A 40435-nucleotide genomic window follows, 5' to 3' on the forward strand; every position below is an offset into this window, starting at 1 on the left:
CTTGAAGGAGTCAGTAGAGGCGCTTTGATTTCGCCTTTGAAAGTTCGCATTTGGACTCTTCAAGAATCCCCGTCCCGGAGCGGGCTGGGGAGTATCAAGATCGACTAAAAATCCCCACCCTTGCTAGTTGCAAACAGAATGAGGATTTTATTGGTTAACTAATTTTTGACACTCCCCGGCATGAATGCGCGGGGATTCTTGGTTCACCGATACACCTTTAAATTGCCTATCCTTTCGGCATTACTTAAACCAAAAACCCGTTCAATAGAACTAAGTTTCGAGCCTAACTTAGACAACCCCAGAGGGCTTACCTCCCCAAGCTTTAAGAGATTTCTCTCTTTGTTGACCTATGCCCTACGGTACACTTTTATTAACAAGTTTTTAATTTTTCTGGTAGTGAGCGCGCGTTGGCTATCTCGGCTATGTTTATCGTGGTTTTCGCCATCCACTAAGTATTGTTATTTCCTAGGCAATCGTTTTGGAATTGGTTATCCATTTGTTCTAGCGGGTATTCTACCTATACTAGGTTTTAGTATAGCTTGTTATGAGAGCAATTAGCGGAAACTTTCAAGACAAATTTAGAGAATTAAAGCCGTCCTTCTACGATGGGGCTTTAGACCCACATTTCCGGTAAAAATGGGACATTAAGTTAAATTAGACCGAACCGATCGCAAATCAAAGCAACTCCGGCTGCAAAAACAGTAATTGCTAACGCTACCAGAGGGTTTTGCCCTCTGCTGACTGCAAAAGAAGTGACCACTCCAGCTCCTAAAGCCGCAGTTACAGCAGCAGTCGCCAAATCTCGATCTGGACGTTTGTCGTACATATTTTTTATGGTTGATAGCTGTCAAGCTGAAAACTTAGATCTTGTTATCTAAGCTACCATTCTTGCCTCTACTGCGGTGACAAAAGCCTACGATTTGCAACTAAGCTTAAAATTTTGCTAAGTTTCTTAACATAACTCTCAGTTGACTGTTGACTGTTGACTGTTGACTGTTGACTGTTGAGGGCCACCTCTACCTGGAAGGAAGAGGATTCGAGTAATGAATAGTCTGCTTTTAATTTTTGCCGATCGGGCGGGCGGGCTTTAAACCAATTCTTTAGCGTAAATAAATTTAACTTGACTTTTCAAAAAGAATGTGATATTTAGAGTTGGTTTAAGCGGAGATTAACCTTAGACTTATTGCATACGATCTGCGATCGGGCAACCGCAGAGCAACACAGTCCAACGCAGATAATTTGTAGACACCAGCCTTGGTGCTATTCGCCTTCAACTTTTTCAGTATTGCCACCCTTCACCCAACCTTCGCGATTGCCATCCTCAACTCGAATTCGCTGCCACTCTTTGTCCGGCGAATCTTCCAAAACCACAACTTTTTCCTTGTAACCTACACCGCCAATCCGGTTCGAGTCTCGATTGCCACTATCCCGAAGAATTAAGCCGATCGGCTGAGTTACCAGAGCTCGGTAAGCTCCCGGTTCCAGGGGTTTCTCAGACGCAGCATCGCCAGACGCAGCATCGCTAGACGTAGACACTGGGCTGGCCTTGGCTGTTGACTTCGCCCCAGCACCGGCAATCTGAGCTGCTGTTTTGTCGTTGGGAAAAACAGGTCTGTCGGGCACAGTAGTTAGCTTAGCGGCAAAGTAAAGTGCAGCCGCCACGCTAGCGCCTGCCATCAGCACGATCGCTAGCAGAAAACCCACTAAAAACTTGAAAACGCTATATATACTGTTCATAGGGCGGAAGAGTTGACAGTTGACAGTTGACAGTTGACAGTTGACAGTTGACAGTTGACAGTTGAGAGTTGAGAGTTGACAGTTGACAGTTGACAGTTGACAGTTGACAGCTTGCGAAAGAGAAGGGTTGACAGTTGACAGTTGACCGAAGGAACAAGGAAGAGCGAATGGGGAAATTTGGGTTCGATGGGATAGACGCTGGGAGGGAAATTTCAGCTTCGGGCGAAGGCCGAATGCTTGGGAGCATCTCAGTTTTACAAGAAGCATTTTTTATTGTAGTGCGAGCGTCCCCGCTCGCGTGCTTATAAACCCACGCGAGTTCTCGACAGCACTATAAATGCAAAACTAAGATGCTCCCGAATGCTTTCTGCACAATGTTTTCGATCGACTATCCTTGAATCCGGCGGCTCAAACTGCCGTATCTCGAAGCAAGGCGAGCTTTACCCGCCGCCGCCCAATCTTGCAAAAATTGGATTTGCTCGCTCGCTGTTCGGGCTAACGGCACCATCTGACTAGCTGATTCTAAAATATCATCTGTGGTAAAGTCTCGATTTTGGCTAAACCCAATGTGCATTGCTTCAATCAAAGTTTGCTCGATTTCGGCTCCTGAAAAATCTGGAGTTTCGTAAGCCAAGCGCTCTAGATCGTAGTTTTTGATGCTGTGCGATCGCAACCGCAACAAATGTACCTCAAAAATCGCCCGCCGTTCCTCCTGACTTGGCAAACCTACAAAAAATATTTCGTCAAACCTGCCTTTTCTCAGCATTTCCGGCGGTAAAGACTGGATGTTGTTCGCCGTGGCGACGACAAACACCGGTGAAGTTTTTTCGCCCAACCAAGTAATAAAAGTTCCGAACACGCGGCTGGTTGTCCCCGAATCGCCTTTACCATCCAATCCCGAAAAAGCTTTGTCAATCTCGTCAATCCACAGCACGCAAGGCGCCAAAGCTTCCGCTAGCTGAATCATTTGTCTGGTGCGCGATTCTGATTCCCCGACTAATCCGGCAAACAAGCGCCCGACATCCAACCGCAGCAAGGGCAAATGCCAGTGGTGAGCGATCGCCTTTGCAGTTAAGGATTTGCCGGTGCCTTGAATTCCGACTAATAACAAGCCTCTGGGATGCGGCAAACCGTATTGGCGGGCGCGATCGGAAAAAGCACCACCGCGCCGCAGCAGCCATTCTTTGAGATTGTCCAAACCGCCGATATCGGAGATGTTTTCGCGGGCTGGGTAAAAATCGAGAATTTGAGTTTGGCGGATGGTTTGGCGTTTTTCTTCTAAAATCAGTTCGGCATCGTCGGGATGCAGTTCGCCTCTGGTGGCGATCGCCTTTGCCAAAACTCGGCGGATTCGTTCGATCGACAATCCTTGACAGGAGCGCACCATTTCATCCAGGAAACGCCCTTCTATGCTTTGTCCGGTAGCACTTAACAGTCTTTCTACCTCAATTTTGATTTCCGCAGCCGCAGGCAGAGGAAACTCCAAAACAGTGATGACTTCGCTGAGGTCTTCCGGGATCGAAGTTATCGGAGATACGATGACTATATTTTTGGGTACAGATTTGAGGAGTCTCGCCAAATTTCGCAACTTCCGAGAAATCGAGACATCTTCTAAAAAGCGCTGAAAGTCTCGCAAAATAAAGATTGCTGGTGCGGATGCCGGCAATTTTTCCAGAAACTCTAAAGCTTGTAGCGGGTTGCGCTTGCCAAAACCCGCATCGTTGGGATTGCCTTGATAGCCATCTACAAAATCCCAGATGTAGACGGCGCGAGAACCCTGTTTTTTGGCGCATTGGGCGATCGCGACTTCGACGCGCTCTTCTTCCCGTGTGGGAATGTAGATTAGGGGGTAGCGCGATCGTAGCAGCAGTTCAAACTCGTCGCTAAAAATAGTCATTAGTTATTAGTCATTAGTTATTAGTTATTAGTTATTAGTCATTAGTTATTAGTTATTAGTCATTAGTTGTTAGCGGGTGTTTTTTTTCGTCGTTATTCCACACTTATTCGTGGTTAGCTACGAAAGCATTTCTTTCCGAGAGTAAAAAGAGTTTTTGTTAGAGTGCGAATTCTTCAAGATCGCAGCAAAGCTTATATACATCTAGCAAATGTCCCGATCGCGGACAGTAAAAGCAAAACTGAAATGCTCCCTTAGCTATTGACTATTGACTGCTGACTAATGACTAATGACTAATGACTAATGACTAATGACTAATGACTCTGGACTGCTGACTCTTGACTAAGGCAATTGCCGTTTAAGTGCCGCCAGAGACGCCCAGCGACTGTCAGAGACTGTTTCTGAACTTTCTGTCTCTTCTGCATCATCCTCATTTAAATCTATTCCCGGACATTCAACATCGCATAGCTGTTTGTGCGGCAGTTCCAAGCACATTTGTTGGTACACCCAATCACTCGGAGAGAAATAGCCTGTGGGAGATAAATTTTCCACTAAATCTTCTAAATCCACTTCAAATTCTCCTGAACTTGCATCAGGATCGCTCACTTTTTCTTCGAGCCAAATTATTTCCGATGATTGGATTTTTAAACGGTGATTGTATTGTTTTAGGCATCTATGACAGCTAAGAGTCACAATTGTTTCAGCTTTCGCCTTCACATCAAGAAAATTACCTTTGTGAGTAACTTGCAGCCGCCCCCGCACGGGAGTCAGAGTTGCTAAATCGGGGATAATTTCTTCAAAATCAATGACCTCTTTCCGCTCGGTTTTTGCGAGTAGGTGAGGGATATAAATTGTCTCCATAATCATCTTTCGCCGTTTTATTATCCTCGTCTCAAGTCACAAGCCAGTCGATTTTAGATTTTAGATTTTAGATTTTAGATTTATTTCACAGATGAATCTGGGAGCTTAAACACGATTCTAAAATTTTCGGATATCTACTTTTGGCATCGGGGCTTGTACTTGTTTTTGGGCGGGTAAAAAGTTAAAAGTCAAAAGGAATAGCTCTTTTTTGGCTTTTTCCTTTTTCCTTTTTTCTTTTTTCCTTGTTACCGTCAGCGCAGTCGCACTACCAAACGCCGATCGGCATCTTGGCCTTGACTGTAAGTTTCTATATCCTCACATTCGCTCAAAAAACTGTGTACTTGACGGCGTTCTGCCGAAGACAGCGATTTGAGTTCAACTTCCCCTCCAGTCGATCGCGCTTGATCTGCTGCGTACTCTGCCATCGATCGCAGTTCTGCTTGTCGGCGGATGCGATAGCCGTTCAGTTCGACTGTATAAGCAATGGGTTCATCTGATTCGTGAGCGATGTTCGCAACTGTGTTGCAGAGGTACTGAATCGCATCTAGTACATTACCGTCTGGGCCGATTAAGATAGCAACTTGTTCGGGTGTCAGATTGCTTTCATCTATTGTCATCCAATAGCAATCATCTTGCTGTTGGCTTACCACTGTTGAGGGAATTGCGGACAGTTTTAGCAATTCTTCTAACCATTGCTGTCCGCGCTGCATTTCTGATTCTTTCATTTTAACAATCAAGCCTTTTTCTTAGAACGGCCCGGCTCAAAGGGAAGTGCATCTAATCCCTGTTCTTTTTTTGTTTTCGCTTCTGCTTCGTCCACAATTTTTTGGAGATTTTCGGGCAGCGGTTCTCTAGACAAAATAAACGATTGAACTGTTTGGAAGATGTTAGCAATCAGCATATACATCAACACGCCGGCGGGCAGCGGGAAGAACAAAAACATCCCCGAAAATATCACTGGCGTCAGTTTGTTGACTGTAGCCTGTTGGGGATTGTCGTTTGGCCCTTGTGCTTGTCCCGAAAGAGTTTGGTTGATATACAAACTGATACCGAAGCCGAGGATCATTACCAAAATATCCCAGTGGATTGTGCCGTCTGGGTCGATCGCGCCCACGCGGCCTAGAGCTTCGATAAACAGGAATCCTTTGTTGGTAGCCAATCCGGGGATTGTGCCTTGAACTGTGGCTTCACCGGTCGCTAAAGCCACGATGTTGCCCTGTTCGTCTACCTTGACGAATTCTTCGCCTTTGATGACTTTCCAACTGGGAACAAAGTCAATTTCGCTCTTATTTTCTGCCACTAGAGCTTGGAGAGGTTTACCGTCTGGGGTCTTAAATTCAACCTTGGTTGTATCGCCGACTCCGAGTTTGTCACCTGCTGGAATCACGCCCACAACTGGAGCGTGAAATGTACCCGTCACGTAAATATTTTGTGGTGGCGTAGCAAAGGCTTGCGGTTGAACAGTTTCGATTTGTTCTTTCGGCAAAACTTGGACGTTGACGCTGTAATTTACGTCAGAAAAAGGCGAACCCCTCAGCGTTGCAAACAGTGCAAACAGCACCGGCATTTGCAGCACCAACGGGAAGCATCCTGCTAGAGGATTGCCAAATTCTTTGTATACTTTGCTCATTTCCTCCTGCTGTTTGGCAGGATTTTCTTTATACAGTTTTTGAATTTGATCTACTCGCTCTTTCATCAACGGCTGCGCTACTTTCATGCGCCGCATATTGCGAAGAGAGCCTGCATTTAGAGGATAGAGAGCAAAGCGAATCACGAGCGTCAGAGCTACGATCGCTAAACCGTAGCTTGGCACGATCCCGTAGAAAAAATCTAGGATCGGCAGCATTAGGTTGTTGGAGAGAAACGAGATACCAAAATCCATTCGCTTTGAGTTAATTTAGGTGCTCTTAGTTTACTGTTGAGAACTATTTTTACCCGCTGAATGCGGGCCGTCTCAACTTTTAGGCTTTTGTCTCTATCTTAGGACATTGCCTGTCGATCGACCGCCCGCTACCAGATTTTTGTAATGACTAAAGCCAATACTCGCGCTGACTTCACCCAAAAAACGCACGCAAACGCCCGACAATCGTCATAAATATCCCCAAATTTTAGACTAAGAGTTCAACCTGGCAGATTCATCTGTGGAGTAAATCTCAAATCGAAAAATGGAAAATCGACAGATTTCGCCTTCAAATCAGGGTAAAAGCCTTTCGGTTATTTAGCTTTTGCTGCTGCGTTGGCTTTTTGAGCTGCTGCGGGCAGTTTTTCGTTAATGTAGTCATAGACTGCTCGAAATTTCGGAATCGATCGCAGTTCCAAGCGGCTGCCATTTTTCATGGTCAGCACCATGTCTCCGTAAGTCCCGAAACCCCGAGGTACTGTGACAATTTTGACTATATCTGAGTAGATAACGTCGATGCGATCGCCCCCCATCCAACCGCTAGTTACGGACACTCGGCGGTTGGTGATCCGGTAGCGCAGCCACAGAGCCCGAACAATTGCTCCTACTGCGAGGGGGATTCCCACGACAGTCAGCCCCAGGAGTAAGTTGATAATCAAGTCTCCCAGCGCGGGGCCGCCTTCATAATATACTTCCTCTCGAATTCCCATCTAGTACCTCGGCTTCTACCAACAACTGCTCTAATTCTTGCAGAATTTCTGCATAATTGCACTCTTGTGCGATCGGACGCACCACAATTACTAAATCCCATCCGAATTTTAATCGGGGCAATAGCTGTCGCAAAGCGGCGCGAATCTGGCGCTTGATCCGGTTGCGGACTACAGCGCGCTTGCTGACTTTCAAGCTGATAGAAATGCCTGTGCGACTCGGTTGCAAGGATTTATCGGCTGTGGGTTTGCCAATCTCGACGCTTTTGGGTTTGCGTAGAGCTCTTAAGCTGAAATGAGCGGAGTTGCGGCGGATTCCCTTGCGGTAAACGGCGCTGAAGTCTTTTCGGTGCTTGAGTCGGTTTGTCAGGGGCAACATGGTGGCTGCGTGCGATCGGGCTCATTCTTGGGCCGTGCTAGACTGCGAGGCGGTGACGACCTTTGCTGCGGCGTGCTTTGATTACCAATCGACCAGTTGCGGTACGCATTCTGGCGCGAAAACCGGATGTTCTTTTTCTTTTGCGGCTGGTTCCGTGCAGGGTTTGCTGTGTCATTTCGATTTCTCCCGTCTTGTTACTTTACTTTTGATTAATATTCACAATCTTCTAGTATACCATAGAGTGGTTTTCTTGGCAATAATATTTTTCCGAGTTGATATGTATTGAGAGTTGAGTTAAGTTGCGATCGCAGCCTTGAATGATTAGTAAAGGCTAGAATCACGATTTCTTTAGGTGCTGCGGGGTTATTGGTTATTAACCTCTGACATCTATCGAAAGCATTGCGAAAAATGGGATGTTTGAAAAACTATGCGTTAAAATGCCAAATATAGCCAAGCGGAAAAAACAGATGGATGCCACAGTATTAACCCCTACTCCGAATCCTTTAACCCAATTAACTTATCAAGTTCTAATTGAAAAGCACGATGAAGACCTCTACAGCGCAATAGTTTGGGAATTGCCAGAATGTAGAAGCTCAGGAGCTAGTAAAGAAGAAGCTTTAAAAATTTTACATCGATTGTTGACCGAGCGTCTCAAAAAAGTCGAAATAGTCTCTATGACAGTAGACATTCCCAAAGCTGAGAATCCTCTGATGAAGTGGGCAGGAGCGTTTAAAAACGATCCGCACTTTGATGAGATGCTAAAAGATATTGCAGAACTGCGCCACGACAGGAATGCAGAAATGGCAGAATATTACGATCGACTCGATTCGGAGGCAGAAGCCACCAATAAAGTTGATGTGGAGGAAAGAGCTAAGTGACTTTGTGGATATTTGATACAGACCATACCACACTTTTTCAGCAGGGTAATCCACAAATCGTGCAGCGTGTCAGTGCAGTTAATCCAAAAGATATTGCCATTACGCTCGTTACATTTGAAGAGCAAATGTATGGACGACTTAACCGTATCAGGCGAGCGACATCAGGGGATGAAGTAATATCAGCTTATGCAAGTCTGCGAAAAACCATCAACTATTTAACCGATTTTGAGTTGCTTGACTTCGATCGAGATGCTGAAAATTATTATAGGGAATTTTTGCGGCAAAAAATCCGCGTTGGCACGCAAGATTTACGGATTGGGGCGATCGCACTTTCAAACAGCGGTGTTCTACTTACCCGGAATCGCCGAGATTTTGAAAGAATCCCTGGATTGAGGTTTGAAGACTGGTCAGTGTAATGATTGGAATGTGCGATCGAGCATGATGTAGTTGCTGTTTCAAAGGTGCGATTAAGTCTTAGGGTAGCATTGTAATTCCATCTTCTCTCCCTTTCCCATATCGAATAATTCTTTTTCCTGGGAAGTCGATATGATCTTTTATTTGCAGTCTCAATCCCTCTGTCAATCTCATATGGCAGTAAGAAGAATTTGACATACATCCGTAATCTGCGGTATTCTTGTACTATATATATTGTAACTTAGAGGATCGTAAAAATGAAGCAACCTTCCAATATTGGAAAATATGTCTTGCATCTTTTTAAGGCTTATTGGCGCTGGGTTAATCAAGTAGCTGACAATCAGAAAATTCCTGAACATAAATTAAATGAAATGGTTCAAAAAAGGCAATTCAAGACTCCAGAGGAGGCGGAGCGTGCTACCAAACGTACAATGAAGGGAGTTTTGGTTGCTATCCCATTTATCTTTTTATCAATTCTAATATGGGGCATATTGCCTAAATCAGAGAATCAGTCGGTAGTTGTCCAACCCACTGAGAGTCCAAATTCGCCGCAGCCTGAGCAATCTACCAAAAGTTCAACACCTTCTCAACCGAATAGTTCAGATCAGTCTTCACAGATGACTGCGCTGGACTTCAGATCGCTCCTACCGCCAGAAAATGAGGAAATAAGAAACTTCATTCTTTCAGATCCGTGGCTTGGGGGTTTTTTGCAAAACGTTTGGATTGGTTATGTCACAAAAGCCGACTTGATCGACAGAGGGTTTTATATTAACGTCCTTTATAAACATACTGGGGAGGGAGAAGGATCGGCAGCAACAGCGAAAGGAGCGTGTTCACCAATTGGCTTCAATGGAGCTTTCATCTGTGGACGTGGGATGATGCAAGCCTACCAATGGGGAATACAAAGTGATGAGGCTATTCGCAGGCTTAACATTCTTGAGGAACAATGGGCAAAACGTTAATTAGTCGTGGGCTAACAACTCTGGTTTAGCGGACTGATACCATTTTTCTATGAAGCTGCATGGAATAGATCCTTTACTGGAAAGGATTTCAGGCTAACCATTCCGTGCAGCTTCATAGTGAATTGGTATGACCCAAACTGTTGGTGGGCGTAGGGTGCGCCTACTGTGAAAAATCCCTATCTACATATCGACAATTCTGCTCGCGACGCACCTGACCACAATGGTAAGATCGACCAACACAACATTTATTGTGTACCAATCTTTTGTTAAATGGAACAGTGTTCCTTACCCGAAATACAGAGGATTTCAGGTAAGTGAACCATGTTGATTTACGCGAACAAAAAAATGCCCGTTTCCTAACTTAGATATTGCAACTCATATCGTCAGATAATTGACTGAAACGAGCATTTTCCCGATAGTCTACCGGGCAGTCAATCACGCAGGGAACATCTTGAGCCAGCGCTTCCTTCAGGATAGGAATAAAATCGGTGGCGGATTCCACGCGATAGCCTTTTAAACCCATACTTTCGGCATATTTTACAAAATCGGGATTGCCAAATTTGACGAAATGTGAATGACCAAAGTGATCTTCCTGCTTCCATTCAATTAACCCGTAGCCGCCATCATTAAAGATGAGAGTGACAAAATTAGTACCGACGCGCAACGCAGTTTCTAACTCTTGAGAGTTCATCATAAAACCGCCGTCGCCCGTGGCTGCTACTACTTTGCGATCGGGATAAACGAGTTTTGCCGCCACCGCGCCGGGAATCGCAATCCCCATCGCAGCAAATCCGTTGGAGATTAAACAGGTATTCGGGCGATCGCAATGATAGTGCCGCGCGATCCACATTTTGTGAGCCCCCACATCAGATATGAGAATATCTTCCGGGCCCAGCACTTGCCGCAAATCGTAAATCAGTTTTTGTGGCTTGATCGGGAAACCATCATCCTTAGCATATTGTTCGTACCCAGCGCGAATATCTGCCCGCAATTGCTTAGCAAAAGGATCAGTCTTCTCCATGCGATCGGCACGCTGCAAAATTTCATTGAGCGAATCCGAAATATCCCCCACAACTTCTACAACAGGAATATAACTGCTATCAACTTCTGCTGGCAGAGCTCCTACGTGAATAATCGGAATTTTGCCGTCAGGATTCCACTTTTTCGGGGAATATTCAATTAAATCGTAGCCAACAGCAATCACTAAATCCGTTTCTTCAAAAGCACAGCTAATGTAATCCCGTTTTTGCAATCCCGTCGTCCAAAGTGCCAAAGGATGAGTGTAAGGAATTACGCCTTTGCCCATAAAAGTATTAGCGACGGGAATATTTAATCGAGTCGCAAATTCTGTCAAAGCATCGCTAGCATTAGCCCGAATCGTGCCATTTCCTACTAAAAGCAAAGGACTTTTCGCCTTGGAAATTGCCACAGCAGCTTTATTCAGACTTTGGTAAGCACCAAAAGTTTTTTCGCGGTTATCTTTAGTGAGCGGCTCTCCTTCGACAGGCATTGCTGCGATGTTTTCGGGCAAGTCAATGTGAACTGCTCCCGGTTTTTCACTCTGAGCTACTTTAAAGGCTTTGCGGACAATTTCTGATGTCGTACTGGGGCGGACAATTTGAGCATTCCACTTAGTAACCGGAGCAAACATAGCCACCAAGTCCAAATATTGGTGCGATTCTATGTGCATTCTATCCGTGCCGACTTGTCCGGTAATTGCTACTAGAGGAGCGCCGTCTAAATTCGCATCAGCAACACCTGTAATTAAGTTAGTTGCGCCGGGGCCCAAGGTGGACAAGCAAACGCCTGCTTTGCCGGTAAGGCGGCCGTAAACGTCTGCCATGAAAGCGGCGCCTTGTTCGTGGCGAGTAGTAATAAATTTAATTGAAGAGTGTCTTAGGGCTTCTAAAACTTCTAAATTTTCTTCTCCGGGAAGTCCGAAGACGTATTCTACGCCTTCGTTTTCTAAACATTTGACCAAGAGTTGAGCTGTGTTCATTTCCGTTTTTTCCTCGGTTACTCAGGATTTGTTGTTCTCAAACAATTTACAAGGTTGGGATTTATTGTACAACTTTTGAGGCTGACAAAGTTTTTAGCCGCCCTCAGTCAACTTCTTGCAAAAATCTAATGTTGAATTTTTAACCGCAGATCAACGCGAATTAACGCAGATGGATTGAGGTTTTTGCAAGAAGCCGATCGAGCTTTACTTATTTTACCCACACTGTTTTAATGTTGACAAATTCGTGAATTCCTTGGATGCTCAATTCGCGTCCGTAACCGGAGCGTTTGATGCCGCCAAAGGGCAATCTGGGGTCGGATTTTACTAAGCCGTTGATGAATACGGCGCCTGCTTCTAGTTCGGAAATAAATCGATCGCCTTCTGAGCTTACTGTAGTCCAAGCTGTCGCGGCTAAGCCAAAAGATGTATTGTTGGCTAGTTCGATCGCCTCATCGATGTCTGCAACTCGAAATACTAACGCTACGGGCCCGAAAAATTCTTGTTGGCGCGCCGCAGCATCCAGGGGAATATCTGTCAAAATAGTTGGCAAGTAGAAATTGCCGGCTTTCTCTGACAGTGCGCGGCCGCCTGTCAAAAGTTTTGCTCCTGACTGAATGCAAGCTTGCACTTGATTGTCCAATTCTTTAAGAATTGTCGGAGTAGCTAAAGGGCCGATATCGGTTTCTGGCAACATCGGATCGCCTACTTTCAATTCCTCGAATTTTTTGACAAATCCTTTGATGAATTCATCGGCGATTTCTTCTACTAAAATAAAGCGTTTAGCAGCTACGCAAGTTTGGCCGTTATTTAGCATCCGCGATGTTACAGCAGTTGATAAAGCTGCTGGTAAATCGGCGCTGGACATCACAATAAATGGGTCGCTTCCTCCCAATTCCAACACTACTTTTTTCAAATTTTTGCCCGCATTTGCTGCTAAACTTTCGCCGGCTGGTTCGCTACCGGTGAGAGTTGCTGCTTTGACGCGATCGTCCGCAACGATTTTAGCTACTTTGTCGGCGCCCACTAGCAAAGTTTGAAAAACTCCTTCGGGAAACCCTGCTTCGGCGAAAATCTCTTGAATTTTTAGAGCGCACTGAGGCACGTTGGAAGCGTGTTTGAGCAAGCCGACGTTGCCCGCCATCAGCGCCGGCGCGGCAAACCGAAAAACTTGCCAAAATGGGAAATTCCAGGGCATGACGGCTAAAATAGCGCCCAGTGGCTGGTAGCGGACAAAGCTGCTGCTAGCGTCGGTGGTTGCGGGTACGTCTGCCATAAATTGAGCGGCATTTTTGGCGTAAAAGCGGCAAACTAAGGCGCATTTTTCTACTTCGCCGATCGCCGATTTAAGCGTTTTGCCCATTTCCAGCGTCATCATTTCCGCGAAAATTTCGCGATCGCGCTCCAAGATATCCGCAGTTGTCTGCATCCAGATTGCTCGCTGCTCAAACGGCTGGTGGCGGTAGTTGTTAAAAGCTTGCTGTGCTAATGCCAGCTTAGCTTCTATGGCCTCATCTGCGATCGGCTCGAAAGTTTTCAGCGTTTCTCCCGTTGCCGGGTTGATAGTAGAAATACCCATTGTTCTATCTCCGTTTCAAAATATACAAAACTCCCTTATAGTTTTGAAGCTAGTTCGGGAGTTGTATTGATGTATTACAAAATTTGGATTTACCAGCCATACTTTTAGATATTGCTAATTTGCAAGTGCCGGGATTTGTTTAAATCTCTCTGTTTTTAATTATAGTGCAAAGTATTAATTGCAAATCTTAAGAAATTTTGTTTTTAAAGTTTATGTTGGCGATCGAAGTGGCAAATGCTTCCCAGGCAGAGCCTCTTGGGTGCATCTGGTTTTTGAAGCCTGAAGAAGCATGACCGCATATAAGTTATTAGTTATCATCTTATGTTGACTACGGTCATGCTTCGCCCCTACGGATATATTTGCCTTGCGCCAGATGCACCCGAGCCTCTTAACCCATATTCAGAGGCTCTACCTCGGCTGGGAGAATCGACAATGGAGGCAGAGCCTCCGCATCTCCGTTACCAGGCAGAGCCTGATAACGAGTAACTACACGCTCCTAAACAGACTTTTCCTCGATGTAATTCTGCACGTAAGACTGATAGTAATACCTGCTGCCTTTATCGTTATTGGCCACCATTCCCAACAGCGGAATCCCCGCCATTTTCAAATCTTCAAAAGCCAACAACAGCGCCTCCCGCTCAGTTTGATGCAGCCCCACCACTAGCATCAATCCGTTAGTATGAGCCGCCAACAAATTCGCATCTGCCAAACCCAACAGCGGCGGAGTATCGTAAATAACTAAGTCAAAATGACTTGCCAAAGCTGCCATTAAATGCTGCATTTTTCGGGAAGACAGCACCTTTGTGGGATCGGGAGGCACTGGCCCGGATGTTAACACAAATAGGTTTTCATCGCGGGGCGATCGCAAAATCACCTCTTCGACATCCACATCCTCGGCAATTACATTGTGCAAGCCTTGCCAATTCGGCAAACCCAGCATTTCGTGCACCTGCGGCCTCCGCAAATCCGCATCCACCAACAGCACTTGCTGGCCCATTGCCGCCGCCGCCCGTGCCAGATTTACCGCCACCGTTGACTTACCGTCAGCAACTTGACAAGACGTAATTACGCAAGAAGCGATCGGACTATTAACATTTAACAACCGAATATTAGCATTGAGCGATCGAAAAGCCTCTTGAAAAGCATCCGTCGGCACCGGCGAACTTCCCACATCAATCGTAGTTCCCTCAGCAGGTGGCAGTCTCAAAATTTTATCGCTAGCAGGAATTACCCCCAACAAAGGCAACCGAATCGAATGTTTGACATCCTCAGGAGAATTGAACACAGTTTTATTATTAAACCGTTCCGCCAACTGCGCCGCCAGCATCCCAAACAACAAACCAGCCAATCCCCCCAAAGCCAAATTCAAAGGCATAATCGGAGCAACAGCCATCAACTCGCCATTTTTGTAGCGCGGAATTTCCGGCTTAGCAATAACTTCCCAAGCCACCTCTTTTTTACCCACAGCTTCAAGCTGCAAAGCTTGCTGTTTTGCCAGCAAACCATTCAGCGTATTGTTAGTCAACTCCGCCTCCCGTTGCAAATCCGAATAGCGCCGAAAAATTACCGGGAATCCTTGAGAATATTGATTCAACTGCTTAGCAGCCTGTTCCAAAACTTGATTCCGCACGCCCAAAATCTGAATTAAATTAGCAGTACCGATAAACTGTTCGATTAACTTAATCCGCACCGGATCTTGAAAAGCCAGCACTTGCGAATTCACCTTAGCCAAATCAGTTCCCAGAACCTGTTGGGCTTCTTTCTTCAGCAAAGGAATCAGATTTTTGCGCTGTTCTCGCAACAACTGCATTTGCGGAGTTTGGTCTGTATATGTCGCCGAATTAATCGCAATTTGTCCTTCCAATTGCTGCAATTGAGTTAGCATTCCTTGATAGCGGGGAGCTTGACTCAGCGCCGAAGCCATCAGCGCTTGTTGCTGGTTTAATCCGAGCTGATTTTGCAGGTTAATATAGAGCAATCTTTGCTGGTTAAGCTGCGTTTGCGCGTCCAATCTTTGCGTTTGAAGTTGGCTGATTTGCTGCGCGAGTTGTTGGGTTTGAATTTGCGGATCAATGAAATTGTACTGCTGCCGCAACTTTTGAATTTCTGTTTGCAGAGCTTGTTGGCGCTTTTGCTGGTTGGGAATTTTGGATTTCACAAAATCCAAACTCTGGCTAATTTGAGTTTTGGTATCTTGCACGCTGTAGTTGCGGTAGCCTAGGGCAACTTTTTCCAAAACAAACTGAATTTTTTTCGGATCGAAATCCCGATATCTAACTTCAATAATCTTGGTATTTTTGAAGCGATTGATTGACAGCCTAGTTCCCTGAGAATATGGCAGATTATCTGCTTTTTCGTTCAAAAGATAGTTGTAATTTATTTCTGGATACTTCGCTCGCAACTGTTTGATAATTGGCGACATTACTTGCGGGCTTTGCAAAACTTGAATTTGCGATTCGTAGTCAAAACCTGGATTTTCTGGCGTCGCGGGACTCGCTGGTTGTAGTTTCAGCTCCCCGGAGTAGACTTTTGCTAAAGTGTTTTGCGTAACAGGGGTTTCTACTAATAATTGAAAGCGTCCTTCATACTCGCTTTTTTGAGTTAGAGTCCAGGCAAAAACTCCGGTTGTCACCGCCGCTGCTACGCCGATAACTAAGAACGAACGACTGCGGCAAACTTCCCAAAAACTTAACGGTTCTTCTGTATTTTCCCTGCCGAAAAACTGCTCTTCATCATAAAGTACGGAAGATAACTTTTGCTGTCCAAGGATTTTTTTATTGTGATTAAACAGTGCTATTGAAGATTTTTTACCTGGTTTCATTTGATTGCTACAACTTATTAGTTTAAACGTTTGTAATGCTGGCGCAGTTTCATTAACCCGGTTTCTGACTAGAGATATCGCTACCAACTAATTTTTTTTGTAGAAACCGGGTTGATGAGGTCTTATACCAATTTAATGTGAAGTTGCACATATTCCGATCCCCCTAAATCCCCCTTATTAAGGGGGACTTTGAGAAGAATCTTGTCCCCCCCTTATCAAGGGGGGTTAGGGGGGATCGGAATTCTATGCAGCCTCATAAAAAATTGGTCTTAGGGCTAGTCTATTGAAATCATCGAAAAATATTGAACAACCGGAAAATTCCCAACAGTGGACTGAAAGGAGCGAGAGTGCCACCTACATTATCCGAGAACGCAGCGCGACCCGATCGCCTTACCATAATTACATCATTATTTTGCAGTTTGGGATTACTTTCCTCATTGGCGGTTGCAGAAAAATTCACCTTAACACTTAGTCGCGAAACAGTGCCATTAGGATTGAGGCGAATTAAATCCACCGAATCCATTTCTGCCCGCGATTTATTAAAACCTCCCGCTGCTACCAGCGCTTGATTTAAAGTAGTGTTGGGCTGCAATGCAAAAGACCCCGGTTTGACGATTTCTCCCACCAGACTAACCTTAATCGAATCCGGTGAAAAATTAGAATTAGCAACTTGTGTGCCTTCGAGTGCATTGAGATTTTCGGCTTTGGGCACGATTACCGTATCTCCCTGTTGCAGTGTTAAATCTTGGGATACATCTCCTGCTTCCAAAAGTTGCCACAAATTCACATTAATAATTTGTTCGGTGCCCGCCCGCGTCAGGCGGCGAACTTGTATTTGTCTGATATCAGCTACCGGCGTAATGCCGCCCGCCATTTTAATAGCCCTAGTTACAGTTTGCTGCAAAACATTTTCCCCTCCACCGGGAGTTTCCTTAGCAGCAAACAAACCAGAATCTGCACCCGATTCATTCTCTTGTAACCTACTTTGAAGCTCTTTTGCCAGAGTATAAGTACCGGGTCGAGTTACTTCGCCCACTACAGCAATATTAATTGGTTGAGTGCTTTGCCCGGTAATGTTAGCTACTGCTAAAGTCGGTGCTTCTTGGCGGTTGAGGCTAGTTACAGTGGGAATAAATATTGTGTCGCCGTCGCGCAAAGTCATATCGGCGCGCAAATCGCCGTTTTGCAATAATTCCCACAAATCCACACTGATAATTTGTTCCGCTGCGTTGCGCTGGGGGCGGCGGATTTTGATTTGCCGCACGTCTGCTGACTGGGTAATTCCGCCCGCGAGTCGCAGCGCCCGCGATATTGTGGGCATTTGAGTGCCTATTTGCTCTGAGGTGCCTCCAGGGCCTGCTGCTGAAGATATTGTATAGGCTCCGGGGCGGTTGATTTCGCCTGCGATCGCAATTTGTAAAGGACGCGCAGCCAGCAGTTTCAGCGTAATCCAAGGACGTTTGAGATATTTGCCGTATCGCTCCTTGACAGCATTAGAAGCTTGTTCTAAGGTCATTCCGGCCACTCCCAGGCTGCCAATTAAGGGCAAACTCAGGGAACCGTCAGCCTGTACTTGGTGTTGACCGTTGGGGCCGCTGTATTCTGGGACGTTGAAAATGTCCATTTGAATGCGATCGCCCGCGCCCAAAGTGTAAACTTCCGATCGTACACTCGAAGGTGCACTGGCCGGAACTGACGGAAATCCCGGCGCTGCCGGTACCGGTACGCGAATCGGAGAACCCGAACCCGAAGCAGGAGGAGGAGGAAGAGGATAAGAAGGGGAAGGAGGAGGATAAGAAGGGGAAGGAGGAGGAGAAGGAGGAGAAGGAGGAGGAGGAGGCAAAAACTGGGCCACCGCGACAGATGAACCCACAGTCGCCGCCAGCACTGACACAGTTAAACTTTGGAAAATTAAATTTTTGACTGCATTACTTACGCCATAAACCTGTTTGCAGATTGTGCTGAAAACCTCTCCCTCAGACCCTTTCCTGCAAAGATAAGGGAGAAAATCTCCCCTTTTCCTTTTTGCCAAGACAACCGCAGGGTGAGGTTTTTTCTCAAGTTGCGCGCCGCGCGAAGAACTGTTCACCACCATCGCTTTTTGCCCCTATCCTCTTCCTACCCCGCCAACATTAAATGTAACCCAACTGTTCCAACTTGCTCAGAACTTTTTTGACACTATCTTCCAAACTTTCCTCGTCTGTGCAACAAACAATCTCGGGATTGAGGGGTGCTTCATAAGCATCGTCAATGCCCGTAAAACCCTTAATCTCTCCTGCTCTGACCTTAGCGTACAGCCCTTTGACATCTCGAACTTCGCACACTTCTAATGCCGCTTTGACATACACCTCAACAAAATTTGGCTCCATTGCTCTAATTTCGTCGCGAATAGCTCTGTAGGGGCTAATAGCTGCCGTGATTGCCACAACTCCATTGCGGCTGAGTAGGTTTGCGACAAATCCAATCCGCCGAATATTAGTATCTCGGTCTTCTTTGCTAAATCCCAAGCCTTTTGACAAGTTGGTGCGAACGACATCTCCATCCAATATTTCAACTTTGCAGCCTCGGGCCTTCAATTCTGGTTCGAGAGCTTTGCTGATAGTTGTCTTGCCGGAACCGCTGAGTCCGGTGAACCACAAAATAAAACCTTTTTCCATTTTCAACCATTAATAAGTAACTGGGAAATTATAGGATGTAAAACTTTCTATATCTATTCTCCCTTGTCTATCTTATCGTGGTTTGCGGTGTCATCTTGATAAAATTTGCCTGCGAAAAATGAGGACTTAAAACTTGCGAGTTCTGCGGTCATCTCACCACACAAATGCCCGGCAGTCACATAATTTACGATATATTCTTTGTAAAGACTTAACAAATTCAAATCAAAGTCGCGATCGATCGCAAACCTCGAAGATCTAACAGTATATTTACGGCATTGAACACTTAAAATTATTATAAATATCGAGCATATATCCGTAGATTAACGGTACTCAACATTTGATATTATCACAAGTGTTTAAAATATATCCGTATATTCACGGCACGAATTGCTGGTAATTATCACAAGTGTTTAACATATATCCGTATATTCACGGCACGGCTCGCCTACATAAGCCTTGAACAATCCCAAATCTCCAATCTCCAATCCTATTGCCTATGTTTCCCGTCTTAAAAGCAGATGTTTTAGTAGTTGGTGGCGGCACCGGCGGCACTTCAGCAGCAGTCCAAGCAGCCCGCCGAGGTGCCAAAACTATTTTAGTCAGCGAATTCCCCTGGCTGGGAGGAATGCTGACTTCGGCCGGCGTTTGTGCTCCCGACGGCAACGAATTAGCAGCATTTCAGACTGGTTTGTGGGGCGCGTTTCTCCGGGAACTCCAGCAGCGACAACCGGGAGGTTTGGATTGGGGCTGGGTCAGTTTTTTTACTTACGATCCCCGCATCGGTGCTGAAATTTTTGCTGATTGGGTTAAGTGTTTGCCGAACTTGCAGTGGATTTCTGGACAAACAGCTCAAGATGTGATTTTTGAAGACAACAGAATTTCTGGGGTGAGATTTGCAGATTTTACGGTTTCTGCCAAAATCACTTTGGATGCAACGGAATTGGGAGATTTGCTGGCTTTAGCGGATGTTGGACACTGCTGGGGTTGGGAATTCCAAGCTGAGTGGGGAGAACCTAGCGCGCCGATCGCCTCTAACGATCTCACAGAACGCTATTCGGTGCAAGCTCCAACTTGGGTGGCCATCATGCAGGATTTTGGCGAGGGCGCGGTGGCGCCAGAAATTCCCGCGCCACCTGTTGACAATCCCGATCGATTTTTCGATGCTTGGAAAGATTACACTCCCGAACAATTTCTCAATTACGGCCGACTTCCTGGGGGATTGTTGATGATTAATTGGCCGATTTGTGGTAATGATTATGGTGAAAAGGTCGATCGACTAATTGAATCTCAAGCATCCCGACAACAATTCCTCCAAGAAAGTCTCTGGCACAGCCAAAGTTTCGCCCGCTTCATTCAAACCCAACTCGGCCCCCGCTACGGTTTAGCACAAAATATTTTCCCCATTTCCAATATCGAAAATCAATCAAATTCTTCCCTACTGTCTTCCTTCGCCTTGCACCCCTACTACCGAGAAAGCCGCCGTTTGCGAGGGATAAGTACAGTCAAAGAACAAGATATTTTGCCGGTTGTCGGGGGTAGAGTCGCGAAATTGCCGATCGATTCTGAGGGAATTTGCGATACAATTGCGATCGGCAACTATGCCAACGACCATCATTACACCAGCGGCGACATTCCCTTGCAGCCCAAATCCATCCGCTGGGGCGGCCGCTGGACTGGCACTCCCTTCACAATTCCCTACAGTGCGCTAATTCCTGCGACTACAGACGGATTGCTAGTTTGCGAAAAAAATATTTCCGTGTCTCACATCGCCAACGGTGCAACTCGCTTGCAGCCTTTGGTGATGAATATCGGACAGGCGGCGGGGATGGCGGCGGCTTTGTGTGCGGAAGTTGGATGTCAGCCGCGCGATTTGCCTGTCAGAGTTTTGCAAGAAGCTTTGCTGCAAGATTCCGAGGCGAGGGCGGCGGTTGTTCCTTTATTTAATTTGACACGAGATCGATCGGACTGGCTACATTGGCAGCGCTATTATCTCGATCGACCTCAAGCATATCCCGCCAGCGGCGAATGTCCTGTGTCAGTCAAAAGCGATCGAGAAACCGGGTTTCTCAACGAAATTTCTGTATTAGAACCCATAACTTTGAAAGTTGAACCCGGTTTCTACGTAAATCCGCGTAGTAAAACAGCAAATACCGAGAGTCAATTTTCGGGCATTTTCCGCCGTCTGGGCGCACAAGACTGGACACTGACGCTGACAAGTCCCCCATCCTTAGCCGATCGAACTTGGCAACTCGTGACTTTGGACTGGGAAACCGACAGATTTCTACAGAGTTGCGAAACCGAAAAGCCTCTGACGGTATGGGGCAGGCTGAATTTTGCTGGTGCTTGGCTCCTAGCGGGTGCAGTAACATCGAAGAGGTGAGGTTTTTTGCAAAGTTCCGAAAATTGCCAGAAATTTATCCTGATGGATGGGGGGAAGTCTGTATCAGGTTATAGACACTGACACGGAAACTACCCATGCACACCTACACTGCAATTGCTTTACTGAGCCTGTTGGGCATTACCTTGAGTGCCAGCGCCGCTCGATATTTTGAACGCCTAGTGGAACTGCTCGTAATTGCCACTGCTGATTATATGTTCTTGGCGTCCACTCAATCACAAAAAGGCGATCGTTCTCCAGAAAGAGGCAGCGGACGCAGAGAGTTTGCTCAGCACGATCTTTACACACATTACATACTAGCTTAATGGCATAGGACGAAAGAAAGTTCTGCAAATGAGTGGGTTTCTGCCGCCCGTGTCGATCTGATTTTCTGGGATTCTAGTTGGTCACGTTCGTTTGGCAACTGCACTTCTTGTTGACAGTCATTAGGATATTTTTGCGTGTTAAAAATAATAGCAGATCGAGCTGCAACCGCCATCTATTGAGGGATTTACTCTTTCAATATTTGGCGGTTTTGTATGTTCCAGGCTGGAGAGACTTTTGGGAGCATCTCAATGAATGCAAAAAAGCAATTTCTTTACAGTGCGAGCGTCCCCGCTCGCGATCTATAATCGCGAGCGGGGACGCTCGCACTATAAAATCAAAACATCAAAACTGAGATGCTCCCAGACTTTTTACCTGTCAATTCAGGTAACTAAAATTTATTTTGGGTGAGACAATTTAAAAAATTGAGGACTTACGTATTAAGACCAAAGAAATCGGTTTTTTTACCTCATCTGTGGAGTACAACGCAAGATTTTCGTAAAAAACTGCTGGTTAAGCGGAGTCGAAACCCGGTTTCTGCTCGCCCCTGCGTCCAGGACTAAAATCAAATAATTCTCCCATCATGTTTTTTTGGGTAGTCTGGCAAATTCAAGGAAATCAATCCTGATTAGCAAGGGAAAAGTCCGTATCTGTAACTAGACACTGACACGGATACTACCCATGCACACCTACACTGCAATTGCTTTACTCAGCCTGTTGGGCCTTAGCTTGAGTGCTACCGCCGCTCTAAGCATAGAATCCCCAGTCCCACAGCTAAAAACTTCTACCGCTCAATATATGTTATCAGCGCAAACTCAACAAAGAGGAGATCGCGCTCCCCGCAGAGGCACCGGACGGTATGATTTGATGCAGGTCAACACTGACACTCAGGCACTATAATAATTTTGATCGCATTGCCAGAAAGCTAGTTCCGCAACTGACTTGTTTCTGGTTTCGAGGCTGGTTTCGAGGTCGCCCGTGTCGATCGATCGCATTTTCTGGGATTTATAGTTTGTCAGGTTCGTCAGGCCACTGCACTTTTTATTGATACTCCCTAGAAGATTTTTTTTGTAACAAATGTCACAATATAAACTGGAGCTGCCATCTACGTAGAGATATATTCTCGTAGGTGGCGGTTTTGTATTGAAAATGCTCTTTCTCTTTTTCCCATTCTCCCCCTCTCTGAGTCGCCTCAAATTCTTCCGATCGCAATAGTTCTTTACGTTTTCCCCCCACAGGTGGGGTTTAATTTTTAACCGCTGCACTATAATTGACGTGCGATAACTAACTTAATATATAGCTACACCCTGAGTGCAGAGGGTGCAGCTCTCGACTTAAATTCGCCAATAAGAACCACTTATTCGGTGTCGATCGCCTTTAAGCCAAGGCCCGAGTGACCTCAGGAAAATTAACCGGCCTGAATCTTAGGGTAGCTGCCAAGCTTTCCGGCGACTGTCGGCTATGCTTGATTCGGCGGTCTCGCAATATTTCTTTTATGGAGGATGAAAAGATGCCTCCAAGTTTTACTATTTCGGAGATTGTCAGTAACTCAGGGAATCAACGCCACTGAGCTTGTAAGAGTAATCGAGCAAGCTGTACTGACGGGCCTCAGACTTTCGAGGTCTACGTTATTTGAGTCAGGACACTCCTTGAATGCGACGCTAGTTTTCCGCTCTGTCGCTTGTAGTTAAACAGTCTTAAAGTCACTCTCGTCAGTGCTGCAAGCCTCACAAGCTCTTATAACATTGACCGACAAGCGAACATTACCCCGCTTTCTTAGGCTCCATCAGGAGCAAACATTATGCGTACAGGGTTGTAAGGTTTGAGGTGGTAATTGTCCCATCGAAAGTACATTACAAAAGTACACCTGATCGAACAACCCCAAGGCGGTAATGGAAAGATTCAAGGCGATTGAAATCGCCTGGTCGTTTTCCTCTCAGGTCTTTCATACTCTGAGTTTCCCACTTACCTAGTGTTTTTATGAAAAATGACTCTTTAGATCTGGTCAAAAGCCTGAGCCCCAGTGCAATGGATCAGATCATGCTATATCTGGCGTTTAGCGCCATGAGAACCAGCGGACACAGGCACGGAGCGTTTTTAGACGCGGCGGCAACGGCAGCTAAGTGTGCCATTTATATGACCTATATGGAGCAGGAAAACAACCTGCGGATGACCGGACACTTGCATCACATTGAGCCTAAACGGGTGAAAGTCATCGTCGAGGAAGTCCGGGAAGCTCTGACTAAGGGAAAATTGCTGAAAATGTTGGGTTCCCAAGAACCTAGATATTTGATTCAGTTTCCTTATGTCTGGCTGGAACAGTATCCTTGGGTTCCGGGACGCCCTCGGATTCCGGGAAACAGCTTGACGGCGGATGAGAAAAAATATCTCGAAGGCAAGATTCCTCCTAATCCGCCTGACGCTCAACTGATCAATTCTTTTCAGTTTATGGAGTTGATCGAGTTTCTACATAGACGATCGCAAGAAGAAATGTCAGCAGAAAGGCGAATGCCTTTAAGCGAAGCTCTAGCAGAACACATCAAGCGCCGCTTGATCTATTCCGGAACCGTGACTCGAATTGACTCTCCTTGGGGAATGCCTTTTTATGCCCTCACCCGCGCTACTTACTCTCCCGCAGAACAGGAAGAGCGCACGTTTACGATGGTGGAGGATACGGCTAGATATTTCCGACTGATGAAGGATTGGGCGGAAAAACAACCGAAAGTCATGCGAGTTATGGAAACTTTGGATGTTCCGCCGGAACGCCTAGAACAGGCTGTTGAGGAATTAGATGAAATTATTCGTAATTGGGCCGATCGCTATCACAAGCGGGGCGAACCAACGATGATTGTACAAATGGTTTTTGGGCCAAAAGACGACGATTAGTCAGTTGTCAGTTGTCAGTTGTCAGTTGTCAGTTGTCAGTTGTCAGTTGTCAGTTGTCAGTTGTCAGTTGTCATTGGTTGATTCCTTGAAACTAATGACTAACGATTAATAACTCATATTTCTGGGCGCAGAAACCGGGTTTTATACGAAAATATTGCGTTAATGCCTTGAATAATCGTGCAAAACCCGGTTTCTTGGGTGAGATTTCGTGCAAGCTGGACTAGGCTAAAAAAGTTCTCCAAGCGGAGGCTAGGACGATCGCTGCGATCGCTCCGATGAGTGTATTGAAAAAATTCACTACCTCGTTCGTGAGCCACTCAAACTTTGATTGCACCGTCGCACCAATCACGCTCTCGATGTTCGTAGCAATAAAAGCTGCAACAACACAAAAGACAATTCCTGTCAAGTCAATTACACCCACAGCCCAACTCACAAGAGCAATCAGGATCGATCCGACAATACCTGCGATCGTTCCTTCCAAACTTACCGCCCCTTCCGTACCCCTAGGTACAGGCTGCAAGGTAGTAATCAAAAACGTATGCTTCCCGTAAGCTTTGCCGATTTCGCTAGCGCAGGTATCGGAAAGTTTGGTGCAGAAACTCGCCGCATAGCCCAGCAACAACAAGGAAATCACATCTTGTGACACAGGCCAAATAGCATCTTGTGGCACAGGCATCTTGCCTGTGTCTCCTAAAATACCGCCTGTGTCTCCTAAAATACCGCCTGTGTCTCCTAAACCTGTGTCTCGGAAAATACATAATGCCAAAACTGCCACAGCACAAATAGCAGCGGTTAAAGCCGAACCCCAGACATTTTCCGGGCCTCGGGCGCCCGATCGCTTTTCGGCAATACCTTCAGCTTCTTTTTGGGCTTTGCCAATGCGGGTAACTCCAGATCCGACCAGAAAGTAGAACATGACCACAGCATAGCCTTGCCATCCCAAACTGCCCCAGATGATAACACCCAGCAGCCAACCGTGGAGTTGTCCAGCCGGAGTAAGCAATTTTTTGGGAGCAAGGGTGGCGATCGCGAGTAAAAATGTATTCAGGGCGATCGCCACCAACCAAGGATTAGACCAAGACAAATAATTAAAAAAGAATTCTGAGTTTTGCATAGCCTCTAGTAGCGTCTCTTATTGTTATGAACAGTCAAGTCTTATTTCATCTTGCCTTCCCCGTAACCGATATCGATCGAACCAAAGCATTCTATGTCAGCGGGCTCGGCTGCGAATTGGGTCGGGAGTCACCCAGTTCTCTCATTTTAAATCTCTGCGGCCATCAGATTGTCGCCCACGTCACCCACGAACCTCTAACACCCCAGCGCGGCATCTATCCCAGACACTTCGGCTTAGTTTTTACCTCGGAGTCTGACTGGGAAGCGCTGTTAGAAATGGCGCAGCAAAAACAGTTGAATTTTTATCAAGAATCAAGACGGCGGTTTCCAGGTTTGCCCACAGAACACCGCACCTTTTTTCTAGAAGATCCGTTTGGAAATTTGTTGGAATTTAAATATTACTGCGATCCAGAAGCAATTTTCGGTCGCAGCGAATACGCTCAAGTTGGAGATTATGTACTAGGAATCAGAGATTGTTACTAGAGATTGTTTGGGTAAATTTAGAGGGTACAATAGGAGCCTCTAGTTCTCGAACTAATGCGTTAATACTTTGAGAATCTGTCACCATTTGGCGGTGCAGCAAAACGTTGAGTTTAACTTCTTTACCTACTGGCATTTGGGAGCTGTGCGACGGTAAAATCATCACATCAAATGGCGTCCACATTGATGTAAAATTTATGCGTTTGAGCATAGTCGCATCTTGGTTCAAATCGCGCAACAAGCCACTATCGGGGCGCATATCCAGGTATCCTGGTAGGCGCAGGGAATAGGCGGTGAGGGTTCCTTTGTGGGGGGAAGATATGGTTATGAAACGCTGGACTCGGTTAATGCCTCCGAGTCGCTGGACGTAGTAGCGGCTGACGATGCCTCCCATGCTGTAGCCTACTATGTCGATCGCCTGTTCTGGATCGAACGTCTCAGAAATGTAGTCTGCCAGTTGCTTGGCTAGGGAGTCGAGGCCGAGGCTGCCGTCGTTGGGGGTGAGGTTGAGGCTGTGGACACACCATCCAAGTTGGGTGAGGCGGGCGGACATTTTGTCAAAAATAGTCTTTGTGTCCCAGATGCCGTGGATGAGAATGACGGGATTGCGATCGAGCGAACTGTTCATTTGAAAAGAAAATTGCTTGCCGATTACAGCATAAATTACTCCCCTAGGGAGTTTGACCCCGAGTAGGACAGATGGCGAATCGGCTTGAGGTATCGCTGGCCAATAGCAAATCAGTCATAAATTCTGAGATAATCGTAAATAAGTGCAAAGTTAAAACTGGCATTACTGAGTAAAAATTACTAGAAGCTCTGCATTTTTAATCAAAAAATGTAAATTTTGATTAAGAAATATAGACAAAGGTTGCCTTAGCTCGTAATCTAACTTTGTTGACAAACTTGTACAAATTTCTCTAAAAAAACAAAAGGAGTAAGTCTAATGTTTGGTTTTATCAAAAATTTCTTCGGCGGTATTTTCGGCTTTTTTGCTGGACTGTTGGGCTTGAAAAAGTCTGAATATTTCCTAGATTTGGGCGAATCTTCGGATAAAGAACCTGCGAAGGTTGCACCTGCGAAGGCTGAGCCTGTTGCAGCCGCACCGGCAAAAGTTGAGGCTGTCAAGTCTGAGAAGTCTGAACCGGCGAATAAAGCTAAGGTAGAGAAAAAGTCTAAGAAAGAAAAAGAACCAGTCGCTAGCGCTGCTGCTAAGACTTCGGAAGTGCCGAAGGTACCTGCTGCTGCAACTAACGGCAAAGTGTCGAGTCAAGCTGAACCTGTTCTGACTTTTGCTCCTAATAATTTAATGCCGACACCAACTGCAAATCGTCGCACCCCAGGCCCAAGCATGAATAATTTCCGGGAAATGGCTCGTCAGGTGAAAACCAAGTAGGAAATGGAGAATTCGCAATAGGGAATTGGGGATTGGATAATTCCAAATGCTGGGGTTGAAAAATTAAAAATGGGATTCCTCATTTTTAATTTTTAACTCTTTTTTTATTCCCTATTTCCTGGGTGTCTGAGAAAGGCTAATCCGCTGTATAGCTGGAACGCCGAGTCCCAAGGAGTTTCGGATTTGCGCTCTACTTCTACATGAGATTCGATTTTGCTTAACATATGCGTGTAATCGAGAACTGTCTCCGCAAAGGGAGTAAATTCCGACCAAACTGTAACGTCAAGCTGTTGGTCAAATATTTCTAGCAAATGATTCCAGTTAATTCTGGTGGTACTTTGAGGTATTTGTGGGGATTTTTTGACACTAGATTTTTGGTTTTTTGACTGCGGTGAAGCTACGCTAGTTGCTGAACTTTGAGTGAAGTCAACGCCTTGTTTAAATTCGTAACTTTGGTCGCAAATTCGCAGAATGCAGTTGCGGCTGGGAATGTGCAAGTCGCAGATTTGAGCGTAATCTTGGGTGATTTCTTTGTGGCGAAATTGCTCGTTTCTGCGGTTGGGCGAGTAGTCCATGATTTCCATGAACATTGGTAATAAGCCTTCTACTCTTTGGCTGACTTCTGACCAGTTAAATTCTATAGCACCGAGCCGATTTAGGTTATCTTTACAAACAACCGCTGGAGAAGAGAGAGACTGGAAGTGTTGGACTCGGAAAATTTGGATGTTTTTAATGTCGGCTAGGGTTGCCCAAAATACGGGAATTCCGGCGTTGAGAAGTTCTTGGCCGTAAATTCTGAGTTCGGCAATGGGGCCGGTTTTGTAGAGTCTCCAGCCGCGGCTTTGAATTTGCATCCGGGTTGTGTACGCGTCGATTTTGAAGATTCTGCTGATATTTTGTACGGCTGCGGGTTTGTCTTCGGGACTCACTGGTTCGAGGATGAGGAGTCCGGGTTCTAGGCTGCTGGGGTCGTTTTTGGCAGTTTCGATGGCTTGTTGGCGGAGGTTTTGTTGTGCCGTTTCAATGCGTTGAATGCCTTGGCGGGCCTGGGAAACGATTTTGGGGTTGGTGATGTCGCGGAGTATTTGTTTGTAGGTGGTTTGGGCTTTGTCGGGGTTGTTGGTGAGTTCGTAGTAACGACCGATGTAGTATTGTACCCAAGGATTTTCGGGGGATTCTTTTTGCAGTTGTTTGATGAGTTGGGCGGCTTGTTTGTAGTCTTGGCTTTCGAGGGCGGTGGCTATTTCGTGGATGTCTGTCATGGCGGTTGGGGGAATGGGTGTGTTTCTATCTTGGCTGATGTTTGGTTGGTTCCGCCAGTGATTAACAAGTTTTGCTTTGATGTTTGTGGGTGATTTTCGGCTGTTTGCAAGGATAAGATTTAGATTTTATAACCGCGGATGAACGCGGATGTGTCCTGAGAAGTGCTATATAATATTTGGGCTGGTGTTTGTTAAAGTTGATTGGAATTAATACTTAAGGTGTATGAACCTTTGCTGGTGCGATCGAGTCCTTGAACAACTATTTTGTAAGTGCCGTTACTGGGCAATTTTACGGTTATTTGGGATTCTCTCTTGTTGACGCGAACTGCTTTGATATCTACAATTTTATTGTCACTGGGTGCGATGAGGGTGATGAAGTGCTCGAAGGATCTGCTTTTGAGGTCGATGGTGATGGATTGATTTGCACTTCCTTGGAAGCTGTGTTCGCGGTAGAAGCTGCCGTTGGGAAGGCTGGGGTCGCCGTCTTTGAGGGTTCCGCGTTGCTGTAGGAGGGAAAGGGAGGTGAGTTTTGGTCGATCGACATTTTTGAAATCTAGGCCATAATTTGTCATGGGTGTGTCAAGACCATTTCCTTCTCTGACTGTGACGATAAAGGCAGTTTGGTTTTTGGTATCTCGGACTATTTTATCAATAAAATTGGCTTGTATTTTGGGTTGATTTAAATGTTTTGGTTGGTCAAAATTGGGTTTTGATATACACAGAACCACGCCTCCATCTTGATAGCGGGCGCTGTAGAACCAATATTTTTGACCGTTAGTTGTGAATTCGTTTCTGAAGAAGATAGTGTATCTTTCAAGTTGCGGTAGTTGTTGGTTGGGGCGACAATTTTTATCGATGTTGATTTCGGTGGTTGATGGCTGTCGCTGGGCGAAAACTGCTGGGATGCTGGCGGTGGCTAAGACTGCTGAGATAATGGCGGTGATTGTGGGCGATCGCATTTTCATGAATTATACTCCCGTTTTTTGATTTTCTTTGAACCGTAGATGCACGCAAGTTAACGCAGATGTCGGAAAATTAATCTTTGTTACGATCGAGGTTTTGTTGGATTCTAAATTTTCTTATTTTTCTCGAATAACTTGATACATTCTGTCAGCCTTTGTCTGCCATTTACCTGAGTGTCTGAACCATTGAGTCTCTGAAAACTATTTAAATCTATAGATTTAATCTGATAAAGTTTATGTCCTGCGGGGCCGTCCGTGAACTCAATCACGGTGGGATGGATCATAGTGTTTTTATTGACATTACCTCGAAAACAGTAACGATAACTTGTATTTCTTTGGTAGCCAAATCCTGTGACAGTCTTCTTGGATTTCCTTAAGAATATGTACTCTTTACCGGGCTGATTTGTTTTGCTTGTTTGTCCGTAAAAGTAGTCGCCATTGGGGATGCTTTGAATGGTCGGTGTGGATTGTGCTAAGATTGGGAGGGAAGCTACACTAAAAATTAGTAAGTTGATTGTGAAGCTTAAGGGCGATCGCATTTTCATCATTGTTTATCTCTGTAAATATTTCTCTAATTCGGCTGTGCGCTGTTTAGTAGCTCGTTCCAAACACTCATTCAGAAAGCCTTGAAACCCGCTACCACCGCGATTTCTATACACTTCAAATTCGCAGCTATTATCTCGCACTTTGATCCAGCCTAACTGAGCTTCCGCAAGTAGGGCTTTCTCTTCCTTGCTCAATTTAGCAGCCAGTTGCTTGTAAACCTCGTTCAGCCGTTTATCCGAGGCTTCGTACCTTAACCTAATACAAGATCTGACTTGTGCATCTCCTTGGGGGCGATCGCAATTAATCTGTTGAGCGATCGCAGAGTGCTCAGATTGTGCGAAAACTGATGTTGTAGCTAACATTGTCAAAAGCGCGATTGACCAAAAGAGCGATCGGCTTTTCCTTAAATTTCTTTTCATTGCCCTTAAACACCTATTTTACGAATTCTCTTAACACAAGACAGATTTGATATAATAAATTTAAAACTTTTTTTGATATTTGGCTGTTCGCCCTGTCGATGGGATTGCCAAAGTATATTTGATAGCTGCATCTACTCTCGCCATATTTGACCAAGTACCAATTTTGCGATCGATTTCAACTTCTAGAAGCGTCACCAGATTGTCTGTCATGATTACGGAATCAGCTAACAATCGTGTTTGCTGGCCCTCCGGTGTTGCTAGGGAAACAAAAACCCGGCTTGGGTGTCCTGCGCGGGCTAAATTGCTAGTAATCATCGCTGTAATAGTTTGTCCTAAACCAGTGCCCAGATTGTCCGCTTGAACTATCAAAACTGGACGGCGTTTCGCAGTCCGCAAATCAGCGTTGGGAAACAAAGCCAGCACTACATCACCTCGCCTATAAAGCATCGTAAGCATCCATTTCAGGTCGTTCCCAATCCTCTGCAAACCTGCTCAACCTTACCCGTAAATCTCCTGCTTGTTGCCGATCGATACCGAGAGATTGCAGCTCTACTAATCCTGATTCTGCCAGAAAAGTAACGATAACTTTCCCTTCAGTTAAGTCGCCCGGAGTTTCTAATAACACAACTTTGCCGTCTCGATATATACCCTTTACTGATTTTAACATTTTAGTTTTATGCCTAATGACTCATTGACATTTTAGCTTCGTTTACCATATCTAGCACTTCAGGGAGATATTTTTTGGGATGGGTACTTTTCAAAAGCGGCTCCTACCAAGGATAAAGCCACCATTGGTGCTGTTACCGCCCTCAAGATTCTCCTACCCAAAGAAACAGGTTCAAAACCAAACTCGATCGCCCTTTCCACTTCTCCATCAGTCCAGCCGCCCTCCGGGCCAATAGCAATCGCGATCGATAATTCTCCCCGATAATCTTGCTCCCCCCTTATTAAGGGGGGCTGGGGGGGATCTTCCCCATCTTGCTCCCCCCTTAGCAAGGGGGGCTGGGGGGGTTCTAAACCAATCAAACAATCCCACAAATGTCGATTATCCCCGCGAGCCACACAAATATATCGATATTTTTGACAGCAATCTTTTACCGCCAAATCAAAGGAAAGAGGCTCATAAACCGTCGGCACAATTTGACGTTCCGACTGTTCCGCCGCCTCCGCAGCAATTCTTCTCCAGCGATCGACTTTTTGCGTACTTGGTTTGAGCAAAGTGCGATCGCTCGTCACGGGTACAATACTTGCCACTCCCAACTCCGCGGCCTGTCGGACAACCTCATCAAAGCCGTTTCCCTTGGGCAAAGCGGCGATCAAAGTTACTGCGACGGGAAGCTCCCTGTTAACCGCAATCTCCTCTTTTATCGAGGCAAATAACCCGGTTTCCTGCACTTCTAGAATTGCTGACCACCAATGTCCGCAGCCGTCCATTGCTATAAATCGATCGCCCGCTTGCAACCGCAACACGCGATTTAAATAATGCTGTTGTTCTTTTGTTAAGTCGATTTTGTTAGCACTAATTTGGGCTGCGGTAACTGCTAATCTTTGTAATTGAGCCATGAGATTTTGGATTGCTCGCTTTGTATTAGATTTTTTTATTTAACCGCAGAGGCCGCAGAGAACACAGAGGAAGAGAGGAAGAGAAGAGATATAGGACTTCTCAGAAAGATGAGGTATTACTGTAATTGGAGTTTTTGATGCGATCTCGCTTACTATATAATCACCATAAGAGGGCTGAAGCCCAACAACATACCTCACCTATCTGAGAAGGGCTATAGACTATTTACCCGACTTATTTCTTAGTCGGCGGAGGCCGACATTGTTTGTATAGAAGCGATTTCAATCGCCGTTTTTATCTAAAAAAAAACTGTTCAGAAACAATAAAGGCAAAGCATTTACAACCGGAATTATTTGACAAATTCAAGGTTTTTTCTGCAAATGCTCTGCCCTTATGTTACTTTGGTCTGAACTTTATCTGATGCGATCGAAAATTGACAATCGAAAATCGGCTTATCCTTCCTCCTTAATCTTCTTCAAATAAGTGGAAATTGCCTCTGTAGCTAGCTGCGTGATAGGCTTGCCCTGACGGGCTGCTTCTTCCTTGAGCTCGTTGTAGATTTCATCGCGGACGCTGATGCGACGGCGGACTTTACCACCGCCAGCAGTGGCTGTCTCGTTTTCATCGCCGTTACTAGACGTAACATCTAAATCATTAATCTCAGTTGTCATCGAGTCAGCAGATTGGTGATTGGTTACAAATTGACGGATAGATTCTAACCCAACGCGATCGCAAAAATCGCCAAAACTCTCGCTTTGTTGCCGTTTTTGCTTGAAATAAACAAAAATTGGCTCGAAAAAAGCTTCAAAATCATTGACGTGCAGCTTTTCCTCAATGGGTTTTGCCAGCCGGGTTTGTGAGGGAGAACCGCCCAGCCAAATCTGGTAAGATTCCGGGAAACTCCCAACAAATCCCAATTCTGCCATATAAGGGCGAGCGCATCCATTGGGGCAGCCAGTCATCCGCACTACAAAATGCTCGTCTGGTAAGCCAACTTTGGTCAAAATCGCCCGAATCCGCTCTAAAATGCCGGGAATCGCGCGCTCGGACTCGGTAATCGCTAGCCCGCACGTGGGAAATGCCGGACAAGCCATAGAATAACGTACTAAGGGGTCGATCGCAGTTTCCGCTTGAATGCCGCGGCGATCGAGTATTCCCTGAATTTCTGATTTGATATCCGGCGAAATATCGTAAATCGTCACGTTTTGGTGCGGTGTCACCAGCAGAGGCAAATTGTACTTCTGCACGATTTCCCGCAAAGCCGTTTTTAGCTGAAACGAGCCTTCATCCTTAATCCGACCGTTTTCTACGGAAATGCCGACAAACAGTTTGCCGTCGCCTTGTTCGTGCCAGCCCAAGAAATCAAAATACTTCCACTCAGGCAGAGGTTTAAACGCTTCTAGCGGTTTGCCAAAATATTCGGCTACTTTTTCTTGGAACCACTTGACGCCTTTGTCGTTAATCAGGTATTTGAGTCGGGCGTGTCGTCTGTCTGTGCGATCGCCAAAATCTCTTTGGGTTGCTACAATTGCCTTGACCAAATTGTAAACATCATCCTTGGCAACATAGCAAATCTCGTCCGCAACGCGAGCAAAAGTTTCTTCTTTGTTGTGAGTGCGCCCCAAACCGCCGCCGGCAAACACGTCAAAACCTTGCAACTCGCCAGCTTCATTGGTAATTACCACCAAGCTCAAATCCTGAGAGTACAAGTCTATTGAATTGTCTCCCGGTACAGTAACAGAACACTTGAACTTGCGCGGCATATAATGCTCGCCGTAAATCGGCTCTTCCTTGTCGTCGCTAAAGATTGTGCCGTTCGCGTTTTGCTGTCTGGCGGCCTTAACTGCGGGGTCTTCCTCAGCGGAAATAGCCTTTTCGCCATCGAGCCAAATTTCGTAATAAGCACCGGTTTGCGGTGTCAGCAAATCGGCGACATTGTTGGCGTATTGCAAAGCATACTGGTATTCTGGGCGATTTTTGTAAGGTGCTGGCGGTGCCATGACGTTGCGGTTCAAGTCGCCGCAAGCTCCCAAGGTTGACCCCATATTTTTAATAATTGAGGAAAACACTGCTTTAAGATTTTTTTTCAGCACGCCGTGAATTTGGAAACCTTGGCGGGTTGTGACGCGCAGCGTGTGGTTGCCGTATTCTTCTGATAGCTTGTCTAACGCCAAGAAGAGCTGGGGTGGAACTAACCCGCCGGGATTGCGGGTACGGAGCATGAACTGATAGTCTTTTTCTTGTCCTTTAATTCGATTGTCGCGGTTGTCTTGCTGGTACGAGCCGTGAAATTTGAGAATCTGAATCCCGTCTTCGGTGAAGTGGGTTGTTTCTTGTAACAGTTCAGTCGCAACGGGTTCTCGTAAATAGTTGCTGCGTTCTTTCAAACCTTCTGATTTCGAGGGCTTGCGCGCCGTAGGGGTTGAAGTGGTGGATGTGATCATGGGAATGTATAGTGCCAGTTATAATTAGATAAAGGTCGATCGAATATTTCTTGACAATTGGACAGTTGACAAATTTGCACTTGACAAATTTCCTCAGAAATGCTGTGGCGGATCTGTTGACAACCCGGTTAAGAACTAAGTTAATAACGGTAATCCGGTAGGAATTCTGATGTTGTTCTATTTTAACACGTTCGAGCCCGGGCCCCAGAAATTGTAATTAAGAGTTTATACTTTGGCTAGCTTAACTGCTGGAAACTTTAGAAATAATTAACCTCAACCTTTAAAACTATGTCACTGTATGACGAAGACACCTTTGTGGTATTAGAAACAAACCAGCCGGAGCAGTTTTTGACGGCGGTGGAACTATTAGAAAAGCTGAAAGCGGTCTTATCCCAGGAACACGAAGATTTGCCGGCTGATGTGGTAAAATTTCCTTCGGTGGAAGCTCAAGCTAAGTATTTAATTGATACTTATTGTGAATTAGATGTCGGGCCTGGAAAGTTTTTGCAGTGGTATGCAGTGCGATTGGAAAAATAATTTTGGGAATCGGGCATTGGGCATTGGGCATTGGGCATTGGGCATTGGGCATCAAGAATTGGTTATTACAACCAACAAGTAACAAATAACAAATAACAAGTAACAAGTAACAACAAACAAAAATAACCAACAACTAACTCATGCCCTATGCCCTATGCTCCATGCCCCATGCCCAATTCCCAATTAATCTTCTAACTGTTGAACAGATGATACTTCAACGGCGGTAACATCGATCGTACCGGGCGGAGTCAAACGGCTAAAATGACCTTCCTCTATTTTCAAAGGTTCGCCACAATTAGCACACTGAAACTGAGTTTGATTTAAAGCTGTGAATTCGTACTGACAAACAGGACACTTGTCTTCAATTAAATTGCGTTTCAGCCACCACTGAAGCGCGAAAAATCCTACCACAGGTGTCAGCAGCAACAAACCTACTACAATCAAAAATGATTTAACTACCCAACCCAAACCAATTGACACCAACACGCAGGCGATGCCCAGCAATATCAGCCAATTGCTAATACGGGGTAGGTTTAAAGAGATTTTGGGGGTGCCTTGGTTCACGGTGGTCTCCTTTGGTGTCTTTTCAGGTAGGCATAACTCTATCAGTTGACAGTTGACAGTTGACAGTTGACAGTTACTGTACGGGAATCAAATTGTACTAATAAATTTAGATAGTGTTTGAGCTAATTTTCCTATTATACATTGAGAAACTGCCCTCTACGTCATAAATTAATCTGGGCGATCTATCTGAAAAATCCCAATTAGAGATTGACAAAGGGATTGAAAACTGAACGCTGCGAGGGTTTGTTCCCTCAACCAATGCCGATCGCACTTTTTATCTTTTCCTCGCAGCATTTCCACACAAGCAACCGCTACTGCTGCCGGATCTCGGTGAGGAACTCGCCATCCCAGTTTACCATCTTGCAGCGGATCGGCAGATCCGTCCGCGTCCCCGGCGAGCACTGGTATTCCGCAAGCTAAAGCTTCCAAATACACTATACCGAAGCCTTCCTGGGAGGGCATTACATAAGCATCGGCTAACTGATAATGTGCTGCTAAATCTGCTGTCGGTACAAAACCCGCAAATATAACTCTTTCGGCAACTCCCAAATCGGTGGCGAGTTTTGCTAATCTAGGGCGATCGTCCCCGCGTCCAATAACCAAGTATTTCACATTGGGAAAACTTTTGGCAATTTCCGGCAAAGCTTGAATTGTGACATCGACGCCTTTGTAACTATCGGTCGATCGCAATCGGGCTACAGTCATCAATATTTTAGCACCAGTCAGATCGTACTTTTCTAATAAATGCAGCGGTTTGGGACCGATAGTAAATAGTTTTTCATCTACAGTACAAGGCACTATTTGGAATTTCTCGGGATTTAAGTTGTTGAGTTCGCAAGTGCGATCGCGCGTGTACCTGCTAATCGTCCAAATGCGATCGGCTTGTCTCATTGCTATTTGATATTTTAGCGGAAGTGTTTCCCAAACTTCCTTGCCGTAAGTTAAAATCGTGTAGGGAATTCCCAGCGGCTGGCATAATGTTTTAATGAGCGGTGCAAGTTTGATGTGACCGCAGAAAACCCGTTGAGGTCGTTTTTGCACCAAGCAGGTTAGCAATTTGGTGGCAAACTTAAAACGGCCAAGCCAAGCGGGATCAGTTTTTAGGTAAGAGAATTTGAGATTTTTGGACTCGAAGGGATTGTGACAATCTGGCCCATCTCGCAACAGCAAAATTTCTGCTTGTGGCGGAAGGTTGTTGGCTGCGGTTAGTGACAAATAAGCTTTCAGGATGTCTTGAATGTAGGATTGAATCCCGCCTTCGCTGGAAAATATTTCTAGGAAACAGAATAGGTGATTTGTCGATCGCATTTTTATTTAGATTTGATAGATAAGAAGACGGGCGCGGTTGAAACCGCGTCTATACAAGCGAAACCCGCCTCCGCGGGTTGAAGATAAAAGACACGGCGGTTGAAACCGCGCCTATACAAGCGAAACCCGCCTCCGCGGGTTGAAGATAAAAGACACAGCGATTGAAATTACGTTATTCTCTTTAGTCGGCGTCCGGCGGACATCGTTTGTTTGGCGTGCGGTTTCAACCGTACGTCCTATCTTAACTTTCATCTGGGCCCTAACTTTCATGTCGCCCAAAAAACAAAAAGCCCCTAAACATCGCTGGTTAGGGGAGAAAATTATCAGGGTGCATCTACTAATGTGGTTAGTATAGCATCCTTTTGTGGGGTGTCACCCATCATGGGTGACACCAACGCAGTTTTTTCGATGAGAATAAATTATATTTGAGGTGCTAAATGATTGCCAAAGCTTGTATGTCCGATCGCATTGTCGCTGTTAACCTAAGATAGGACTGACGCAAAAATCCTCAGAAAGCCTGTAGATTCGTAGATTTATGCTCGCGAAAGCCGATATTTTTCCAGAAATCGGGTTGGCGATCGGCAAGTCCTATATTATTTAAAATAAATCCGTGCTAGACCTCAAATTAATCCGAGAAAATCCGCAAGCCGTACAAGAGGGCCTCAACACTCGCGGAGGCAATCACGAAATCGAGCCAATTCTGCAACTAGACAAACAGCAGCGGGAGTTGGAAGGTAAGCGATCGCAACTGCAAGCCCGCAGCAACGAAATAGCCAAACTCATCGGGCAAAAAAGAAAATCGGGTTTACCCCTCGAATCTCCCGAAATTCAGACTCTGCAAGCCGAAGGTAACGAAGTCGGCACGCAGTCGAACGAATTGCAAGCACAGGAAAAAGACTTAAAAGCTCAAATAGAAGCTCTATTGTTACCATTGCCGAACTTGCCCGGTAAGTCAACTCCGTTAGGCAAAAATGAAGATGAAAACATCGAAATCCGGCGCTGGGGAGACGAATACATTCCCCAAAATCCCGAGATTTTGCCCCACTGGGAAATCGGCGAAAAATTAGGAATTATCAACTTTGAACGGGCAGTAAAAATCGCTAGTCCCCGCTTTGTCACGTTAGTTGGCGCAGGTGCAGCCCTGGAAAGAGCGATTATTCAATTCATGCTCGATCGCCATACCAAAGCTGGTTATATAGAAGTAATTCCCCCACTTTTAGTTAATACCGAATCCCTCACTGCTACAGGTCAATTGCCGAAATTTGCTGAAGAAAGTTTTAAGTGCGATCAAGACGATTTATGGTTAATTCCTACTTCTGAAGTTCCGGTGGTGAATTTGTACCGAGGTGAAATCTTGACAGCAGAACAGTTGCCAGTTTATCACTGTTCTTTCACTCCTTGTTTTCGCCGGGAAGCGGGAAGTTACGGCAAAGATACGCGGGGATTGATTCGGTTGCACCAATTTAATAAGGTGGAATTGGTAAAACTGGTGCATCCGAGTACCTCTGAAGCCGAGCACGAAAAGCTCGTGCAGGATGCTGAGGGTGTTTTGCAGGCGCTGAAATTGCCTTATCGGGCGATCGAGCTTTGTACCGGCGACTTAGGTTTCGCGGCGGCAAAAACCTACGATTTAGAGGTGTGGCTGCCTTCTGCGGGCAAATACCGCGAGATTTCGAGTTGTTCCAATGTCGCAGATTTTCAGGCGCGGCGGGCAAATATTCGGTTTAAAGAAGCGGGGAAAAAAGGTACTCAATTCGTGCACGCGCTTAACGGTTCCGGTTTAGCTGTGGGGCGGACAATGGCGGCTATTTTGGAGAATTACCAGCAGCCGGATGGGACGGTAAAAGTGCCGGAAGTTCTCCAATCTTATCTCGGTCGCGAGGTTTTGTAAACTACGAAGACACGGCGGTTGAAACCGCGTCTATACAGACAAAACCCGCCTCCGCGGGTTGAAGACAAAGGCGGTTGCGAGGTATTGTAAACTACGAAGACACGGCGGTTGAAACCGCGTCTATACAGACAAAACCCGCCTCCGCGGGTTGAAGGCAAAGGCGGTTGAAATTAGGCGATCTTCTTGAGTCCGCGGAGGCGGACATTGTTTGTGTAGGCGCGGTTTCAACCGCCGACTCAAACGGGGTTTCTGACTTACAAATTTTTTAGTGCTTCCTTGATATCCAGCGCCAAAAATCTATCCAACGCTAAATACATCCAATAAAGAGATAACTGAGCATCACTGTTAGTCTTTTGAAACCCCAAAGCATAGGACATTTTTTCATAGCTGGGGTGAATAATTAACGTGTACAAGTCGCAAAGATTGGGAAAATCTGTTTGGATTTCTACTAAAATTTTTTGTACATCCTCAATCAAAGTAATTCGGTATTCTTCTAAATATTTCGGATCGATTACCCAACAGCGGACAAACACTGACTGGCAATTCCGATCTCCTGGTAGCGCCATCTTGAAAGGATCGATATCAGAAACAGAACTTAAATGCAGGCTTTTGCTGGGAGCACTAAAAAAATTAACATCCGATTCGCTAGCGGTGGGATAAAGTAAATAAAATCCGACTGGATTGAGATTGTCACAGCGACGCAAAACTCGCATTCCTTTTGAATATTGAGCAGCCGAAAGCCGAATAACTTTAGCAATCTTTTGTGGAACTGCGTTCGTACTGCGGTTCATCCAGTTATAATAGCTTGCTAGTAAATTAGCGACGGGAATTGCATCGCACCGAGGGTTAAAATCATCTAATTTGAGTTTGACTGAATTTTCGGGCTTCGGCGGATCTAAAATTTCTGGGATGGGTTGAATTTGAATTGCTGTAGCGTTTCCGTCAAAGTGTTTTTCGATCAATCCGAGTGCTTCTAGTTTATCTAACATCATGCCGGCGGCGCGATCGCTCCCGCGATCGGAATCCGAGTAAAATAGTTCTGCTGCTTCCCGGTGAGTGCACTGCACTTCTGTGGCTGGTAATTCCAGTTTAGTCAGCGGCGGTTTGACGCGGGGCTGGCTTTCCTGAAGCTGTTTCACTGATAAGTAAATCCAAAGCCTGACAAAGCATTCAGCCCTAGTGCGAGTGACGCCTACTCGTTTCATCAACAGGGAAACAGCGGCGCGGCGCTGAGATTGAGAATACCAACTATCTAGTTTTGCAATATCCATTTCAGTCGGGAAGCAGGGAAGGAACTCTAGTTATATTTTGGCTTAATTTTACAAAAAACTTCACCCCGCTTCATGTTACTTGTTGCCGCTGTTGCTGAACTTGTCTGATTTCCCCTGACTCTACAATACAACTGGTTGCTCCTTGCAGGTTCAGTGCTTCACAAAGCACAATCAATTTTAGATATTTTCAGGCTTGATTTAAGTATGTCGTTGAACAGTTGACAGTTGACAGTTGACAGTTGACAGTTTGAGAGCGGCCTCTACCCTTAAGTCCGAGGATTGGAGTAATGAATAGTCTGATTTTAATTTCTC

At 45.6% G+C, this 40435-nt stretch carries 36 protein-coding genes and 1 pseudogene; 10 read left to right on the forward strand and 27 right to left on the reverse strand.

The window, feature by feature from the left end:
* Window positions 1-649 precede the first annotated feature (649 nt).
* From JGK07_RS12815 to rpmH, 9 genes are all read right to left on the reverse strand, one after another.
* Complete coding sequence (locus JGK07_RS12815; protein WP_194010918.1) at window positions 650-826, reverse strand: hypothetical protein; 177 nt, start codon at window positions 824-826, stop codon at window positions 650-652.
* Between the two features lie 434 nt (window positions 827-1260).
* On the reverse strand, window positions 1261-2004 hold the full coding sequence (locus JGK07_RS33185) for an SH3 domain-containing protein (RefSeq protein WP_363319628.1): 744 nt from the start codon (window positions 2002-2004) through the stop codon (window positions 1261-1263).
* Window positions 2005-2125: 121 nt separating this feature from the next.
* Window positions 2126-3634: an AAA family ATPase gene (locus JGK07_RS12825; protein ID WP_293181951.1), complete on the reverse strand. Its 1509-nt coding sequence runs from the start codon at window positions 3632-3634 to the stop codon at window positions 2126-2128.
* 339 nt (window positions 3635-3973) lie between these two features.
* A complete protein-coding gene (locus JGK07_RS12830; protein ID WP_293181949.1) occupies window positions 3974-4492 on the reverse strand; it encodes a YceD family protein in 519 nt (172 codons plus the stop codon).
* A gap of 251 nt (window positions 4493-4743) precedes the next feature.
* Window positions 4744-5217, reverse strand: coding sequence for a R3H domain-containing nucleic acid-binding protein (locus JGK07_RS12835; protein WP_293181947.1), 474 nt, complete (start codon window positions 5215-5217; stop codon window positions 4744-4746).
* Between the two features lie 8 nt (window positions 5218-5225).
* Window positions 5226-6374: a membrane protein insertase YidC gene (yidC, locus tag JGK07_RS12840; RefSeq protein ID WP_293191702.1), complete on the reverse strand. Its 1149-nt coding sequence runs from the start codon at window positions 6372-6374 to the stop codon at window positions 5226-5228.
* A gap of 332 nt (window positions 6375-6706) precedes the next feature.
* Entirely contained in the window at window positions 6707-7102 is a 396-nt protein-coding gene (locus JGK07_RS12845; RefSeq protein WP_293147797.1) for a PH domain-containing protein, read from the reverse strand.
* On the reverse strand, window positions 7074-7478 hold the full coding sequence (gene rnpA, locus JGK07_RS12850; protein WP_293181943.1) for a ribonuclease P protein component: 405 nt from the start codon (window positions 7476-7478) through the stop codon (window positions 7074-7076). Before rnpA ends, JGK07_RS12845 begins: the two co-directional genes overlap by 29 nt.
* 37 nt (window positions 7479-7515) lie before the next feature.
* Window positions 7516-7653: a 50S ribosomal protein L34 gene (gene rpmH, locus JGK07_RS12855; protein ID WP_006632320.1), complete on the reverse strand. Its 138-nt coding sequence runs from the start codon at window positions 7651-7653 to the stop codon at window positions 7516-7518.
* A 238-nt stretch (window positions 7654-7891) separates the two neighbouring features.
* Between rpmH and JGK07_RS12860 the strand changes: the two genes are divergently transcribed.
* The 3 genes from JGK07_RS12860 to JGK07_RS12870 all read left to right on the forward strand — a co-directional run bounded on the left by JGK07_RS12860 (window position 7892) and on the right by JGK07_RS12870 (window position 9732).
* Window positions 7892-8356, forward strand: a complete 465-nt coding sequence (locus JGK07_RS12860) for a type II toxin-antitoxin system HicB family antitoxin (protein ID WP_293181941.1) — start codon at window positions 7892-7894, stop codon at window positions 8354-8356.
* On the forward strand, window positions 8353-8772 hold the full coding sequence (locus JGK07_RS12865; protein ID WP_293181940.1) for a type II toxin-antitoxin system VapC family toxin: 420 nt from the start codon (window positions 8353-8355) through the stop codon (window positions 8770-8772). The genes JGK07_RS12860 and JGK07_RS12865 overlap by 4 nt, the downstream gene beginning before the upstream one ends.
* A gap of 255 nt (window positions 8773-9027) precedes the next feature.
* Window positions 9028-9732, forward strand: coding sequence for a hypothetical protein (locus JGK07_RS12870; protein ID WP_293181938.1), 705 nt, complete (start codon window positions 9028-9030; stop codon window positions 9730-9732).
* 361 nt (window positions 9733-10093) lie between these two features.
* Here the strand turns inward: JGK07_RS12870 and JGK07_RS12875 are convergent.
* The 5 genes and pseudogenes from JGK07_RS12875 to cysC all read right to left on the reverse strand — a co-directional run.
* A pseudogene (locus JGK07_RS12875) lies at window positions 10094-11734 on the reverse strand (acetolactate synthase large subunit); the annotation flags it as partial.
* Window positions 11735-11939: 205 nt separating this feature from the next.
* Window positions 11940-13307 carry an NAD-dependent succinate-semialdehyde dehydrogenase gene (locus tag JGK07_RS12880; RefSeq protein ID WP_293181936.1) on the reverse strand — a complete coding sequence of 456 codons (1368 nt, stop codon included), beginning with the start codon at window positions 13305-13307 and terminating at the stop codon, window positions 11940-11942.
* Window positions 13308-13803: 496 nt separating this feature from the next.
* Window positions 13804-16128 (reverse strand): tyrosine-protein kinase domain-containing protein, encoded by a 2325-nt coding sequence (locus JGK07_RS12885; protein ID WP_293181934.1) that lies wholly within the window; start codon window positions 16126-16128, stop codon window positions 13804-13806.
* Window positions 16129-16417: 289 nt separating this feature from the next.
* Window positions 16418-18223, reverse strand: a complete 1806-nt coding sequence (locus JGK07_RS12890; protein ID WP_293191696.1) for an SLBB domain-containing protein — start codon at window positions 18221-18223, stop codon at window positions 16418-16420.
* Window positions 18224-18260: 37 nt separating this feature from the next.
* Complete coding sequence (gene cysC / locus JGK07_RS12895; protein ID WP_293224791.1) at window positions 18261-18785, reverse strand: adenylyl-sulfate kinase; 525 nt, start codon at window positions 18783-18785, stop codon at window positions 18261-18263.
* Between the two features lie 496 nt (window positions 18786-19281).
* On the opposite strand from cysC, the gene JGK07_RS12900 reads away from it, so the two are divergent.
* The 3 genes from JGK07_RS12900 to hetR all read left to right on the forward strand — a co-directional run bounded on the left by JGK07_RS12900 (window position 19282) and on the right by hetR (window position 24372).
* Complete coding sequence (locus JGK07_RS12900; RefSeq protein ID WP_293224789.1) at window positions 19282-21165, forward strand: FAD-dependent oxidoreductase; 1884 nt, start codon at window positions 19282-19284, stop codon at window positions 21163-21165.
* A 95-nt stretch (window positions 21166-21260) separates the two neighbouring features.
* Window positions 21261-21488 (forward strand): hypothetical protein, encoded by a 228-nt coding sequence (locus tag JGK07_RS12905; protein ID WP_293181926.1) that lies wholly within the window; start codon window positions 21261-21263, stop codon window positions 21486-21488.
* A 1978-nt stretch (window positions 21489-23466) separates the two neighbouring features.
* A complete protein-coding gene (gene hetR / locus JGK07_RS12910; RefSeq protein ID WP_293181922.1) occupies window positions 23467-24372 on the forward strand; it encodes a heterocyst differentiation master regulator HetR in 906 nt (301 codons plus the stop codon).
* Window positions 24373-24592: 220 nt separating this feature from the next.
* Here hetR and JGK07_RS12915 read toward each other — a convergent pair whose 3' ends face one another.
* Window positions 24593-25486 (reverse strand): TIGR00297 family protein, encoded by an 894-nt coding sequence (locus tag JGK07_RS12915; RefSeq protein ID WP_293181920.1) that lies wholly within the window; start codon window positions 25484-25486, stop codon window positions 24593-24595.
* A 26-nt stretch (window positions 25487-25512) separates the two neighbouring features.
* Here JGK07_RS12915 and JGK07_RS12920 point away from each other — a divergent pair, with 26 nt between their 5' ends.
* Complete coding sequence (locus JGK07_RS12920) at window positions 25513-25968, forward strand: VOC family protein (RefSeq protein WP_293181918.1); 456 nt, start codon at window positions 25513-25515, stop codon at window positions 25966-25968.
* Here the strand turns inward: JGK07_RS12920 and JGK07_RS12925 are convergent.
* Window positions 25952-26593, reverse strand: a complete 642-nt coding sequence (locus JGK07_RS12925; protein WP_293181916.1) for an alpha/beta fold hydrolase — start codon at window positions 26591-26593, stop codon at window positions 25952-25954. The genes JGK07_RS12920 and JGK07_RS12925 overlap by 17 nt on opposite strands.
* A 315-nt stretch (window positions 26594-26908) precedes the next feature.
* Between JGK07_RS12925 and JGK07_RS12930 the strand changes: the two genes are divergently transcribed.
* Entirely contained in the window at window positions 26909-27358 is a 450-nt protein-coding gene (locus tag JGK07_RS12930) for a hypothetical protein (RefSeq protein ID WP_293181914.1), read from the forward strand.
* A 104-nt stretch (window positions 27359-27462) separates the two neighbouring features.
* On the opposite strand, the gene JGK07_RS12935 is transcribed toward JGK07_RS12930, so the two are convergent.
* The 8 genes from JGK07_RS12935 to sir all read right to left on the reverse strand — a co-directional run bounded on the left by JGK07_RS12935 (window position 27463) and on the right by sir (window position 34552).
* Window positions 27463-28620 (reverse strand): tetratricopeptide repeat protein, encoded by a 1158-nt coding sequence (locus JGK07_RS12935; protein ID WP_293224787.1) that lies wholly within the window; start codon window positions 28618-28620, stop codon window positions 27463-27465.
* 191 nt (window positions 28621-28811) lie between these two features.
* Window positions 28812-29585 (reverse strand): PPC domain-containing protein, encoded by a 774-nt coding sequence (locus JGK07_RS12940; protein WP_293181910.1) that lies wholly within the window; start codon window positions 29583-29585, stop codon window positions 28812-28814.
* A 104-nt stretch (window positions 29586-29689) separates the two neighbouring features.
* The gene (locus JGK07_RS12945) at window positions 29690-30130 is read right to left on the reverse strand and encodes a hypothetical protein (protein WP_293181908.1); all 441 of its coding nucleotides are present in this window, start codon (window positions 30128-30130) and stop codon (window positions 29690-29692) included.
* A 3-nt stretch (window positions 30131-30133) separates the two neighbouring features.
* Complete coding sequence (locus tag JGK07_RS12950) at window positions 30134-30490, reverse strand: lysozyme inhibitor LprI family protein (RefSeq protein ID WP_293181906.1); 357 nt, start codon at window positions 30488-30490, stop codon at window positions 30134-30136.
* Between the two features lie 117 nt (window positions 30491-30607).
* Complete coding sequence (locus JGK07_RS12955; protein WP_293181904.1) at window positions 30608-30994, reverse strand: type II toxin-antitoxin system PemK/MazF family toxin; 387 nt, start codon at window positions 30992-30994, stop codon at window positions 30608-30610.
* Window positions 30984-31214, reverse strand: a complete 231-nt coding sequence (locus JGK07_RS12960) for a hypothetical protein (protein ID WP_293181902.1) — start codon at window positions 31212-31214, stop codon at window positions 30984-30986. Before JGK07_RS12960 ends, JGK07_RS12955 begins: the two co-directional genes overlap by 11 nt.
* Before the next feature lie 59 nt (window positions 31215-31273).
* A complete protein-coding gene (locus JGK07_RS12965) occupies window positions 31274-32110 on the reverse strand; it encodes a 16S rRNA (uracil(1498)-N(3))-methyltransferase (RefSeq protein WP_293207487.1) in 837 nt (278 codons plus the stop codon).
* Window positions 32111-32560: 450 nt separating this feature from the next.
* Window positions 32561-34552: a sulfite reductase, ferredoxin dependent gene (sir, locus tag JGK07_RS12970; protein WP_293224785.1), complete on the reverse strand. Its 1992-nt coding sequence runs from the start codon at window positions 34550-34552 to the stop codon at window positions 32561-32563.
* Window positions 34553-34840: 288 nt separating this feature from the next.
* On the opposite strand from sir, the gene JGK07_RS12975 reads away from it, so the two are divergent.
* Window positions 34841-35089, forward strand: a complete 249-nt coding sequence (locus JGK07_RS12975) for a chlororespiratory reduction protein 7 (RefSeq protein WP_293181897.1) — start codon at window positions 34841-34843, stop codon at window positions 35087-35089.
* 183 nt (window positions 35090-35272) lie between these two features.
* Here the strand turns inward: JGK07_RS12975 and JGK07_RS12980 are convergent, their stop codons facing one another.
* Together JGK07_RS12980 and JGK07_RS12985 are read right to left on the reverse strand one after the other, a co-directional pair.
* Window positions 35273-35653 (reverse strand): hypothetical protein, encoded by a 381-nt coding sequence (locus tag JGK07_RS12980; protein WP_293153860.1) that lies wholly within the window; start codon window positions 35651-35653, stop codon window positions 35273-35275.
* Between the two features lie 168 nt (window positions 35654-35821).
* Window positions 35822-36961: a glycosyltransferase family 4 protein gene (locus tag JGK07_RS12985; RefSeq protein WP_293197409.1), complete on the reverse strand. Its 1140-nt coding sequence runs from the start codon at window positions 36959-36961 to the stop codon at window positions 35822-35824.
* A 610-nt stretch (window positions 36962-37571) separates the two neighbouring features.
* Between JGK07_RS12985 and serS the strand changes: the two genes are divergently transcribed.
* Window positions 37572-38852, forward strand: coding sequence for a serine--tRNA ligase (gene serS / locus JGK07_RS12990; protein WP_293181893.1), 1281 nt, complete (start codon window positions 37572-37574; stop codon window positions 38850-38852).
* A gap of 254 nt (window positions 38853-39106) precedes the next feature.
* Here serS and JGK07_RS12995 read toward each other — a convergent pair whose 3' ends face one another.
* Window positions 39107-40123 carry a hypothetical protein gene (locus JGK07_RS12995; RefSeq protein WP_293181891.1) on the reverse strand — a complete coding sequence of 339 codons (1017 nt, stop codon included), beginning with the start codon at window positions 40121-40123 and terminating at the stop codon, window positions 39107-39109.
* Window positions 40124-40435: the final 312 nt, after the last annotated feature.

Origin of the sequence: Microcoleus sp. PH2017_24_DOB_U_A (assembly GCF_020738205.1) — a bacterium.
Taxonomy (GTDB): domain Bacteria; phylum Cyanobacteriota; class Cyanobacteriia; order Cyanobacteriales; family Microcoleaceae; genus Microcoleus.

Excerpts from the sequence above, each read along its gene's own strand:
- JGK07_RS12890 (WP_293191696.1), bottom strand. The coding sequence starts at position 18,223 with ATGGTGGTGAACAGTTCTTCGCGCGGCGCGCAACTTGAGAAAAAACCT.
- JGK07_RS12935 (WP_293224787.1), bottom strand. The coding sequence starts at position 28,620 with ATGACAGACATCCACGAAATAGCCACCGCCCTCGAAAGCCAAGACTAC.
- JGK07_RS12880 (WP_293181936.1), bottom strand. The coding sequence starts at position 13,307 with ATGGGTATTTCTACTATCAACCCGGCAACGGGAGAAACGCTGAAAACT.
- JGK07_RS33185 (WP_363319628.1), bottom strand. The coding sequence starts at position 2,004 with ATGCTTCTTGTAAAACTGAGATGCTCCCAAGCATTCGGCCTTCGCCCG.
- JGK07_RS12905 (WP_293181926.1), top strand. The coding sequence starts at position 21,261 with ATGCACACCTACACTGCAATTGCTTTACTGAGCCTGTTGGGCATTACC.
- JGK07_RS12900 (WP_293224789.1), top strand. The coding sequence starts at position 19,282 with ATGTTTCCCGTCTTAAAAGCAGATGTTTTAGTAGTTGGTGGCGGCACC.
- hetR (WP_293181922.1), top strand. The coding sequence starts at position 23,467 with ATGAAAAATGACTCTTTAGATCTGGTCAAAAGCCTGAGCCCCAGTGCA.
- JGK07_RS12870 (WP_293181938.1), top strand. The coding sequence starts at position 9,028 with ATGAAGCAACCTTCCAATATTGGAAAATATGTCTTGCATCTTTTTAAG.
- JGK07_RS12815 (WP_194010918.1), bottom strand. The coding sequence starts at position 826 with ATGTACGACAAACGTCCAGATCGAGATTTGGCGACTGCTGCTGTAACT.
- sir (WP_293224785.1), bottom strand. The coding sequence starts at position 34,552 with ATGATCACATCCACCACTTCAACCCCTACGGCGCGCAAGCCCTCGAAA.
- JGK07_RS12975 (WP_293181897.1), top strand. The coding sequence starts at position 34,841 with ATGTCACTGTATGACGAAGACACCTTTGTGGTATTAGAAACAAACCAG.
- JGK07_RS12915 (WP_293181920.1), bottom strand. The coding sequence starts at position 25,486 with ATGCAAAACTCAGAATTCTTTTTTAATTATTTGTCTTGGTCTAATCCT.
- JGK07_RS12960 (WP_293181902.1), bottom strand. The coding sequence starts at position 31,214 with ATGTTAAAATCAGTAAAGGGTATATATCGAGACGGCAAAGTTGTGTTA.
- rpmH (WP_006632320.1), bottom strand. The coding sequence starts at position 7,653 with ATGACACAGCAAACCCTGCACGGAACCAGCCGCAAAAGAAAAAGAACA.
- cysC (WP_293224791.1), bottom strand. The coding sequence starts at position 18,785 with ATGGAAAAAGGTTTTATTTTGTGGTTCACCGGACTCAGCGGTTCCGGC.
- JGK07_RS12955 (WP_293181904.1), bottom strand. The coding sequence starts at position 30,994 with ATGCTTTATAGGCGAGGTGATGTAGTGCTGGCTTTGTTTCCCAACGCT.
- JGK07_RS12985 (WP_293197409.1), bottom strand. The coding sequence starts at position 36,961 with ATGCGATCGACAAATCACCTATTCTGTTTCCTAGAAATATTTTCCAGC.
- JGK07_RS12845 (WP_293147797.1), bottom strand. The coding sequence starts at position 7,102 with ATGGGAATTCGAGAGGAAGTATATTATGAAGGCGGCCCCGCGCTGGGA.
- rnpA (WP_293181943.1), bottom strand. The coding sequence starts at position 7,478 with ATGTTGCCCCTGACAAACCGACTCAAGCACCGAAAAGACTTCAGCGCC.
- JGK07_RS12825 (WP_293181951.1), bottom strand. The coding sequence starts at position 3,634 with ATGACTATTTTTAGCGACGAGTTTGAACTGCTGCTACGATCGCGCTAC.
- JGK07_RS12830 (WP_293181949.1), bottom strand. The coding sequence starts at position 4,492 with ATGGAGACAATTTATATCCCTCACCTACTCGCAAAAACCGAGCGGAAA.
- JGK07_RS12925 (WP_293181916.1), bottom strand. The coding sequence starts at position 26,593 with ATGAACAGTTCGCTCGATCGCAATCCCGTCATTCTCATCCACGGCATC.
- JGK07_RS12835 (WP_293181947.1), bottom strand. The coding sequence starts at position 5,217 with ATGAAAGAATCAGAAATGCAGCGCGGACAGCAATGGTTAGAAGAATTG.
- JGK07_RS12950 (WP_293181906.1), bottom strand. The coding sequence starts at position 30,490 with ATGTTAGCTACAACATCAGTTTTCGCACAATCTGAGCACTCTGCGATC.
- JGK07_RS12860 (WP_293181941.1), top strand. The coding sequence starts at position 7,892 with ATGTTTGAAAAACTATGCGTTAAAATGCCAAATATAGCCAAGCGGAAA.
- JGK07_RS12940 (WP_293181910.1), bottom strand. The coding sequence starts at position 29,585 with ATGAAAATGCGATCGCCCACAATCACCGCCATTATCTCAGCAGTCTTA.
- JGK07_RS12945 (WP_293181908.1), bottom strand. The coding sequence starts at position 30,130 with ATGATGAAAATGCGATCGCCCTTAAGCTTCACAATCAACTTACTAATT.
- JGK07_RS12995 (WP_293181891.1), bottom strand. The coding sequence starts at position 40,123 with ATGGATATTGCAAAACTAGATAGTTGGTATTCTCAATCTCAGCGCCGC.
- yidC (WP_293191702.1), bottom strand. The coding sequence starts at position 6,374 with ATGGATTTTGGTATCTCGTTTCTCTCCAACAACCTAATGCTGCCGATC.
- JGK07_RS12920 (WP_293181918.1), top strand. The coding sequence starts at position 25,513 with ATGAACAGTCAAGTCTTATTTCATCTTGCCTTCCCCGTAACCGATATC.
- JGK07_RS12965 (WP_293207487.1), bottom strand. The coding sequence starts at position 32,110 with ATGGCTCAATTACAAAGATTAGCAGTTACCGCAGCCCAAATTAGTGCT.
- JGK07_RS12930 (WP_293181914.1), top strand. The coding sequence starts at position 26,909 with ATGTTTGGTTTTATCAAAAATTTCTTCGGCGGTATTTTCGGCTTTTTT.
- JGK07_RS12885 (WP_293181934.1), bottom strand. The coding sequence starts at position 16,128 with ATGAAACCAGGTAAAAAATCTTCAATAGCACTGTTTAATCACAATAAA.